This window comes from Ferdinandcohnia salidurans (assembly GCF_042680725.1).
Lineage (GTDB): Bacteria > Bacillota > Bacilli > Bacillales > Bacillaceae_L > Ferdinandcohnia > Ferdinandcohnia salidurans.
The window spans coordinates 57672-115342 of sequence record NZ_JBHUEK010000029.1 but is presented as its reverse complement, the minus strand read 5'-3'; the positions used below and the strand labels follow the sequence as shown (position 1 = coordinate 115342).

62 protein-coding genes and 1 riboswitch (2 of these 63 cut by a window edge) are annotated in these 57671 nt (G+C 39.0%); of the genes, 21 read left to right on the top strand and 41 right to left on the bottom strand.

The window, feature by feature from the left end:
• Window positions 1-947, top strand: partial view of an MFS transporter gene (locus ACFSFW_RS20010; protein WP_465253936.1) — the 3' portion only. The gene continues 271 nt to the left of window position 1, outside the view; only the last 947 of its 1218 coding nucleotides appear in the window; its start codon lies off the left edge, out of view; its stop codon occupies window positions 945-947.
• A gap of 74 nt (window positions 948-1021) precedes the next feature.
• On the opposite strand, the gene ACFSFW_RS20005 is transcribed toward ACFSFW_RS20010, so the two are convergent.
• From ACFSFW_RS20005 to ACFSFW_RS19965, 9 genes are all read right to left on the bottom strand, one after another.
• A complete protein-coding gene (locus ACFSFW_RS20005; protein ID WP_388040779.1) occupies window positions 1022-1933 on the bottom strand; it encodes a type II secretion system F family protein in 912 nt (303 codons plus the stop codon).
• A gap of 6 nt (window positions 1934-1939) precedes the next feature.
• The gene (locus ACFSFW_RS20000) at window positions 1940-2890 is read right to left on the bottom strand and encodes a type II secretion system F family protein (RefSeq protein WP_388040777.1); all 951 of its coding nucleotides are present in this window, start codon (window positions 2888-2890) and stop codon (window positions 1940-1942) included.
• On the bottom strand, window positions 2887-4200 hold the full coding sequence (locus tag ACFSFW_RS19995) for a TadA family conjugal transfer-associated ATPase (RefSeq protein WP_388040776.1): 1314 nt from the start codon (window positions 4198-4200) through the stop codon (window positions 2887-2889). Before ACFSFW_RS19995 ends, ACFSFW_RS20000 begins: the two co-directional genes overlap by 4 nt.
• On the bottom strand, window positions 4200-5372 hold the full coding sequence (locus tag ACFSFW_RS19990) for a CpaE/TadZ family protein (RefSeq protein ID WP_388040774.1): 1173 nt from the start codon (window positions 5370-5372) through the stop codon (window positions 4200-4202). Before ACFSFW_RS19990 ends, ACFSFW_RS19995 begins: the two co-directional genes overlap by 1 nt.
• The gene (cpaB, locus tag ACFSFW_RS19985; RefSeq protein ID WP_388040772.1) at window positions 5372-5965 is read right to left on the bottom strand and encodes a Flp pilus assembly protein CpaB; all 594 of its coding nucleotides are present in this window, start codon (window positions 5963-5965) and stop codon (window positions 5372-5374) included. The genes ACFSFW_RS19990 and cpaB overlap by 1 nt, the downstream gene beginning before the upstream one ends.
• 27 nt (window positions 5966-5992) lie before the next feature.
• Window positions 5993-6973, bottom strand: coding sequence for a pilus assembly protein TadG-related protein (locus tag ACFSFW_RS19980; protein WP_388040770.1), 981 nt, complete (start codon window positions 6971-6973; stop codon window positions 5993-5995).
• On the bottom strand, window positions 6974-7390 hold the full coding sequence (locus ACFSFW_RS19975; protein ID WP_388040768.1) for a TadE family protein: 417 nt from the start codon (window positions 7388-7390) through the stop codon (window positions 6974-6976). It lies immediately after the preceding gene.
• A complete protein-coding gene (locus ACFSFW_RS19970; RefSeq protein ID WP_388040766.1) occupies window positions 7387-7896 on the bottom strand; it encodes an A24 family peptidase in 510 nt (169 codons plus the stop codon). The genes ACFSFW_RS19975 and ACFSFW_RS19970 overlap by 4 nt, the downstream gene beginning before the upstream one ends.
• 74 nt (window positions 7897-7970) lie before the next feature.
• Window positions 7971-8147, bottom strand: a complete 177-nt coding sequence (locus ACFSFW_RS19965; RefSeq protein ID WP_388040764.1) for a Flp family type IVb pilin — start codon at window positions 8145-8147, stop codon at window positions 7971-7973.
• Window positions 8148-8385: 238 nt separating this feature from the next.
• On the opposite strand from ACFSFW_RS19965, the gene ACFSFW_RS19960 reads away from it, so the two are divergent.
• Window positions 8386-8709: a DUF192 domain-containing protein gene (locus tag ACFSFW_RS19960; protein WP_099353989.1), complete on the top strand. Its 324-nt coding sequence runs from the start codon at window positions 8386-8388 to the stop codon at window positions 8707-8709.
• 177 nt (window positions 8710-8886) lie between these two features.
• On the opposite strand, the gene ACFSFW_RS19955 is transcribed toward ACFSFW_RS19960, so the two are convergent.
• Window positions 8887-9618, bottom strand: a complete 732-nt coding sequence (locus ACFSFW_RS19955; RefSeq protein ID WP_388040763.1) for a Crp/Fnr family transcriptional regulator — start codon at window positions 9616-9618, stop codon at window positions 8887-8889.
• A 312-nt stretch (window positions 9619-9930) separates the two neighbouring features.
• Here ACFSFW_RS19955 and ACFSFW_RS19950 point away from each other — a divergent pair, with 312 nt between their 5' ends.
• Window positions 9931-10362 carry a GAF domain-containing protein gene (locus ACFSFW_RS19950; RefSeq protein ID WP_388040761.1) on the top strand — a complete coding sequence of 144 codons (432 nt, stop codon included), beginning with the start codon at window positions 9931-9933 and terminating at the stop codon, window positions 10360-10362.
• A 28-nt stretch (window positions 10363-10390) separates the two neighbouring features.
• Here the strand turns inward: ACFSFW_RS19950 and ACFSFW_RS19945 are convergent, their stop codons facing one another.
• The 8 genes from ACFSFW_RS19945 to ACFSFW_RS19910 are packed head-to-tail and all read right to left on the bottom strand — an operon-like array spanning window position 10391 to window position 17023.
• A complete protein-coding gene (locus ACFSFW_RS19945; RefSeq protein ID WP_388040760.1) occupies window positions 10391-11896 on the bottom strand; it encodes a nitrate/nitrite transporter in 1506 nt (501 codons plus the stop codon).
• Window positions 11889-12176 (bottom strand): hypothetical protein, encoded by a 288-nt coding sequence (locus ACFSFW_RS19940; protein ID WP_388040758.1) that lies wholly within the window; start codon window positions 12174-12176, stop codon window positions 11889-11891. The genes ACFSFW_RS19945 and ACFSFW_RS19940 overlap by 8 nt, the downstream gene beginning before the upstream one ends.
• Window positions 12163-12474, bottom strand: a complete 312-nt coding sequence (locus ACFSFW_RS19935) for a hypothetical protein (protein ID WP_099353994.1) — start codon at window positions 12472-12474, stop codon at window positions 12163-12165. Before ACFSFW_RS19935 ends, ACFSFW_RS19940 begins: the two co-directional genes overlap by 14 nt.
• Before the next feature lie 5 nt (window positions 12475-12479).
• Window positions 12480-12665 (bottom strand): hypothetical protein, encoded by a 186-nt coding sequence (locus ACFSFW_RS19930; RefSeq protein WP_099361049.1) that lies wholly within the window; start codon window positions 12663-12665, stop codon window positions 12480-12482.
• Window positions 12655-13182: a Rieske (2Fe-2S) protein gene (locus tag ACFSFW_RS19925; RefSeq protein WP_388040755.1), complete on the bottom strand. Its 528-nt coding sequence runs from the start codon at window positions 13180-13182 to the stop codon at window positions 12655-12657. Before ACFSFW_RS19925 ends, ACFSFW_RS19930 begins: the two co-directional genes overlap by 11 nt.
• Window positions 13183-13224: 42 nt before the next feature.
• The gene (locus tag ACFSFW_RS19920) at window positions 13225-13782 is read right to left on the bottom strand and encodes a 4Fe-4S dicluster domain-containing protein (RefSeq protein WP_099353997.1); all 558 of its coding nucleotides are present in this window, start codon (window positions 13780-13782) and stop codon (window positions 13225-13227) included.
• On the bottom strand, window positions 13783-15951 hold the full coding sequence (locus ACFSFW_RS19915) for a molybdopterin oxidoreductase family protein (protein ID WP_388040752.1): 2169 nt from the start codon (window positions 15949-15951) through the stop codon (window positions 13783-13785).
• Window positions 15938-17023, bottom strand: a complete 1086-nt coding sequence (locus tag ACFSFW_RS19910; protein ID WP_388040751.1) for a hypothetical protein — start codon at window positions 17021-17023, stop codon at window positions 15938-15940. Before ACFSFW_RS19910 ends, ACFSFW_RS19915 begins: the two co-directional genes overlap by 14 nt.
• A 210-nt stretch (window positions 17024-17233) precedes the next feature.
• Between ACFSFW_RS19910 and ACFSFW_RS19905 the strand changes: the two genes are divergently transcribed.
• The 3 genes from ACFSFW_RS19905 (at window position 17234) to ACFSFW_RS19895 (ending at window position 20004) form a co-directional block, all read left to right on the top strand.
• Entirely contained in the window at window positions 17234-17887 is a 654-nt protein-coding gene (locus ACFSFW_RS19905) for a response regulator (RefSeq protein ID WP_309100455.1), read from the top strand.
• Window positions 17880-18986: a PAS domain-containing sensor histidine kinase gene (locus tag ACFSFW_RS19900; RefSeq protein WP_388040749.1), complete on the top strand. Its 1107-nt coding sequence runs from the start codon at window positions 17880-17882 to the stop codon at window positions 18984-18986. Before ACFSFW_RS19905 ends, ACFSFW_RS19900 begins: the two co-directional genes overlap by 8 nt.
• Window positions 18987-19098: 112 nt before the next feature.
• Entirely contained in the window at window positions 19099-20004 is a 906-nt protein-coding gene (locus tag ACFSFW_RS19895; RefSeq protein WP_388040748.1) for a nuclease-related domain-containing protein, read from the top strand.
• Window positions 20005-20768: 764 nt separating this feature from the next.
• Here the strand turns inward: ACFSFW_RS19895 and fsa are convergent.
• Both fsa and tkt read right to left on the bottom strand, forming a co-directional pair.
• Complete coding sequence (fsa, locus tag ACFSFW_RS19890; RefSeq protein WP_099354003.1) at window positions 20769-21434, bottom strand: fructose-6-phosphate aldolase; 666 nt, start codon at window positions 21432-21434, stop codon at window positions 20769-20771.
• A 91-nt stretch (window positions 21435-21525) separates the two neighbouring features.
• Window positions 21526-23535, bottom strand: a complete 2010-nt coding sequence (gene tkt, locus ACFSFW_RS19885; RefSeq protein ID WP_388040747.1) for a transketolase — start codon at window positions 23533-23535, stop codon at window positions 21526-21528.
• Window positions 23536-23855: 320 nt separating this feature from the next.
• Between tkt and ACFSFW_RS19880 the strand changes: the two genes are divergently transcribed.
• Entirely contained in the window at window positions 23856-25019 is a 1164-nt protein-coding gene (locus ACFSFW_RS19880) for an ROK family protein (RefSeq protein ID WP_388040746.1), read from the top strand.
• A 32-nt stretch (window positions 25020-25051) separates the two neighbouring features.
• Here the strand turns inward: ACFSFW_RS19880 and ACFSFW_RS19875 are convergent, their stop codons facing one another.
• The 8 genes from ACFSFW_RS19875 to ACFSFW_RS19840 all read right to left on the bottom strand — a co-directional run bounded on the left by ACFSFW_RS19875 (window position 25052) and on the right by ACFSFW_RS19840 (window position 31284).
• On the bottom strand, window positions 25052-25837 hold the full coding sequence (locus ACFSFW_RS19875) for a DUF2705 family protein (protein ID WP_388040745.1): 786 nt from the start codon (window positions 25835-25837) through the stop codon (window positions 25052-25054).
• A 16-nt stretch (window positions 25838-25853) separates the two neighbouring features.
• A complete protein-coding gene (locus ACFSFW_RS19870; RefSeq protein ID WP_388040744.1) occupies window positions 25854-26648 on the bottom strand; it encodes an ABC transporter permease subunit in 795 nt (264 codons plus the stop codon).
• Window positions 26649-26654: 6 nt separating this feature from the next.
• Window positions 26655-27539, bottom strand: a complete 885-nt coding sequence (locus tag ACFSFW_RS19865) for an ABC transporter ATP-binding protein (protein ID WP_304215376.1) — start codon at window positions 27537-27539, stop codon at window positions 26655-26657.
• A gap of 19 nt (window positions 27540-27558) precedes the next feature.
• Window positions 27559-28182, bottom strand: a complete 624-nt coding sequence (locus ACFSFW_RS19860; protein WP_388040741.1) for a TetR/AcrR family transcriptional regulator — start codon at window positions 28180-28182, stop codon at window positions 27559-27561.
• A 115-nt stretch (window positions 28183-28297) separates the two neighbouring features.
• On the bottom strand, window positions 28298-28834 hold the full coding sequence (locus ACFSFW_RS19855) for an HD domain-containing protein (protein WP_304215380.1): 537 nt from the start codon (window positions 28832-28834) through the stop codon (window positions 28298-28300).
• 171 nt (window positions 28835-29005) lie between these two features.
• Entirely contained in the window at window positions 29006-29728 is a 723-nt protein-coding gene (locus ACFSFW_RS19850; RefSeq protein WP_388040739.1) for an amino acid ABC transporter ATP-binding protein, read from the bottom strand.
• A complete protein-coding gene (locus ACFSFW_RS19845; RefSeq protein ID WP_388040737.1) occupies window positions 29725-30381 on the bottom strand; it encodes an amino acid ABC transporter permease in 657 nt (218 codons plus the stop codon). Before ACFSFW_RS19845 ends, ACFSFW_RS19850 begins: the two co-directional genes overlap by 4 nt.
• A gap of 69 nt (window positions 30382-30450) precedes the next feature.
• Window positions 30451-31284, bottom strand: coding sequence for a basic amino acid ABC transporter substrate-binding protein (locus ACFSFW_RS19840; RefSeq protein ID WP_304215385.1), 834 nt, complete (start codon window positions 31282-31284; stop codon window positions 30451-30453).
• 243 nt (window positions 31285-31527) lie between these two features.
• Here ACFSFW_RS19840 and ACFSFW_RS19835 point away from each other — a divergent pair, with 243 nt between their 5' ends.
• The 3 genes from ACFSFW_RS19835 (at window position 31528) to ACFSFW_RS19825 (ending at window position 33775) form a co-directional block, all read left to right on the top strand.
• A complete protein-coding gene (locus tag ACFSFW_RS19835) occupies window positions 31528-32445 on the top strand; it encodes an ABC transporter permease subunit (protein WP_304215387.1) in 918 nt (305 codons plus the stop codon).
• 9 nt (window positions 32446-32454) lie between these two features.
• Window positions 32455-33354 (top strand): ABC transporter permease, encoded by a 900-nt coding sequence (locus ACFSFW_RS19830; RefSeq protein ID WP_099354014.1) that lies wholly within the window; start codon window positions 32455-32457, stop codon window positions 33352-33354.
• 79 nt (window positions 33355-33433) lie between these two features.
• On the top strand, window positions 33434-33775 hold the full coding sequence (locus ACFSFW_RS19825) for an ASCH domain-containing protein (protein ID WP_304215391.1): 342 nt from the start codon (window positions 33434-33436) through the stop codon (window positions 33773-33775).
• Between the two features lie 46 nt (window positions 33776-33821).
• Here ACFSFW_RS19825 and ACFSFW_RS19820 read toward each other — a convergent pair whose 3' ends face one another.
• Window positions 33822-34250 (bottom strand): YbaN family protein, encoded by a 429-nt coding sequence (locus ACFSFW_RS19820; RefSeq protein WP_304215392.1) that lies wholly within the window; start codon window positions 34248-34250, stop codon window positions 33822-33824.
• Between the two features lie 179 nt (window positions 34251-34429).
• Between ACFSFW_RS19820 and ACFSFW_RS19815 the strand changes: the two genes are divergently transcribed.
• Window positions 34430-34885, top strand: coding sequence for a DUF2269 family protein (locus ACFSFW_RS19815; RefSeq protein WP_304215395.1), 456 nt, complete (start codon window positions 34430-34432; stop codon window positions 34883-34885).
• A gap of 36 nt (window positions 34886-34921) precedes the next feature.
• Here ACFSFW_RS19815 and ACFSFW_RS19810 read toward each other — a convergent pair whose 3' ends face one another.
• The 3 genes from ACFSFW_RS19810 to ACFSFW_RS19800 all read right to left on the bottom strand — a co-directional run bounded on the left by ACFSFW_RS19810 (window position 34922) and on the right by ACFSFW_RS19800 (window position 37652).
• Entirely contained in the window at window positions 34922-35200 is a 279-nt protein-coding gene (locus ACFSFW_RS19810) for a hypothetical protein (RefSeq protein WP_304215397.1), read from the bottom strand.
• Between the two features lie 144 nt (window positions 35201-35344).
• Window positions 35345-36856, bottom strand: coding sequence for a succinyl-CoA:acetate CoA-transferase ScpC (gene scpC / locus ACFSFW_RS19805; RefSeq protein WP_388040733.1), 1512 nt, complete (start codon window positions 36854-36856; stop codon window positions 35345-35347).
• 151 nt (window positions 36857-37007) lie between these two features.
• Window positions 37008-37652, bottom strand: a complete 645-nt coding sequence (locus ACFSFW_RS19800; RefSeq protein WP_388040731.1) for a LytTR family DNA-binding domain-containing protein — start codon at window positions 37650-37652, stop codon at window positions 37008-37010.
• A 163-nt stretch (window positions 37653-37815) separates the two neighbouring features.
• On the opposite strand from ACFSFW_RS19800, the gene ACFSFW_RS19795 reads away from it, so the two are divergent.
• Window positions 37816-38292, top strand: a complete 477-nt coding sequence (locus ACFSFW_RS19795) for a DinB family protein (RefSeq protein ID WP_388040729.1) — start codon at window positions 37816-37818, stop codon at window positions 38290-38292.
• 626 nt (window positions 38293-38918) lie between these two features.
• Here the strand turns inward: ACFSFW_RS19795 and ACFSFW_RS19790 are convergent.
• Window positions 38919-39974 carry an AbrB family transcriptional regulator gene (locus ACFSFW_RS19790; RefSeq protein WP_388040727.1) on the bottom strand — a complete coding sequence of 352 codons (1056 nt, stop codon included), beginning with the start codon at window positions 39972-39974 and terminating at the stop codon, window positions 38919-38921.
• A 96-nt stretch (window positions 39975-40070) separates the two neighbouring features.
• Between ACFSFW_RS19790 and ACFSFW_RS19785 the strand changes: the two genes are divergently transcribed.
• From ACFSFW_RS19785 to ACFSFW_RS19775, 3 genes are all read left to right on the top strand, one after another.
• Window positions 40071-40490: an acyl-CoA thioesterase gene (locus tag ACFSFW_RS19785; RefSeq protein WP_388040725.1), complete on the top strand. Its 420-nt coding sequence runs from the start codon at window positions 40071-40073 to the stop codon at window positions 40488-40490.
• A 410-nt stretch (window positions 40491-40900) separates the two neighbouring features.
• Window positions 40901-42046 (top strand): coiled-coil domain-containing protein, encoded by a 1146-nt coding sequence (locus ACFSFW_RS19780; RefSeq protein ID WP_388040723.1) that lies wholly within the window; start codon window positions 40901-40903, stop codon window positions 42044-42046.
• A 175-nt stretch (window positions 42047-42221) separates the two neighbouring features.
• On the top strand, window positions 42222-43403 hold the full coding sequence (locus ACFSFW_RS19775; protein WP_388040721.1) for an MFS transporter: 1182 nt from the start codon (window positions 42222-42224) through the stop codon (window positions 43401-43403).
• Window positions 43404-43474: 71 nt separating this feature from the next.
• On the opposite strand, the gene ACFSFW_RS19770 is transcribed toward ACFSFW_RS19775, so the two are convergent.
• From ACFSFW_RS19770 to ACFSFW_RS19760, 3 genes are all read right to left on the bottom strand, one after another.
• Window positions 43475-44413 carry an ATP-grasp domain-containing protein gene (locus ACFSFW_RS19770; protein WP_388040720.1) on the bottom strand — a complete coding sequence of 313 codons (939 nt, stop codon included), beginning with the start codon at window positions 44411-44413 and terminating at the stop codon, window positions 43475-43477.
• 322 nt (window positions 44414-44735) lie between these two features.
• Window positions 44736-45236: a preQ(1) synthase gene (gene queF / locus ACFSFW_RS19765; protein WP_099361019.1), complete on the bottom strand. Its 501-nt coding sequence runs from the start codon at window positions 45234-45236 to the stop codon at window positions 44736-44738.
• 93 nt (window positions 45237-45329) lie between these two features.
• Window positions 45330-45377, bottom strand: a riboswitch (PreQ1 riboswitch).
• 117 nt (window positions 45378-45494) lie between these two features.
• Entirely contained in the window at window positions 45495-46835 is a 1341-nt protein-coding gene (locus tag ACFSFW_RS19760) for an FAD-dependent oxidoreductase (protein WP_388040717.1), read from the bottom strand.
• Between the two features lie 167 nt (window positions 46836-47002).
• Between ACFSFW_RS19760 and ACFSFW_RS19755 the strand changes: the two genes are divergently transcribed.
• Window positions 47003-48379, top strand: a complete 1377-nt coding sequence (locus ACFSFW_RS19755; protein WP_388040715.1) for a Glu/Leu/Phe/Val family dehydrogenase — start codon at window positions 47003-47005, stop codon at window positions 48377-48379.
• 110 nt (window positions 48380-48489) lie between these two features.
• Here ACFSFW_RS19755 and ACFSFW_RS19750 read toward each other — a convergent pair whose 3' ends face one another.
• On the bottom strand, window positions 48490-50196 hold the full coding sequence (locus ACFSFW_RS19750) for a DUF2207 domain-containing protein (RefSeq protein WP_388040713.1): 1707 nt from the start codon (window positions 50194-50196) through the stop codon (window positions 48490-48492).
• 327 nt (window positions 50197-50523) lie between these two features.
• Here ACFSFW_RS19750 and ACFSFW_RS19745 point away from each other — a divergent pair, with 327 nt between their 5' ends.
• The 3 genes from ACFSFW_RS19745 (at window position 50524) to ACFSFW_RS19735 (ending at window position 52643) form a co-directional block, all read left to right on the top strand.
• Window positions 50524-51312 (top strand): Cof-type HAD-IIB family hydrolase, encoded by a 789-nt coding sequence (locus tag ACFSFW_RS19745; protein WP_388040711.1) that lies wholly within the window; start codon window positions 50524-50526, stop codon window positions 51310-51312.
• A 198-nt stretch (window positions 51313-51510) separates the two neighbouring features.
• Window positions 51511-52266, top strand: a complete 756-nt coding sequence (locus ACFSFW_RS19740; RefSeq protein WP_388040709.1) for a DUF2087 domain-containing protein — start codon at window positions 51511-51513, stop codon at window positions 52264-52266.
• A gap of 20 nt (window positions 52267-52286) precedes the next feature.
• Window positions 52287-52643 (top strand): GIY-YIG nuclease family protein, encoded by a 357-nt coding sequence (locus ACFSFW_RS19735; protein WP_388040708.1) that lies wholly within the window; start codon window positions 52287-52289, stop codon window positions 52641-52643.
• A gap of 110 nt (window positions 52644-52753) precedes the next feature.
• Here ACFSFW_RS19735 and ACFSFW_RS19730 read toward each other — a convergent pair whose 3' ends face one another.
• Together ACFSFW_RS19730 and ACFSFW_RS19725 are read right to left on the bottom strand one after the other, a co-directional pair.
• A complete protein-coding gene (locus tag ACFSFW_RS19730; protein ID WP_388040707.1) occupies window positions 52754-53083 on the bottom strand; it encodes a hypothetical protein in 330 nt (109 codons plus the stop codon).
• A gap of 730 nt (window positions 53084-53813) precedes the next feature.
• Window positions 53814-54326, bottom strand: coding sequence for a YbaK/EbsC family protein (locus tag ACFSFW_RS19725; protein WP_388040706.1), 513 nt, complete (start codon window positions 54324-54326; stop codon window positions 53814-53816).
• A gap of 293 nt (window positions 54327-54619) precedes the next feature.
• Here ACFSFW_RS19725 and ACFSFW_RS19720 point away from each other — a divergent pair, with 293 nt between their 5' ends.
• Window positions 54620-55606, top strand: coding sequence for a GGDEF domain-containing protein (locus tag ACFSFW_RS19720; protein WP_388040704.1), 987 nt, complete (start codon window positions 54620-54622; stop codon window positions 55604-55606).
• Between the two features lie 72 nt (window positions 55607-55678).
• Here ACFSFW_RS19720 and ACFSFW_RS19715 read toward each other — a convergent pair whose 3' ends face one another.
• On the bottom strand, window positions 55679-56551 hold the full coding sequence (locus ACFSFW_RS19715) for an EAL domain-containing protein (RefSeq protein WP_388040702.1): 873 nt from the start codon (window positions 56549-56551) through the stop codon (window positions 55679-55681).
• 143 nt (window positions 56552-56694) lie between these two features.
• The gene (locus ACFSFW_RS19710) at window positions 56695-57408 is read right to left on the bottom strand and encodes a YwmB family TATA-box binding protein (protein WP_388040701.1); all 714 of its coding nucleotides are present in this window, start codon (window positions 57406-57408) and stop codon (window positions 56695-56697) included.
• A 200-nt stretch (window positions 57409-57608) separates the two neighbouring features.
• On the opposite strand from ACFSFW_RS19710, the gene ACFSFW_RS19705 reads away from it, so the two are divergent.
• Window positions 57609-57671, top strand: partial view of a cytosolic protein gene (locus ACFSFW_RS19705; RefSeq protein WP_388040874.1) — the 5' end (the start) only. It continues 282 nt past the right edge of the window; only the first 63 of its 345 coding nucleotides appear in the window; it begins with the start codon at window positions 57609-57611; its stop codon lies beyond the right edge, outside the window.

Here is a 57671-nt window from a genome sequence, read left to right as displayed (position 1 = left end):
CATTGTCCATGTTTATTTTTTATTTTGTAGATTCAATTTGGCTACTCTATGCATCCCGCGTTGTTGGTGGAATTGGTGCAGCACTTCTTATTCCAGCTATTTTTGCCTATGTTGCAGATATCACAACGATGGAACAACGTGCAAAAGGGAATAGTTATGTATCAGCGGCAATGTCTCTTGGAATCGTAGTGGGACCTGGTATCGGTGGATTTTTAGCTGACTTTGGATTGAAATTTCCTTTTTTAATTTCCGCATTGGTTTCACTCGTGTCGGTTATATTCTCGTTTGCGGTCCTAAAGGAAAGTCAACAAAAAGAAGAGGGATTCATGCCTGTTGATGATGAAACAATGGCAAAAAAGCTAGTACGTTCTGTTCGAATGCCATTTTTCATTCCATTGATTATAACACTGGTGATGAGCTTCGGATTAATGGCATTCGAATCAGTTATCGGACTTTTCGTCGATAACCAATATCAAGCCACACCTCAGGATATTGCAATCATGGTAACATCAACTGGACTTGTAAGTGTTATAGTTCAATTATTCGTTGTAGATCGCATGGTAACACGCTTTGGAGAAGGAAAAATCTTAAACATTTTTATTTCTGTGGCTGCTTTTGGCTTCCTTCTTTCATTAGTTGCTACTAGTTTTAAAATGTTTTTTGCTATTTCGCTACTCGTTTTCCTTGCTACTTCCATCCTACGTCCTGTGCTTAACACGCTAATTTCTAAGCTTGCAGGCAACGAACAAGGATTTGCGATGGGAATGAATAACGCTTATATGAGTATCGGAAATATATTAGGCCCAACACTTGGCGGATTATTATATGATGTTAATATTATCTATCCATTCATCTTAGGGCTAATCCTTCTCATTGTCACATTATTCATCACAATCATGTGGCAAAGAAATTCAAAAACTAAACCGCAAGTCAAAGCGATGATTTGATGGGACAATGACTGCTCTAAAAAAGGTGACCAAATTCAGGTCACCTTTTTCTATGTTTGGACAGGTCCACTGTCCTACATTACATTTTCGATTAGATAAATAATTAACGGTCCCATTAACACGATAAAGATGGACGGGAAGATAAATAGCATCATTGGAAAAATCATTTTGACTGGTGCCTTCATGGCCTGTTCACGTGCAAATTGAGTCCGTTGTTCCCTAATTCGTTGTGTCAGTTGGTGGAGAACCTTTGCCATACCTACACCTAACATGTCCGCTTGAATGAGTGAAGTAATGATACTTTGGAATTGTGGGATTGGAACCCTGGCTCGAAGATCTGCAAATGCTTCTCTCCTTGACTTTCCTAGCTTCATGTCCTCCATTGTTTGCATAAATTCCTCTGACAATGGCCCTTTCATTTGCTTGCATACCTTTTGGATCGAGGCATCAAGCCCCATTCCTGCCTCAATCGATAAATTGACCATATCAAAAAAATCAGACATACTCTTTTGAATCTGATGTCTCCGTTTTTTAATAATTGTACTTAAATAAAAAGAAGGATAATAAATCCCTAGAGCCGCAACCACACTCGCTAGTAAAATCCTTGAAAAAATGGCCGTACTACCTAATAACAAAAAGACCGATAGAAACAGGACACCCCCAATTAACAGCTGTAAAAAACGAAAGTCGATGGCTGACATATTCAACGGATATCCCGCTTCACGTAGCCTTCTCTCGAGTTCTCTTTTTTTCGAACTCGCCATTTTTTTATCGACGACCAACTTGAGCTTGTCGCTATAATTTTTCATTACATGCAACTGTAATTTTTGTTTCTTCACAGGTATTTCTCTTTCTATGTCTGGACCAAAATAATGCTTAGTCCGCACCTCAATCGCAATATCCTTTTTATAGATTAGACTTAGCAGCCCACCAATGACCAACATAAAACAAAGAAAACTAGCGACAATAAAAAAGATTTGTATCATTGGAACCTACACCTCAATGTGTACAATTTTATTAATAAATAACCATCCTAAAATCATATTAATTCCACCCACGATAAGCATCCCCCAACCTAATGGATGTGAAAAAAGCATATTAAAATATTCTGGGTTCACTAAAGTTAAATACAATGCCAATGCTGGCGGTAATAAAGTAATGATAACTGATGACATTTTTCCTTGTGCGGTCAATGTCTTTACCTCATCTTGCACCCTCGAGCGGTCAATAATTGTTTCCTGCATTGTTTCAAGTAAATATGCTAAGTTTCCACCACTTGAACGTTGGATTAACAACGTGGTTAAAACCATTTCGAGCTCTCGGTCTGGTAATCTTTTAAGTAGATTATCGAAGGCATCCTCAATCTTAACACCATAATTTATTTCCTTCAGTGTATTCAAAAATTCCGGTCCTAATGGATCTTCGATTTCTTCGGCTACCATTTTCATCGCCTGCATGAAACTAAATCCAGCCCGTAATGCATTTGCCATTGTCCCTAATGCATTCCCTAGCTGTTCAGAGCACTTTTTCAGGCGAAGTTTCCGTTTGCGTTTGATATACAAAGTCGGAAGATAGAAACCGATGATTCCACATAATATCAATAAAAGGAAATGGAACTCATATAAATATCCAATACCCACAACTACACAAGCACCAATGACTCTCCAAATAAACAACTCACCTTGAGTCATTTTTAGCCCTGATTGCGTAAGAATCGTTTCGTATTTTGAAAAATGAATCGCGCGCTCCATGCTTTCGCTGATTTTTTTTAACAAAACACCTTCACGGTTCTTCCTTTTCTTTTCTTCCTCTTTTTTTATAGGTAAATATTTACTGACTCGTTTTTCGTACTTTCCTTTTTCCGTAATCATTGTAATTACAATTCCGGTAAAAAGGGTAACTACCAAAAACGCAGATACAGCAATTAAAACGGAAGTGCTCATATCCACTCCTCCCTAATCATCAATCGCACATCAAAACCCGCATACTCAAGCTTTTCAGCACAATCCGGAAGAATTCCAGTAGAGGCAAACTCTTGTTTTTTACCCTCCTGATAAACGAAAAGATCCTGCAGGACAATCGTATCTCCTTCAAGTCCTAAAACTTCGGTAATTTTCGTGATTTTTCTGGTACCGTCTTTCATTCGAGATTGTTGGACAATTAAATTAAGGGCACCCGCAATTTGTTCACGAATAGCTCTAACAGGAAGATCGAATCCGGCCATTAACACCATTGTTTCCAGCCTCGCTAAAAGGTCTCGGGGGGTGTTCGCGTGTCCTGTCCCTAAGCTTCCATCATGTCCAGTATTCATCGCTTGAAGCATATCAAGTGCTTCCGCACCACGGACTTCACCGACAATAATTCGATCTGGGCGCATCCGAAGTGAATTTCGAACAAGATCACGAATAGTTATTTCACCTTGCCCCTCGATATTTCGTGGACGTGACTCCAGTGACACCACATGGTCTTGTGATAACCTGAGCTCGGCGGCGTCCTCTATTGTAACGATGCGTTCATTTCTCGGAATGAAGGATGACAACACATTCAATGTGCTCGTTTTCCCTGATCCTGTTCCCCCACTAATAAAAATATTTAGCTTTGATTCTACGGCAGCCTTTAAAAAATCGGCCATTTGTTCACTTAAGGTTCCCATACGCAACAAATCATAGATCGTAAAAGGAGTTGCAGAGAATTTACGAATTGTAATAGTTGGCCCATTTAAAGCAAGTGGCGGAATAATTGCATTTACACGCGATCCGTCCGGTAGTCTTGCATCTACTAATGGGGAACTCTCATCAATTCTTCGTCCTAAGGGAGCAACAATTTTTTCGATTATCCGTAAAACATGCAAATCATCGCGAAATTGTACATCTGTTTTTTCGATTTTCCCCCTCGATTCAATATAAATATCCTTTGGACCATTAACCATGACTTCAGAAATTTCAGGGTCAGCAAGTAATGGAGATATTGGTCCAAAACCCGTTAGCTCGTAGGACATATCATATTTCAGCTGCTTCTTTTCTTCGTAAGCGAGCTGTTCACCCTCTGCTTCTAGAAAGCTTTCCGAAAGCTTATCAATTATTTCCTCTAGGTTTCGATCTTGATAGATTGGCTTTTTCAGTTCCTCAACAAGGTAATTATGTAGGCGAACTCCTAGTTCACTTGATTTAACGCTTGCTGTCTTTATTTTTGGAGGGTCCTTCTTTAGCTCCTTAACCGGAGTCTCACCACCAAGCCTCGCTAATAACGACATCAGACCATACCCCCTGCATGGATCACTCGTTTTGACTTAAGCTTTTTGCGGCCGGATGTACCAACAGGCGCAACAATGGTATCGGCCATTTGAAAAATTTTCTTCGCCACCTGTGACCTAGGATAGGAATAGACGAGTGGCTTACCTTCATTGACTGAAGTAACCATGACTTTTTCCATTGCTGGTAATGTGAAGGCAACCTTTTGCCCAATGATCTTTTCGACCGTTTCAATGGTTAGCCCTTTTACCTTAGCCTGGCGGTTTAAAACCATTTTTACCTTTTCAAGAAGCTGTAAGGTTTCTAATGTTTCAATTAATAATTTCGTATTTTTTAAGGTTGGAAGGTCCTGATGTGTGACGAGAAGAATTTCATCCGATTTTTCCAAAGCAACAATAGAATTTTCATCCAAATGTGGAGCTGTGTCGACGACGACAATATCGTAGTTTTCCTTTAAAGCTTTTATCGCTCTTTTCACATCGTCACCCGTTATCACCTCTGCAAATTCAGGTCGCTGTGGAGCTGCCAAAATAGAAATTCCGTTTTTGAATGGTGTCATAAAGTTTTCAATTTGCTCTCCAGTGCGATCTTCTTTTACCCAGTCGTAAATCGTTCTTTTCGGCTTCACATCATAGAACATTGACACATCACCAAACTGAAGGTCTAAATCAAGAATCGCAACTTTTGCTAATCTCTTTCCATAGGATGCAGCTAGGTTAACAGAGATACTTGTTTTGCCAACTCCACCCTTTGTACTTCCAACCGTAATAACTTTTCCGTTCTTTTTAGGTTGATCCATTTGATAGATGATCTGATTTTTAGTTTCTTGTATCGCATTTTGAATATCATCACGGATTTTTGAAGGGCTTGACGATAGAAAAATTACATCCGTCGCTCCTGCACGAATTGCCTGTTTGGAATCTAGTTCTGTTTCATATTCAAAAACAAGTAATACCTTTGAATGACGGTACTCATTCTTAATTGTTGAACATAGATTGTAAATGTCATATGAAGTGGATTTTGGAAGTAATACAAGTGACTGTTCAGTTGGAAGCAATTTCTCGAAAAGTTCCTCATGAGTTGTCCACTCTATTTTTCTATCTACTTTTTTCGCTATAGCATCAAGCATAGACTTCGTTTCTTCATTTTCAAAAATAGAAATTAGTTTAATCATCACTTAAACACTCCTTCGTGAAGTTGGTCCTCATGAACATGCGTATGTGTTGGTTCAACATCGTGGTCCCCTTCTTCTCTAAGCATTAAATACAATTCATATCTTGACGCAAATCCTAATGCCAAACCTTGCTTCGGTGTTACTTCAACGGTTACCATTTGGTAGCGTTTCTTCTCAGTTTCAGGATTATCCGCTGCATGACCAATTTCTAATACTTTCACATTTTGTAAAAGAAGTGTTGCTGAGTCGGGCTGCCCTTCCGCTTTATATTCTTCCGGAACCGTCATTACTGCCACAACATCGACAAATGAACCAGGTTTTACAAGTCCAGCTACCCCTTGAACATCAGTCACGCCGAATGTCATCGCGCGGTTTCCTTTTGCAATCTTTATTCCTGAAGATTCAGCGGAAGCCACTTCTGTTTCTTCCGGTTGTACAATTTCCTCATTTTCTTCATCCTTATCTTCCTGTGCAACCTCTTTGCTAGCAGTTTGTGCTTTCGTTGGCTGTTCAGTATTTAAAAGTATGTATAATAGCCCAGAGGCAACAAGACCAAAAACCATTGCAGCTATCCAGATTTTTTTCGTGTTCATACGTCACCTGCTTTTTGTTATTTTTTACTAGTTTACGAGTTTGACTTTTCTAATTGTTTCAGGAAAACCCTGGTTCGGGGTGTAACTGTTTTTTAGCTTGTATTCAATGAATTTCCCCGTAATTACCGTGCTATTTCCATTCCCACTTGCTTCTGTTAATAAAAATGCTGCTAAACCCACAATTTCAATTTCTTTTCGTCCGTTTGGATATGTCTCAACATCAACCAATGGGATAGTTACTAGCCGTCGACATGTGTTGTCTACAGTAGTCGGATCATTACACTTTTCCTTTTTATTTGGGTCATTGTTATCCTCTTTAATTCTGTCATCAAATACATCGGTAACACTTGATATACTTCCTGGCTCGGTATCAGGCTTATCCCCAATATTAACTGTGACACCCTCTTTAATCCCTTTAGCAAGAACATCTGCCCCTTGCCCACCGATTGCCAGAAATCCATAATTTCCAGTTTCAGATGATTCTGCTTTCAAACGAAATTCTTGACCAAAGCTTCCATCCTGAAGTAGCTTGTGCTTAAAAGCTACCGGTATCGCCCCATTTGGATTAATTAATGATTGTATTTCAGCCTTAGCATGTGCTTTTACATCTGCATCGGTTAGGTCTGGTGATAATACTCTTGCGAAATAGAGGTTTTCTTTTACAGTCTGCGTAACTTCTACAGAGTCTTGTGTAACTACTATTTTGTTTTCCTCTGTACCAGCATCGATGATAGTAAGGCCATTTTCTTGTGCAATATCTATTGCTGCCTGTTTTGCCTTTGCCCTGATTGTCCCATCAAAGGCTACTCCTCTTAACTCTTGGGCTCCGGCAAGTACAGCTGCATCCAATGCATTTTGAAGCTGACTTTTCTTCAAATATAAAGCACCAGCATCCACGACGATTGCTGAAAAACCCAGCAACACTACCATAAGGAGAGCAACTAGAACCATTGACACACCACTTTGGTCGTTGTAAAAACGTTTAATAAATTGATAGGTTCTTTTCATTTACTCCACCCTCATAACCGTTATATCTTTTAAATCGAACTCTCCTACTATTTGGCTTATAATCGGCGTTAAAAAGTCAACTTTGTAGGTTAGCTCTATTTTCACTTCATCACCACTTGTAGGAGTGGTTGTACTATCAGTTACCACCGAAGTGCCAAAATATATGGTTTGGCCGACCTTTTTCGGTTCACCTGGAGTATTACTTTCTAATGTGTCTGTAGCATTCGTAATTTTAGTTTGGATTGTTCCTAAAGTGGAACCAACTGTTGCAACCCTAGCAGCTTCCCGCCCTGCATGATCAAGTGTTAAATACGCATGAAAAATACGGCCAAAATCTGTAATCCCAAATAAAATCATTAATATGATTGGTAGAATAAGTGCTGTTTCAACTAATGATTGACCTTTTTGTGATTTCATTTGTAAAACTCCCATATAAATGTTAGAAGTGCTCCAATTGTAATTGGTATAGCGTAAGGAATAGATATAGTTCCCTGACTTCCAGAACTAATATTTAGTGAGCCTTGGGTTCCTCTAAAAAATACTAATGAAAACAGTATGCTTTTAAATGTGAAGCCTAGCTTTCTTTGTTTTATAAGAACGATGATGGCAATTAGTCCCCCGAATAACGCCGCATAAATACCAGTGTAAAAAACGAACATTGCCCCTTTCCATGCACCAATTGCGGCTAATAGTTTTACGTCTCCAGCTCCAATGCCCCCCATTACAAATGGAATAAATAGTAAACCAAGGCCTACTAAAAAACCTTTTCCACTAAATAAAAAGCCATCGAACCCAGAGAAAGAAGTAAAATAAATGAGGCCGCCAAGGATGGCTGGAAAGGTGACAATATTAAGTATCTTTCGGTTGCGAAGATCTGTTATTACGGAGATGATTAGGATGAGGCAGATGATTACGTTTTCCATTTTGATATTCCTCCACTTGATAAAATAGTAGCCCTGCTTAAGCAGGGCTAAATTATATAAATTTCATCTTCTTCTTAAAATAAATTTGTTAATTTCCCTGTTATCTTTGTAAAGATGCCATCAAGTTTTGTACCTAAAGCAGTTACAGCAGCGATTACAGCAATTGCAATTAAACCAATTAATAACCCATACTCTGTTAATGCTTGTCCTTCTTCTTCCTTAACTAATCTTCCTACTAAGTTTTTCATCATTTTTGTTTCCTCCTAAATTTTTTTGTTTTTGTTTGTTCTTTATATTGAACTTGACTTTAGTATATATCGAACGTTCTATATTGAAAACAGTCAAAATAGGCCATTTGTTCTATATAATGACCACCTTTCTCTATTAATCTCTCTTTTTCTCTCTTTTTCTTACTATTTTGTTTTTTATTTAGAACAAAATATACTATATAATGAACAATAACGAACAAACTAATAGGAGGAATGGATTATGCAACGTTCTTTAGACCTAAATCTACCAATTAGTAAGGCTGATACATTTATGAAGCGATTCAAGGGCTTGATGTTTGAAAGGAAACCATACGTAAATAAAGGGCTTCATTTAACACCGTGTGAATCTATACATATGTTTTTTATGAGATTTCCGCTGGATATTGTTTTCTTAGATAAGGAAAATAGAATAGTAGATGTACGCTATAATCTCCAGCCGTGGAGAATTGCGATTCCTAAGAGAAGAGCTTTCTCTACATTAGAGCTCCCAACGGGGACTATAAAAAAATACAATCTACAAATCGGCGATCAGCTTGTTCTCTAAAAAGGTCGCCTCGTCGTTCGCTAGATTGTTGTTTGATCTACCCCACATTACGTTCTCTATATAAAACAAAAAAGGTGACCTACAAAAAATAGGTCACCTTTTTCTATATTGGTTCAGAGGGACAGGTCCACTGTCCCAGGAAAAAATTGGTGGGACACGGGACCTGTCCCTGTGTCCCTAATGGACTCCACCCGAGTAGTCGCAGATTTCATATAAGCAATTGATTCGGGTGATGACGACTTTATGGTCGTACATTTCAACAATTCCTTCTCTTTTCCAGCTGTTTAAAATACGGTTGACACTTTCACGAGTAGTGCCGATGAAATCACCTAAATCTTTGTTCGTTAGTTCGATTGCAAGGAGGATCCCATCCTTACACTTCACACCATGTGTTGTGGTTAGTTTAATTAATGTAGATGCCAGTGCCCCTTGTTTGTCAAAAAACAGGAAATCATATAATTTGTTCTGCATGATACGCTGTGTCCAACCAATCCAACTCATAAATTCAACTGCAAAATTCCCAAATTGATATAATAACTTTTTCAAATCGTTAATGTGGATGATGCCGATCTCAGCAGCTTCTTCTACATCTGCACGATAATTGTAGTAGAGGCTTTCAGTGAAGCCGCCAAATTCGCCAATTAGACTTCCTTTTTCTTTAATTGATAGTAAGAAGTCCTTTCCTGCTTCTGAGGATGCACGGAGTTTCACTCTGCCAGATTTGATATAGTACATTTCTTTTGCCTCCTCACCATCCCAAAAGAGGTGAGTTCCCGCTCCTACTTTTCTAATGCGCATAATACTTTGTAATTTATTTAAATTTTCTTCAGATAAAAATTGATCAATGCTTTCATTAATTGACTCTATATGAGGAATCTCGCTATTTAGTTCCTGTATACTCATTGCCATTTTTGGTTCCCCCCGCCATGACTTTATACTATAATCATACGGCCAATAGTGAAAAACCGGTATCAGGGGAACTCCTGAACTTTTGCTCCGAATTCCCCTATTTAAATTCCCGTGATTTTCCCCTAGACAAGCACAGCCTCTAAGAACTCCCCCTATGACGAACATAAAATTCATCTTTAATGACTATAAAGATAAGGGAATTCCCTGACATACAATCTTGTTAAAAAGATTTACAATAGATAGGAAGATATAAAATTTCTATTACGTCTATATAAAGAAGAAATCACGAACAATTTCGAGGAGAGATTACTCATGGAAGCAATACAAGTGGAAATTGAACAAAAACTTCATGATTTGTGTACAAATACCTCAAGTGATTTCTCTGCATATGCGAATGTCGATCAAGAAACTCATACAATCCGCTGGGAATATGCATACGGTTTTACAAATAACCGTTTTAAGAATATGGTCATTCGTCCTGGCAAAGGCCTATCTGGATCCGTTGTCCGTTTTGGTATAACCATGATCCTAGACATCGATACACCAAACCGACAGCAAACACGACTCCAATACCCTATCATGCTAGCAGAAAACCTAGTTTCAGCTGTTGCAGTCCCAGTCCATGTGAATGGAAAGGTTGCTGGGGTTCTTCTCATCGGCTCACGCACTGAAGTAAAATACACAACCGAACAAATAGAGTTATTAAAAAAGACAGCAAGTGAATTTGCTGAAATAAAAAAATGAATCCCATAAATAGGATTCATTTTTTGTTTTAACCTTGTTTAACTTGTTTTCCGGTCATATCACTTAGCATACCGGCGTATTGTACGATATCGCCAGAATCATTTTTAATGGCACTGATGGTGAGCCATTGTAAGTAATTCGATCCGTCCTTACGTTTGTTCCAGATTTGTCCTTGCCAGAAGCCTTCTGTTTCGATTTTTCGCCAGAGGTCCTCATAAAATTCTTTTGGCTGTTTACCAGATTTGAGGACATTTGGTGTTTTCCCAATAATTTCTTCCTCTGTAAAACCTGTAACCGTCGTAAAAGCTGGATTCACAGAAATGATTTTTCCATGTAAATCTGTAACCATGATTCCTTCTGCAGTATGATCTATGACCTGTTTCGCAAGTTCCATTCTTCCATTATAGTACATCCACACCACAAGAATTAAGCTTGCTAATGCCACCTCAGATAAGGCCATAAATCCAATTGCGTAATGGCCGTTGACATGGTAGAGAATCCCCAAGAGAATCGGTGGGAAAAATCCCCCTAGTCCGCCAATTGCTGATACAATACCATTCACAATCCCCGCTTGTTTTTGGAAATACATTGGTACTAATTTAAAAATAACCCCATTTCCCATTCCCGCGCAGAAAGCAATTGTTAAGCATCCGATTGTATACCAACCGATTGAAGGCGCAAATGATAGGATCATGGCAGACACCGTATAGCACCCGAACACAAACATCAATAATTTTAGCGAATGGAAACGGTCCGCTAGCCAACCACCTATTGGTCGCATCAAGGTTGCAAGAACAATAAAGCCTGCTGTTCTAATCCCCGCATCGATCTTATCTAAACCGAAATTCTCTACTAAAAAGTTTGGTAAATAAACGGTAAAAGCAACGAAAGAACCAAACGTAATAAAGTAGAATAAGCTTAGAAGCCATAGTTTTTCGTTTTTATAGACTCCTCTAATTTGCTCCATTAAAGGAGTTTGAACCTTTACTTCCTTTTTATCTCCCAATAAAAAGTTTGCTACGATAAAAATCGCAAGGACAATTAAATATAATTGAACGGTTAACGACCAACCGATTTTTGTAGCAATCACTGGTGCTGCAAAGGTTGAAATCGCAGTTCCAAGGTTACCCGCACCATAGATTCCATTAACAAATCCGTGTTTTTCTTTTGGGTAGTATTTAGGTAATGAAGTAACCCCTACCGAGAAAACAGCTCCACCAATACCCAGAAACAGCCCGCCAATCAATAGGTCAGTTACTGTGTCAGCTATACTAATATAGTAAACTGGGAACAACAATAAAATGAAACTTAGTAAAAAGATGATTCGTGCACCAATTTGATTTGCGTAATATCCAAGTGGAATTCGCAAAATGGAACCAAGGACAACGGGTATTGCAGTTACTAATGCTAATTGATTTGCTGGTATATGAATATCCTCTTTCATAAAAGGCAAAAGGGATGAAATAAGCACCCAGACCATAAAACCAACAACAAGGTTTAATGTTTGAAGGGGAAGTTGAATTTTCCTAACCATCCTGTCCACACACCTTTTTTACGACATAGGTTAATCCCGCTTGCTCGTCAAAAGCCGACCAAATATCATCACTTATCGCTACCTCAGCAGTTAAAGGGACCGCAAAGAACTGCAATCGGTCAAAGTAAATGCGGAGGTGGGTCCGATCCGGACAAAGCTCTGTTTTAATAATTTCCTTTTTTACAAATGGAGCTTTATCATCCCCATCTTCATCCAAAATGGACACTTCCACATTTCCCAATATGAAAGATTCCAAGCTACTAATTTCAGTTAACTCCACAGCTGCCACACCCTCTCTTAACAGGATAGATGAACATTTTATAACCTTGAAGATAGGACCAAAAGGCATCGTCTGCATGTGTTTCGATGTAGTCGATGGTTTCATCCTCAGATTGCCATCTACTCATTCCTTTGACCTCAGCAATCACTATTTCAATGCCTTCCTCCGTCTTTTCCTCCAAGTACCAACTCAATCGTATGCCCTTAAACAGCTTTGTTAAGAGCTCATTAATTTCTTCTGTAAAATTACCGGTTGCCTCTCTAATAAAACAAAAATCAAGATAGGTTTCACTGTTCATGTACGTCACGCCTTTTTCAACTTTTTATATACAACCAAAGCGACTGGAAATAACACAATGTTTAAGCCGCAATAGATCAGCGTATTTACATAGTTTTCATAAAAGTATTGATGGACCATTTTTTGTGTAAAAATGATATTTAATAACAAGATGACGGATAGGAGTAGTACACCTTGGTAACTACGCTTCATATCGTTTCACCCTCACCGCATAGACTGCACCATTTTCCACCTTCACTTGAATTTCTGGCAATGGACGGCGTGGTGGACCTGCAGTTGGTGCACCCGTTTCTGCATCAAAGAATCCGTGGTGGCAAGGACAAACCATTTGTCCCTCCTCCTTCACCCAAAAAACAGGACAACGGAGATGGGTACATGCATTTTGATAGGCCACATATTTGGTTTCGGAAAGTCTAATTAAAATGGCATCATCATGGTCACCAGGAAAAGTAAAATCAATAGAATCACCTACAGCCAATTTACTCACATCGGTGATTTTTTTATGGGAATATTCTTTTTCTCCAAGTCCCATTAATTCCTTAGCAGCAACAGCCCCCCATGGCAGAGATGAAATGGCAAACACTCCAGCTGCACCGACTAAAGTCTTCATGAAGCCACGGCGATCAAGGCTTCGTTCATTTTTACGGTTAATATTATGCGTGTAATTATCCTCATTAAAAGGGATTTTATTATTTTTATCAGACGGCATTCCCATCACTCCTTAGCGGATGCTTCCTTTTTGAACAACTTTCTAAAATAACTTCTGAATACCTTGTAAAATACCAGGTAAACTTATCTTTACGTTCGTTTCTCCTTCAAGCGGCATGCTTGTAACCCATTTTCCATTATCAAGATTATGGTGCTTCTTCTTATTTTCGATTTCTTCATCTGTTAACCACTGGATGGTGTTAGACGGACAAACACTTGCACACATTGGTGGAATGCCATCTTTTGAGCGATCGATACAGAGGTCACATTTGTACATTAAGTTTTGCTCTTCATCGAATTTCGGAATTCCATATGGGCACGCAATCGTACAGTTTTGACAGCCAATGCATTTTTCCACGAGTGCAGATAACACGGCACCTGACTCATGGATTTGAATTGCCTGTGCCGGACAACTCCTTGCACAAGCTGGGTTTACACAGTGAAGGCACATAAGTGGCATGGTCTGTCTATTCACTAGCGGATTCACGTCATATACATAGTTTCGGTTTCGTTGTTCATGCCCACCGCATTGTGTACATGCCGCAAGACATGAGCGGCAACCGATACAGTTCTCAAGTTCTAAGTAAAGCCGTTTTTGCATTTATTGCACCTTCTTTGCAACTAATTTTTCAATCTGGGCAGCACATGCCTTGAACTCTGGCATTTTTGAAATTGGATCAAGCGCTGCAATTGTCAGTAGATTTATAGATTCCTCATGACCGAAATGATATGGAACAAATACCGTATCTTTTCGGATCGCTTCCGTGATTTTCACTTTATAAATGCTCTCGCCCCTTCTTGTAAAAAGGCGAACACGTTCTTCATGCTGAATATCATATTTTGCCGCCAATTCTGGATGGACCTCGACATATGGTTCTGGACACATATCATGTAAAAATGAAATACGTCTTGTTTGGTTTCCAGATAAGTAGTGGTACACGACACGTCCTGTTGTTAAGCGAAGTGGATAGTTTTCATCCGGTTCTTCTGCTGGTGGACGATATGGCAATGCACAAATTTTTGCTTTTCCATCTGGATGATAGAATTTCTTATCAAGGAACATATGTGGTGTTCCCTTGTCTTCCTCATCACGGCACGGCCAGAATACGCCGTCTTGTTTTTCGATTTTATCCCAGGTCGCCCCGTAATAATCGGCATATCCACCTTTACTTGCGAGTCGGAACTCGTCGGCAACATCTCTAGCTGTTTTTAAGTGTGAAAAATATTCCCCTCTACCTAGACGCTCTGCAAGTTCAACCTGCATTTGCCAGTCAGGTTTTGATTCACCAATTGGTTCTTGTGCTTTATTGATTTTAATAATACGTCCTTCAATATTCGTAACTGTTCCCTCATCTTCTGACCATGTCACAGACGGGAGAACGACATCTGCAAACTCTGCTGACTCTGATAGGTAAAAGTCTGCACACACCATGAAGTCTAGTGATTTAAGTGCATTTCTGACAAAGTTTAGGTTTGGTGCAGATACTGCCGGATTTGAGCAAAGGAGATAAAGTCCACGAATGGTCTTTTGCTCCATTAGTTCAAACATTTCATATGCAGAAACACCTGGCTTTGGCATTTCTTCAGGAGTAATCCCCCAAACACTGCAAACTTCTTTAACATGCTCCGGATTCGTCAGTTTGCGATAGCCTGGCAACAGGTCTGATTTTTGACCATGTTCTCGGCCACCTTGCCCATTTCCTTGACCTGTAAAAGTGGCTACGCCTGATTTTGGACGGCCAATTTTTCCTGTAATAAGGGCCATATTTGTATATCCAGATACATTATCAACGCCTTTATGTTGTTGCTCAATACCGCGGGCAAACATCACAACCGCATTCGGTGCTTTTCCATAAATCTCAGCAGCGCGAATAATCTTTTCTGGTGCGACTCCTGTTAACTCGCTTGTGTATTCAGGTGTGAATTCCTTCACAAGTTCCTTCGTCTCGTCAAAGCCATTCGTATGATTGGCAATAAATTCTTCATCTGTATAGCCGTTTTCAATAAGCAAATGTAAAATCCCGTTTGCTAGGGCTAAATCTGTACCTGGTTTTAGATCAAGGTGTACATCCGCTCTTCTTGCTATCGGTGTTTCGCGCGGATCCACGACAATGATGTAGCCTCCTCGTTCCTGTACATTCCAGACGCGGAACATGGAAGTCGGGTGACACTCTGCTGTGTTGCTTCCTGCGATAAACAAACAATCTGTTTCATGGATATCTGTCCATGGTAATGTCGATCCACGGTCAACCCCAAAGGAGCGAAGGAATCCACCAGCAGCACTAGACATACAGAAACGGCCATTGTAATCAATGTAACGAGTTCCTAGTGCAACCCGAGCAAATTTTCCTGTTAAATAACATTTTTCATTTGTCATCGATACTCCGCTGAAGACGGATAATGAATCCTTCCCATATTCCGCTTGCAAGCCCTTGAACTTTTTAGCAATTAAATCATATGCTTCATCCCAGCTTGCTTCCCGAAAACCTTCTTTCGTTCCTTTTAAGGAAGCATCATCACGAATAAGTGGTTTTAAGATTCGGTCCTTGTGGTTCGTTTGCTGGTATGCCGTTACCCCTTTCGGACACATTTTTCCGACGGTTACCGGCCAATCATAGCGCGGCTCAACCCCTACAATTTTGTTTGTGGTTGTATTGACGCGTAAATTCATTCCACATTGCATTCCGCAGTAGCTACAATGTGTTTTAATTAATTTTTCGTTCGGATGAATGACATTTTTAACTTCTTTAAAAAACTTATCCCTTTGCATTCTGATTTGCCTCCTTGACTTTAACCTCGTGGGTTGGGAAGCCGGAAAATTGTGCAATCCGGTATTTTCTGCGACATGGAAGACACATTTCTGCTAAATGATGGCCTTCTCTTGTTTTAAAATGAATATCGTTCACATCAAGTACATTGATGACATCTTGTGATTGTTCAGTTGATACAAAGCCCTCTCCACAAACCTTGCATTTCTTCGTTTCTGTTTCTGCATAATGCTCACGATAGTTTCTTGCCAACACACTCATAGGGCGGAATGGAATGTGAGCAAGCTTTCCGAATGGCAGGTAAATCAATGTGATAATCACTGACCATTGGTGGATGAGTGACATCACTGGCTGACCTGCACCATGTAAGAAAATGTTCATGAAGGTTAAAAGTAAACCGGTAATGCTGACTAATAACAGCATATAAAGTGGCAGCAAGTCATACATAAATTTTTGTTCAGCTCTTGCCTGTAGATTTTTCATTCGGCGGTACAATGCCATGCAAACCCCTGCAATTACCATGACTGCGGTAATATTTAAGGCATTATAAGATAGATTCGCGATGATACCATCGGCAGGTACGGTCATGACTTGTATCCCCATCGCAATGATGTTGTAATAGCCATTCTCGTCCATCGTAAAATACATCCAACCGAAGACAAGTGGAAATGTAACAAAACAAGAAAGGATGCAACCCCAACCGATTAAAATATGCTGGGTCCATCGGTAAATTCCCCTATTCCAAATGAAATTGTAGGTAGCTAAATGCTCTACAGATGTTTTTGGGGTTGATTTTCGAAATAAAAGTTTTATACCTTTTTTAATAATGATCTTCGTTGGCGGTCTTTCTCCCCAAGCAATGAAGCGGTAAAAGAAGCCTCCAATGAAAACAATGGTTCCTACCATATAGCCGTATAGATTTAAGTCAACATGTGTAAACATTCTCGTTCCAATAAATGATAAAACCGCCAGCCCTAGCACAGATAAAAACATGGACTTGGCAAACTTTGATGCAAACGCGTTATTATAAGCCGGTGTTTGCTTTTTTTGGATTGCTGCAGCTTTTGCCTGCATACGAACTCCTCCTCAAATCAATTAACATAAACCTATTGTAGAAGAAGTGTGATTTAAAACATATCAGGGAACCCCCCTATCTTTGGAAGAAAAACCCCTTATTTGTAACAATTCCTTGAACGATTGATTTTCAAAAAAACCGCCAGAACATGCTATAATGGAACTATTGTGAATGGAAAACGTCTGATTCGTTTTAGGGGGAGGAATAACGTGGTTAAATTACTGATTGTGGACGACCATGCCGTTGTCCGTTCGGGACTGATGATGCTATTGAACGGGAAAAATAATATAGAAGTAATTGGGGAAGCATCTGAAGGTGACGAAGCGATTAAAAAAGCAAAGGAATTAAACCCTGATGTCGTGCTAATGGATTTAAGCATGCCTCACGGAAAAGATGGATTAACTGCAACACAGGAGCTTCACGAGCTCATGCCAGACATCGCAATCCTCATTTTAACCATGCACGATGATGAGGAATACTTATTTAGGGCCATCCAATCTGGGGCTTCAGGTTATATTTTAAAAAATGCACCACACGAGGATTTGCTGGGAGCAATAGAATCCGTTTCAACAGGGAATGCCTATTTAACACCCTCTGCAACAAAGGTTTTGATGAGTGGATATTTGGACCGCGTTAAAAAGGGTGATAATGCGGACACATTCGCATTGCTTTCAGAACGGGAAAAAGAAGTGCTCGAATGGATTGCAAAGGGTTATTCAAACAAAGAAATCGCTGAGCGTTTAGTGATTAGTGTAAAAACCGTTGAATCACATAAAAGTAACTTAATGGAGAAACTCGGGTTGAAATCTCGACCAGAGCTTGTGAAATACGCAATGAAGAAAGGATTATTGCATTTTGAATAAAATTGACCGACTCAAACACCAATCTGAAATTGGCGGCCCAAATGTACTGAAGCTTTTGGCCGATCTAGAAAAACACATCGAGGATCCTGCTTTTCGCGAAGATGTTGAGAAATCATTGCGTCATCTTGCCGATTTAACCTTTGCACTAGATGAATCCTCGATTGTTGCCATTACAGATCGACAAGGAAAAATTCAATATATCAATAATAAGTTCTGCGAAATTTCAAAGTTTTCAAGAGAAGAGTTAATGGGGCAGGACCACCGAATCATTAATTCCGGCCATCATGACAAGGAATTCTGGAAGGAAATGTGGCGTACAATTGGGTCTGGCCATGTCTGGAAAGGTGAAATTAAGAATAAAGCGAAGGACGGATCATTTTATTGGGTCGATACGACGATTGTTCCCATTTTATCTGAAAATGGACGTCCCAATCAGTATTTAGCCGTTCGACATGAGGTTACCGCCTTAAAAGAAACACAGGAAGAGCTAAAAAGCATGATGACCCGAGTCATCAGCATCCAAGAAGAAGAACGTAAACGTTTTTCACGCGAACTTCATGATGGCATTGGTCAAAGTATGTTTTCATTATTGATTCAACTCGATCAATTGCTTAGTGAAAAGCCGGATGAGCGCCTTGGCCGTTTGCGTCAGGATGTTTCTTTTATGATGGAGGACATCCGCAGTCTTGCCTGGGAACTCCGCCCTTCTGTGTTGGACGATCTTGGTGTCGTTCCAGCACTGCGAAAATATATTGAACACTACTCCCAGCATTACGGAATTGATGTGGAGTTCGAATGCACATTAAAGACACGACTTGATATTCATAAGGAAACAACCATTTATCGCGTTGTCCAGGAGGCGTTAACCAATATCGCCAAATACGCCAATGTAGCAGAAGCGATTGTTAAGATTCAAGAAGGCAATTCGGACGTTACCGTTGAAATAACCGACAAAGGCCAAGGCTTTACAGTTGATGAAAAAGGAAACGGTGTGGGCCTCTTCAGCATGGAAGAACGTGCTCGAGGGATTAGTGGTAGCATTACCTTGGAATCCGAGGTTGGTAAAGGTACTTCGTTAGTGTTAGTGGTACCGAAATAGATGTTTGGCCTGCTTTGATGCAGGCCCTTTTTTGTGCCACATTTCGGATTCTCCTTTGAATCTACTAAATTTTCAAATATAATGAAGGTAATTACTAGAAAGGATGTATGCTATGATCTTAAAACACCGAACAAAACCGGATGAACTGATTGTTCTCGAGTTATTAGACAAGCGAAGTGAATTGTCTAGCAAGGATATGCAGTACTTATCTAATCTAAAAAAAGGTTACGAAGGAGAAGTGTTATTCGATAACTTGACGGAACAACTTCAATGCGAATGCTTACTATTAAATGGATTATTACTAGAAGTAAATAACACAACCTTCCAAATAGACACTCTTACTCTCATCAATGGAAAAACTCACTTTTATGAGGTTAAAAATTATGAAGGCGACTTCTATTATGAGGCAAATAAATTATTCAAGAAACCCAAACAAGAAGTGAGCAACCCCCTACTTCAATTAAGTAGAAGTGAAACTTTGTTAAATCAATTGCTTCGCAACCATGGATGTCACCTCCCAATTGATGCTTCTGTTGTTTTTATCAATCCCTCATTCACTCTTTACCAAGCACCCCTAAATTTACCGGCGATATTACCAACTCAAATCAAGAACTACATGAAGACATTGGACGCAACCCCTATAAAAATAAACGAAAAACAGAAAAAAATAGCGGATTTATTAATGTCATTGCATATCACCAAATCCCCATTTACCAAAGTTCCAAATTATACTTACCAGCAATTTCGAAAAGGGATTACTTGTGAGAAATGTGATTCGTTTTCTGTAGTGGTTGAGGGTAAAAAATGCATATGTAAAGAATGCGAGCATAAAGAATCGGTGACAAACGCTGTATTAAGATCTGTTAAAGAGTATCAGATACTGTTCCCCGAGGAAAAAATAACGACCAATCTTATTTATGATTGGTGTCAAGTAGTTCCTACAAAGAAGTGGATTCGGCAAATATTAAAGAAAAATTATAAATTAGTAGGCGTTCACCAGTGGGCATACTTCGAATAATAATATTGATACTAATTAGTCGGGTGCATAATTAGTCCTTCATCCAATTGGATGAAGGGCTTTTCTCATGCTCTCTTGCTTCGTGCGGGACTTCATCTGCTCTATGAAGGACTTTACGAGCGTGCTCCGGCTTCGTGCGGGACTTCATTAGCTCTATGAAGGACTTTACGCGGCTGCTCTGGCTTCGTGCGGGACTTCATCAGCTCTATGAAGGACTTTACGAGCATGCTCCAGCTGCGTGCAGGACTTCATCTGCTCTATGAAGGACTTTACGGGCGTCCCCTCGCTTCGTGCGGGACTTCATCTGCTCTATGAAGGACTTTACCAGCGTGCTCTGGCTTCGTCCGGGACTTCATCAGCTACATGAAGGACTTTACGCGGCTTCTCTAGCTTCGTGCGGGACTTCATCATCTCTATGAAGGACTTTACGAGTGTGCTCTGGCTTCGTCCGGGACTTCATCCCCTCTATGAAGGACTTTACGAGTGTGCTCTGGCCTCGTGCGGGACTTCATCCACTCTATTTACGCGGCTGCTCTGGCCTCATCCGGGACTTCATCCACTCTATGAAGGACTTTACGCGGCTGCTCTGGCTTCGCGTGGGACTTCACCAACGAAAATACTGATCGAGCTCCGACCAAATCCGCTACTCCAACACACCAAATTGATCTTCACCCCTTCACACTAATTATCCCCAAAACAAAAAACCCCAATCCGCACAAAATCACTTACGAATCGGGGTTCCCCATATAAAAACTAAATCTCGATTATTTTACTGCTTTAACCCAGTCAGCTGCGAATTTTTCTAAGCCTTGGTCTGTAAGTGGGTGCTTAGTAAGTTGCTCAATTACAGAGTATGGAATTGTTGCAATATGTGCACCAGCTAGAGCTACGCGAGTAACGTGGTCTGGGTGTCTTACAGATGCAGCGATGATTTGAGAGTCTAAGTTGTGAACACGGAATAGCTCAGCGATTTTTGCTACAAGCTGTACGCCATCTTCAGAGATATCGTCTAGACGACCTAAGAATGGAGATACATAAGTTGCACCAGCGCGAGCTGCTAATAGAGCTTGGTTCATCGTGAAAATTAAAGTAACGTTAGTTTTAACGCCTTTTTTAGATAGGTAACGAGTTGCTTCTAATCCAGCTACTGTCATTGGAACTTTGATAGTGATGTTTTTGTCGCCACCGTTGATTTTTAGAAGCTCTTCAGCTTCTGCGATCATTTGTTCAGCAGTTTCAGCATCTGGAGATACTTCAGCAGATACACTTTCTACTTCTGGCACAGTTTGAAGGATTTCAGCAATTCGGTCTTCGAATTTAACGCCTTCTTTTACAACAAGTGATGGGTTTGTTGTAACACCAGATAATACGCCCATTTTATACGCTTTTTTAATGTCATCTAAGTTAGCTGTATCGATAAAAAATTTCATTTCTTTTTCCCTCCAGTATCTTATCTTCCATATTGTTAGAAACATTTGACTCACCTATGCGCTTAGGTGGGTCAAATGAGTTAGTAAAAAATTACAGTACTTCTTTAAAGTTCTTTACAACATTTTCAACTGTAAAGCCGTATTCTTGTAGAAGTTTACCAGCTGGTGCAGATGCTCCAAATGTGTTAACTGCAAGTACTTTACCTTCGTCGCCAACGAATTCTTTCCATCCTAGTGGAGAAGCCATTTCGATTCCTAGACGAGCCTTCACAGCTTTTGGAAGAACCGTTTCTTTGTATTCAGCAGATTGCTTTTCGAAGCGATCCCAACTTGGCATACTTACTACTGATACGAAAGTGCCTTCTTTTTCAAGCTCTTTTTGAGCTTCAATTGCTAATGAAACTTCAGAACCTGTTGCAAGTAATAGACCCGCAACTTCTCCTTTTGCTTCAGAAACAACGTAAGCACCTTTTTTAACACCTTCATAAACAGCTTCTTGGTCAAGCTCTAAAGTAGGTAAACCTTGACGAGTTAATACAAGTGCTGTTGGTGTGTCAGTACTTTCAATTGCTAAGCGCCATGCTGCAGCTGTTTCTTTTGCGTCAGCTGGACGTAGAATAGAAAGACCTGGCATTGCACGTAATGCAGCTAATTGCTCAACAGGCTCATGAGTTGGGCCGTCTTCACCAACTGCAATTGAATCATGTGTAAATACATAAGTTACAGGTAACTTCATTAAAGCTGCTAGACGAATTGCTGGACGTAGGTAGTCAGAGAATACGAAGAAAGTTGCTCCGAATACTTTTACGCCACCGTGAAGTGCCATACCGTTGATAGCAGCACCCATTGCAAATTCTCTAACACCGAACCAGATGTTACGAGCAGCAAAGCTGTCGATTGCATAGTTCTTTTCAGAAGTGATAAGAGTCTTGTTTGATCCTGCTAAGTCTGCTGAACCACCGATTAATTGTGGAATTGCAGTAGCAGCCGCATTTAATGCTTTACCTGAAGCATCACGAGTTGCAACTGAAGATCCAGCTTCAAAGCTTGGAAGTGAAGCTTCCCAGTTTTCAGGTAGCTCGCCATTTAATGCCATTTCAAATTGAATTGCTAATTCAGGGTATGCTTTTTTATATTCTGCAAATAATTCATTCCAAACAGTTTCTTTTTGCTTGCCAGCTTCTACAAATTGGCTGTAGTGTTCTTTAACTTCTTCTGGTACGAAGAATGGCTCTTCATAAGTCCAACCGTATGATTCTTTTGTTAAAGTCACTTCATCTTTACCTAGTGGAGCACCGTGAGAAGCCGATTTTCCACCTTTGTTTGGTGAACCAAAACCGATTGTTGTTTTAACTTCAATTAATGTTGGACGGTTTAAATCCGCTTTTGCTTCTTGTAATGCTTTTTGAATTTCTTCAGTGTCATTACCATTTTCAACGCGGATTACTTGCCAGCCGTATGCTTTAAAGCGATCTTCAACACTTTCAGAGAAAGAAAGGTTTAAATCACCATCTAATGAAATATCGTTTGAATCGTACATCACGATAAGACGACCTAATTTTAAGTGTCCTGCTAGTGAAGCTGCTTCTGCGGATACACCTTCCATTAAGTCTCCGTCACCACAAATTGCATATGTAAAGTGGTTAACTAATTCATAATTGTCTTTGTTATAAGTTTCAGCTAGATGTCTTTCTGCCATTGCCATACCAACAGACATTGCAACACCTTGGCCAAGTGGACCTGTAGTTGCTTCAACACCTGGAGTATGACCAAATTCAGGATGTCCTGGAGTTCTACTTCCCCATTGACGGAAACCTTTTAAATCGTCCATTGTTACATCGTAACCGAATAAATGTAGTAAGCTATATAAAAGCATGGAACCATGTCCAGCTGATAATACAAAGCGGTCGCGGTTGAACCAGTTTGGATTTGCAGGGTTATGATTCATTTCTTTTGCCCAAAGAGTGTAAGCCATTGGAGCTGCACCCATTGGCATTCCTGGGTGTCCAGAATTTGCTTTCTCTACACCATCAATTGATAGAGTTCGAATCGTATTAATTGCTAACAAATCTAATTCTTTGTTATTTAAAGCTGTTTTCATGTAACCACACTCCTAATCTATTAAATTAAAGATAGTAATCCTATTGTTATACCCTACCTAAAAAAACCAATCTTTTCAATCTTTAAAATAAGTTGTATAATTAATTCGTTCACTAAACAAATTATAACCATTTATAATGTACCACCCTAGCCTTTATTCGTCAATTATCTAAATACAAACAATTATGTCAAATGTAAATTTAGTTTTTTGAAAGCGTCATCATAAGGAATTTTCACATATTACCATTAATTATGTATAACTTAATGATGAAATCTTCTTTTTAAAATTTAGTTGTACCAACTACCAGATGGAGGATTTGTATGATTACTGGAGATGCAGCATATATAAAAAAAATTAATCGCTCGCTTATATTAGAAAAAATAGTTCAAGAAGGCATGATCTCGAGGGCTGACATTTCCAAAGCAACAGCACTTACAAGGGCCACCGTTTCTGCACAGGTTGCTGATTTATTAGATGAAGACTTAATCATTGAAACTCAGCTAGAACATAATAGTGTTGGGCGAAAGCCAATTATGCTTTCATTAAACGCCAGGGCCGGATATGCGCTGGGAATAGATGTGGATTACAACCAAATCTCATTCACAATATCGGACTTGCTCGGGAAGCTTGTTTTCGAAAAGGCAATCGAATGTAAGAGCCGAGCCTATGAGGACATTCTTCAGATACTAATTGAACAAATCAATTTACTTGATGAGGAATACAGTGACAACCGTTATGGCATTATAGGTGTCGTAATAGCGATTCACGGACTTGTTGGAAAAGATGAAAAGATTCATTTTGTACCTCGATTCTTGTGGCGCTCTGTTCATTTGAAGGAAGACCTTGAAAAAGCATGCAAGCTTGAAATTCATATTGAAAACAATGCAAATATGTCCGCTTTTGCTGAAAGAGTCTTTCTTCACCATGAAACGAACAGCTTACTATGTACCACGATTTATTCAGGAATCGGGCTTGGGATCATTATGGACAATCATTTCTTTCGCGGAAATGATGGGTTCTCTGGTGAAGTCGGTCATATGATCGTCGTTCCACACGGCAGGTCATGTTCTTGTGGGAATGAAGGGTGCTGGGAACAATATGCTTCAGAGTCCGTCTTTTTAGAAAATATAAGAGTGGAAAAAGGTCTTTCCTCTTTTACATATGATGACTTAAAAAAGCTAATTGCTAAAAGCGACCAAGATATCCTTGAGCGTCTCGAACACTTTATTTACTACCTATCGATTGGTTTAAATAATATGATTAACATGTATAATCCGGATACCATTATACTTGATGGAGAAATCTTACGTCTCTACCCCGATTCTATAAAAAAAATAGAAGAGCATTTAACCTCTTCTATCAGTCACTATCGTGAATTATCGGTTTCAACTTTAGGCAAAAGAACCGTTCGAATGGGTGCATGTGCCTTTGCAATCAAACGCTTTTTAGGCGTACCCATTTTAAATTTAACCTATAATAAATGAATAACTTCTAAGGAGCAGGAGCCTGCTCCTTTTTACACGTTCAGATCTCTTTTTTTATAAAAAACATAGGTTACTGCTGTTAGAATGACGATTAAGCAAACAGAGATAACGACGAACACAGCTTCAAACCCATCCCCTGTCAGCATATTTTCCGCTGTAAAATACTTAAATGGGACAACATATTTGAGGACTTCAAGTTTTTCACTTAAATCAATGACAATTGATAAAATAAATGTCAGTAGCAGAATTCCTGTAGCAATGGGTGCCGCTCTTTTCGGGTTCCGGATAACTGCTGCAAGTGCAGAACCAAGCACTAAAAAAAGAATTTGTAAAATAAACATTCCGCCCATTAACATAAGCAGGTCCTCAATCCCATTATCCATTTCAAAAATCAAAACCGTCGCAATTGTTGTAACAGCATTAAAAACGACAAGATTAATAAATGCAGCTACTAGCTTCATCGTTATGACCTTCGTACGGGAAATGGGTTTTACAAATAAGAATTCAAAGGTCTTATCCCGCTCTTCCTTGGCAATGATGGAAGCCCCCATCATCGAGGCATGTATTGTCGCCATCAAAAGCAAATATAAATAAAGAATCGCGAAATACCCAATCGGTGTCGATAAATCTAACGTACCCGTCCCCATTAAGGCTTGAAGTGCTTTTGGCATCGACTCAACCAATTCATTCAAGGATTGCCCAGATGAAGAAAGGCTCGAGTATTCGGTGTTTCCCATGAATATTAAGAGGACAAGTCCGATGCTCCAAATGATGAGAGACTTACGGTATGCCTTCATTTCTCTTAAAAATACATTCATACAAAGACCTCCTTTCTTACACAGAATGAATATCTTTTTTCGTATAGTAGATATAGCTCGCGATAATTGCAACAGCTACAATCCCTAATCCAACTATTAAAAATGCTCCCTCATAACTTGTGTGTTCAATCATATAGTACCAATCAAAGTATTTAAAAGGAGACAGATACCGTTTATACTCATCACCACTTGAACTAAGCATCCCAATAATGAAAAAAGCAAAAACAGTTCCTAAGGAAACGGAGAGTACCGATTTTATTTTTGGCAAGTAAACGGAAAGGAAGATCCCTATCGCAAGAAAAATGACTTGCAATAAAAACAACGAAATCGAAATTAGTAATAACGCTTTAGTACTGTATTCATCCGTTGCCACTGCAGCTACCATTAGCCACGAGGCAACTAAATATACAATGCTTGTGAACAGAATGGATGTAAATGCAGCTAAAATTTTTGCTGTTAAAATGGTTTTTCTTGTGATTGGTTTTGTTAATAAGAAGTCCGCTGTCTTTTCTCTTACTTCCTTTGACACAATCGCCGTGCCAAAATTCATCGCCTGGATTGCCCCACAAAGGCTAATGTACACAAACACGTAAGAGTAAAATCCGAGAACGGAACCAAAGGTATCAACCTGTAGTCCTAATGCTTGCTTCATTGCATCTGGAAAACCATCCAACACCTTTTTATAATCTTCAATATCCTTTGCGATCGTTGGAAACATCGACATAAACAAGACCATCATTCCAACGAGCGATAATGTCCAAATGAGCGTGGTTTTTCGATAGGCCTTACATTCATGAAGAAAGACGTTCATATCATTTTAGGCCTCCTTCTCGTAATAATGCATGAAAATCTCCTCAAGGTCTGGCTCTGTTACGGACAGATTGGTAATCTCAATTCCAGCGATTTTTTCCATTACTGTATTGATATTACCTTTAAACAGGAAGCTAATTTTCTTATCTGTAACCTCTAAATCATTTACCCCTGGAATTGAAAAATAGTTTTTTTCAATTGGAGCTAATGATTCAACCTCAAATCTTTTAAAATTGTTATCTTTTAAAGTACTAATCTTTTCAACGGTTACGATTTTACCTTCCTTGATAATAGCAACCCTGTCACACAGGCGTTGAACCTCGCTTAAAATGTGGGAAGAGAAAAGAATCGTCACCCCTTTTTTATTTTCTTCCTCTAGTAAATCAAAAAAGCGCTGTTGCATCAATGGATCAAGCCCGCTCGTTGGCTCATCAAGAATCACAAGCTTTGGTTCATGGAGAAGTCCCTGGACAATGCCAACCTTTTTCTTGTTTCCAAGTGATAAATCATCAATTTTACGATTCAGGTCGAGCTCCATCATCTCAGCCAGTTCTTTGATTCTCTTGGAGCAATCTTTTTTATAAAAGCTTGCCGAATATTTAAGCAGGTCCTTCACTTTCATATTGTCATAATAAAAGACTTCTGATGGTAGATAACCGATTTCCTTTTTAACTTCAGACGAGAATTGAACAGTATCTTTCCCGAATATTTTTGCACTTCCACTTGTCGGGTAGATGAGTGACAGCATGGTTCGTATTGTTGTGGACTTTCCAGCGCCATTCGGCCCAATAAATCCGAAGATTTCTCCTTCTTCCACATGGAAGCTAATATCTTCAATCCCCCGCGATTTTCCATACATCTTTGTTAGGTTTTGAATTTCAATGACATTCATTTTTCTAGACCTCCCTACATTATTTGTAAAATGCTAGTTTTAGCATTTCGATGTATCCGTCCATTTCTTCAAGCAGATCTTCGAGATTTAACTGGTCTAACGGGATATCTTTTGTTTGTTCTTGCTTTTGATAACCGAAGGCTTCAAGTGACCAAAAAATAATATTCATTGCTTTTTGAATATCGATTCCTTCCTTAAATTTTGATACATCAATCGAACTAGCTAGCTTCGAGTAACTACTAGTAAGGATATCCTTGTTTCTTTTTTCAAGTTCAATCTTAATGTCGGGGGAATCTTCTTCAAAGGCAAGTCTTATAAAGTTAAACATCTCAGGGTGTTTTTTCATTAGTTCAAATTTAATCAATGTAATACTGCGATATTTAGTAAAAATATCAGGCTCATCAAGGTCAATATTGGCAAATAAGTCATTAACCATTAACTCTAAATAATAGTCATATAAGAACAGATATAGTTCTTTTTTATTTTTAAAATAATGAAACAACAGCCCCTTTGATATTCCCGCTTGCTTTACAATTTCATTTGTTGATGCATTCGCATAGTTTTTTTCAGCAAACTCTTTGGTGGCTGCATTTAAGATTCGTTCTTGCTTTTCTTGCTCTAAGTTGAAGAATTTTGAAAGCATGGTAAAACCTCCAATTAACATTGACCAGTTCGGTCAACTCCATTATATCCCTTATTGACCACAATGGTCAACATTAAAAAATGCCCCAAAGATTATCTTTGAGACACAGTTATTCCTAACCAAACAATATGTCGATTTCCTTTTTAAGCTCTTCTAGTAATGGAAAAGTTGAGGCATTACCTAGGCTTTGGGCTACATTCCGGTAATACCACTCTTGTTTATCCTTACCACGGCTAAATCTGCGCCAAACTTGATCGCCCTGCTCCTCATAGTCTCGGATGATTGACCGGATATTATGTAGCTTATCCGCACATACGACTGTTCGGTTATCTTCTGAGGCAGTCCTTAGAAATGAAATCGTATGTTCTTTCCTTGCTTCCCACGGCAGAGATTTATCCGGCTCTGAACAACCGTCCACAAGTTCTGCTACCTCATCACCAAAGCCGTCTCTAATATCCGTTAGAGTTAACTCGGTATCCTCCACTGTATCGTGTAATATTCCTGCAGCTACTAGTTCGGTGCGTGCATTTATTTTCATTAAAATAAGTCCTACCCCAAGTGGATGTGTAATATATGGAATTTTCGTTAGTTTACGATACTGCCCGTCATGTGCTTTACTCGCAACAATAATTGCTTTTTCAATCATGTCCATGATGTTGATCTCCTCCTATCAAATGCGCCTTGGCGTATTTGCGCCCGATTTTTTTCGGGCTTGCTCGAAAAATTACCTCTGAAAAATCGTGGCATCCGCCGGAGGCTTTTACTTTATTCAACAGAATAAAGTTAAAATAACCTGACACAAAATGATGCCAGGTATCCCCATTTACAATACTTTACTCAAAAATGCTTTCATACGGTCATGTTGTGGATTTTCAAATAATTCCTTTGGTTGATTCTCCTCAACAATATAGCCACCATCCATGAAAAGAACACGGTCACCCACTTCACGAGCGAAGCCCATTTCATGGGTCACGACCACCATTGTCATTCCTTCTCGTGCCAGTTGCTTCATAACCTCTAAAACTTCCCCAACCATTTCAGGGTCAAGCGCAGAAGTTGGTTCATCAAAAAGCATGATTCTAGGTTCCATGGCTAGTGCTCTCGCAATCGCAACACGCTGTTTTTGACCACCAGACAATGAATCCGGATAAGCGTCTGCTTTCTCTTCAAGACCAACCTTTTTCAATAACTCCATCCCTTTATTATACGCTTTTTCATTCGAAACCTTCTTTACTTTCAATGGCGAAAGCATAATATTCTCCATGACGGTTTTGTGAGGAAATAAGTTAAACTGCTGGAACACCATCCCGACATCTGTTCTAATTGAATTGATATTTGTTTTCTTATCAGTAATATCGACACCCTCTATAAAAACATGCCCTTCATCTATGGTCTCCAATAAATTAATGCAACGTAAAAAAGTTGATTTCCCGGATCCCGAAGGACCAATGACTACCACAACCTCCTGGGGCTGAATATCAACTGAGATTCCTTTTAACACTTCATTCTTCCCAAAGGATTTTTTTATATTGTCTACTTTGATCATTCTGTTTTCAACCTCTTTTCAAGATAGTTTAGTAGGATTGTCAATGAAAGAGTTAAAATCAAATAAATGAAGGCCGCAGTTAAATATGGTTCCCACACACGCGCATATTGGCCAGTCATCATGCGGCCCCAGTGCATTAATTCCGGTGTTGCTACTACCGACAGAAGGGATGAATCTTTTATTAGAATAACAAATTCGTTTCCTAATGGAGGGATCATTCGTTTAAATGCTTGAGGAATAATGACGTATCTCATCGCTTGAGCATGTGTCATTCCCAACGAGCGAGCGGCTTCCATTTGCCCACGGTCAAGGGATTGGATACCCGCTCTAAAAATCTCTGCTATGTAGGCTGATGCATTTAATGTAAGTGCAATAACACCTGCAACAATTCCGTTTGTTCCACCTAAAAATAGGGGAACAACCCCAAAGTGAACTAAAAAGATTTGGACGAGTAGTGGTGTCCCGCGGAAGAAAGTTACGTAAAACATAAATGGAAGAGCAATCCATTTATTACGGATCATTTTTCCAAGGCCAATAAATAGACCTAGGATTGTCCCAAGTAAGATTCCAGCAATCGATAAACCGATGGTTAATAATGCTCCTCTCCCAAAATAGGGAAGATAATCTATGATTATATCAAACCTAAAATCCATGGTGTGTCCCCCTTTTTATAGCCAAAAATTGCGTAACACATTGAAGTCGTTACGCAATTTCTCACTCGTTTATTTCGAAGCTTCTTGTTCTGCCTTTAATGCTTCTAAATCTGGCTCTGCTCCAAACCATTCTTTATAAATTTCCGTGTATTTTCCACTTTCTATAATGGCTTCAATTGCTTTATCCAAATCAGCTTTTAAGTCGTCACTGCCCTCAGGGAACATCATGCCGTAGAATTCAGCATCAAATGTATCTTTGTCACCAACAACCTTTAGCTTTTTGTCTGGATTTTGCGCTGCGTAGTATTCAATAACACCGTTATCCGCTACAACCGCATCCGCTCCACCGCTTTCAAGCTCAAGAATGGCTAAGTTATTATTTTCAAATGCTTTAATGTCAGGATGCTTTTCACCGAGTACTTTTTCAACCGCGAAATGTCCAGTGGTCGATGCTTGAACCGCTACCTTTTTTCCTTTCAAATCATCAGCAGTTTGAATATTACTATCTTCAGGGATCATAATTTTATTCGTTGATAGGAAAAACGGAATCGTAAATAGATACTCCTTCTTACGGTCTTCGGTAATCGAAATCGACGAGATAGCCATATCATACGAACCTTTATTTAATTCAACAAAAATTGGATCCCAACCCGTATGTTTAATATCTAGTTCGTAGCCTGCCTCCTCAGCTACAGCATTAAGCACATCAATTTCGAAACCAACGATTTTGTCACCTTCCATAAACTCGAATGGTGCATATGCCGCATCTGTCATAACCTTAAGTGTCTTTTTCCCTGTATCTTCTCCCTCTTTTTCTCCGCCTGTCCCACTCGTATCGCTAGTTCCACAGGCTGCCAAGAAGAGAAATACAAGCATGATTGAAAAAACCGTTATTTTCTTCACATATGTAACCCCTTTCACTTTTTATAAAATTTAAAATAGTTAACTTTTTTCCTATATTATCACAATGATAGTCTAAAAGAAATATAGAATTGTTTTTCCCCCTTTGATGTATGCCTATCGTTACATTTTATGAACCATATATAGAACTATAGAACTAACCAAACGACAAATCGGGTGATGACAGGAACTGGAATATCGAATATATTTAGAATAGTAGCTATTTTCGAAAAGGAAGGTGTCTTTGTGGGGGTTGTGAAAGAGTTCGGAAAGATTTTAGCCATTTATTTATGTGTATTTCTATGTGTGATATTATTTGTACTTTTCCCTCGCGAACCTAGTATTGATTTTTCCGGTAAGGCAATGACTGTTGAGTATTCCTATCAATTTAATTTGAAAGAATATGCAACGAGTGTAGGCACATTTTTAAAAGATGTTTATGAGAATAAAAGTCTTGGAGGAACTAAATTCGCCTCCCTCTCAGCCGAAGATGAAATTGCGAAGTTTTTTCCGAGAAGTCTTAAAATCATTGTGATTGGGTTCATTCTTAGTGTCGTGTTCGGAATAGTAAAAGGGATTCTTGACTATCGATGGACAAATTCGAAAAAGAGCTTTTTAGGAAGTGGTGCCACCTGGTTCCTCTCAGGAGTTCCTGACTTTTTTATTATCATTTGTTTAAGCTATTTTCTACTATTATATGTACCGGATTTTAGCATCATGGGAACGGAAGCCTGGTGGAAATTTATCGCACCCAGTATTCTCGTATCAATTGCGCCTATGCTTTATGTTGCAAGAATCACGTCGGTTTCACTTCTAACTCAGGACCGCGAACCTTACATTCAAGTGGCATTTGCTAAGGGATTCACAAAAAATAAAGTGTTGCTCAATCATATGATGAGATCGTGCTTAATCACGGTTTCTAGTCATTTGCAATCAATAATGGTATTTGTTTTATCAAACCTATTGGTTGTCGAATATTTACTAGGTTACCAAGGAGCTGCCTATCGATTATTTTCGGCAATTGGCTATACCAACTTTATCCCGCCAGGTGGCGGTGCCGATGAACGTGGTCTAATCATTGGAATTTGTATTAGCTTTCTAATACTTGTGATGGTGGCTCATATGATAAGCCAAGTACTCAAAATGAGATTAGATCCAAAATAGGGGTGTTTTATGTTAAATCGAAATTGGTTTTTAATCACTGGCATATTTATGTTAAGTATTCTTCTTCTCATTACCTTTGTGGGTCCACATATACCATATGTTAAAGAAGGAATTGAAGAGGGCAGAATTCGTTTTTTAGACGGCGGCAAGGGGTTGCTTAAAGCACCTTTTTCACCAGGACAACAACCTCCATTTGGCTCTGACCATGAAGGTAGAGATTTATTAAGTGTGATCATCGTTGGTGCGAAAGATACACTAAAAATCATCTTAGGAATTGTGGTTATTCGCTATTGTTTAGCCATCCCTCTTGGGTTACTAGCAACACGTAAAAATAATCCGTTTTCTTGGATTGTTACAACTTGGAACAATGTCTTTTCTAGTATTCCGATTATTTTTTCGGCACTGCTTTTATTGGCAATTCCAGCCCTTGTAATGAATGAAAATCGCTTGTGGTGGTCGGTTTTACTTTTAGCATTAATTGAGGTTGGAAAAGTAAGTCACATCATCCGTGAGGAAACCCAAAGAATCGTAAGGAAACCGTATATAGAGGCTGGAATTACAGTCGGCATTTCCCCACTTCGACTTGCGTTAGGAAACATTTTACCCAATACATACCCTGCCATTATGGTCAATTTCTTTATTGATATCGGAAGAACCTGTCTTTTAATCGCACAATTAGGTATTTTTGGTGTGTTTCTTTCACAAGTGTTTGTTCAAACCAATTATGGTGTCGGAGAGATGATTAATACAAGTCTTAACTGGCCAACGTTACTCGGACAAGCTAGAAAAGACATGATTAGCTCGATTTGGATTCCATTTTGGACCTGTGTTGCAATCTCCTTTACGATGTTTACTTTTACCATTCTAGGGGAAGGCTTGAGAAGGTATTTTGATCGAAAAACAACCTAAGTTGTCAATATTCCTTGTTAAAGTGTATAGTAATGATGGGAAATATTATTGAAAACTGTAAGTTGAAAGGAGCTTGTTAATGACTACACCAAATAATGAATTACCAGCTAAAACATGTTCCATTGAGCGTCTTGTGACAATGGAGTCAGACGTAAAAAAAGTTTTAGAAGGTAAAAAAACAGCTACACGTAGAAATGGTCGATATGCAGATGTTGGAGAAATCATGACACTTGAGGGTCAACAATTTAAAATTGACCGTGTATATGAACAATCCCTTGGTGAGTTGACAGACGAGGATGCGAAAAGGGAAGGCTTTGATACTGTTGACGAATACAAAGAATCGATTCTTTCCTACCATCCTGGTATGCCTTGGCTCCCTCATATGAAAGTTTGGGTTCATGAGTTTAGTAAAGTCAATTAATAACATCAGAAAACCCTTGTCATTATAAGATGGACAAGGGTTTTCTCTATTTATGACTTGTTTTTTCAAAAAGTGCCTGCTGATGTATCGCATAATCTTCAGGTGCTACCGTTTTTATTTTCGTGATGAAATAATAGTATTTATAAATAACAACTGCGACCAAAAATAATTTTAACCAGATGCTATCTAAAATAACAAATGGAACTGCGATCATCGCATCTGCGGTTAACAAAATGGTCAGCTTTTGTTTTAACGTCATTTCACGCCGCTTCACAAAACCTTCTAAATGCTTTTTATAGATACTAGTCCCTTTAAACCAACGATCAAATTTTTCCGATCCTTTTACAAAAAAGAATGATGCTAGTAGTAACAGGGGCGTAGTTGGGATGATGGGCAATACGATTCCTACTACCCCAAGGCCAAAGAAAATAAAACCTAAAACAATATATAAAAATTTTGTGATACTCTTCACCATATTGTCCCCTTTCTAAGACTTTAAGGACTTCTTTCCTATTATACCACGTATCTTTTACTGGAAAACCACTGTCACAAAATAGTAAGATTATGAATAGGGAGTTGTGAGTTACATCACTTACCTTATTTATTATCGTGCTATCATAATAGTGGAATATGTTGTAAATGGGGGACCATAAAATGGATGTTGTTTATCAAGCACTTGTTTTCATACATATTTTTTCAGCCATCCTCGGAATGGGACCTGGCTTTATTTTAACAACGGTTGTGAAGTCGGGAGATACGATGACAGAGCTTAGACATTCGTATGCAATTAGACATAGGCTACACATATTTGTCATGGTTGGCGGTATACTCCTGCTCGTTTCTGGACTTTTAATGGGGGCTATTAATCCTTATCTCTTTACAATGGGCTGGTATGTGACAAGCTTATTGCTGTTTCTTGTTGCGCTAGCGATGGGTCCATTCGCCCTTACCCCTAAATCAAAGCCAGTAAAAGCTTTATTAGAATCACATCAAGGTGAAGACATTCCTGCCGAATACTACCCTTTGGCAAAAGCACTTTTTCGAGTAGAACATCTCGAGAATACTGTCTTTTTGATTATCATTGCATTAATGATCTTAAAGCCTTTTTAATTGATATAACAGTTTATTCTACAAAATCCCCATCATTCATTGGTGGGGATTTTCTTCGAGTGCTTGTTTCTTTTTAAATGGAAATGTAGCTCCTTGTGTAATCAGGCTTATTAATAGAACAACCCCTACAAGTAAGGATGCGATAATCCAAAAATTAATGCCAAATCCAACGACCTTGAATGCCCCTTCGTAATAATTCACGTCTGGACGATTCATATTAGATGATATGATTGCAGCCGTAACATGTTTTGTGGCATACAAAAAAGCAGAAACCGCGATGAAAAAGCACCCCACAAATGCCTTAACTTGTTTCATTCTACCCCTCTTCTCTATTTCACTTTTGGTTAATCGTACCATGATTACAGTTGGTAGGACATATTACTTTTTGCCTATGTTCGATACAGGGTTTCTCACAAAAAAATGCCGCATAAAGAATTTCTTCTTTATACGGCTCTAGGTTTACGCTTCTACTAATTCTTTTTCTAGCATGGTTCCTTGTTGGGCAAAGTTTGTATGCCATGAGAATGCTTTTTCTAATACATGTGGTGTTTGGCCACCTCTTGTAAGTGCTTCTTGGTAGTAATCACGAAGCTGTTGCTTATACATTGGATGTGCACAGTTTTCAATCAATAATTCCACACGTTCTCTCGGTGCAAGTCCTCGTAAGTCTGCATATCCTTGTTCTGTTACGATGACATCAACATCATGCTCTGTATGGTCCACATGTGAGACAAATGGAACGATACTTGAAATGTCGCCACCTTTTGCAATTGATTTTGTAACGAAAATCGCTAGGCGTGCGTTTCGAGCAAAGTCACCAGAACCACCGATTCCGTTCATCATCTTTGTACCAAGCACATGGGTTGAATTGACGTTTCCGTATATATCAAGTTCAAGTGCTGTGTTTATTGAAATCAGTCCGAGACGACGGATAATCTCAGGATGATTTGAAATCTCCTGTGGTCGCATAATTAAACGATCACGATACTTGTCAAAGTTCCCAAACACTTTTTTCATTTTTTCTTCTGATAAAGTTATCGAACAGCAAGAAGCAAAGCTTACTTTGCCCGCATCCATTAAGTCAAATACCGCATCCTGTAATACTTCAGAATAAACCTCTAAATCTGTGAAATCAGAATCAAGCATACCGTGTAGTACCGCATTTGCCACAGATCCAATCCCAGATTGTAGTGGTGCAAGCTTCTCTGTTAAACGGCCAGCTTCAACTTCTTTTCGTAAAAAGGTTAAAAGATGCTGTGCCATTATTTCTGTTTCTTCATCTGGTGGTACGATTGTTGACGGAGAATCCGTTTGGTCTGTAAACACAATTCCCTTGATTTTTTCTACATCTACTTTGATTCCAGGCAAGCCAATTCGATCATCTGACTTTGTTAACGGAATAGGTTCTCTTTCGCCTTGCTTACCTGGTGCATATAAATCATGAACTCCTTTAAGCTCAGTTGTTTGTGCAAGGTTGATTTCAACAATGATTGATTTAGCATGCTGTGCAAATGTTAAAGAATTCCCGATTGAAGTTGTTGGAATGATTAACCCATCTTCATCAATTGATATCGCTTCCAAAATTGCGACATCGACATCCATCACATTTGAACGAATTAATTCTGATGTATGAGATAAATGCTGATCTACAAATAAGAAGTCCCCATTGTTAATACCTTTTCTCATTGTTGGATCAGCTTGAAATGGTAAACGCTTACCTAAAATTCCTGCTTCAGCGAATAATTTATCAACATCAGAGCCTAATGATGCCCCTGTATATACGTTTACTTTTAGGCTTTCCGTTTCGGCACGTTTTACAAGTGCGAATGGTACCGCTTTCACGTCACCGGCACGTGTAAAGCCACTAAGGCCTAATGTCATACCGTCCTGAATCCACTCTGCTGCTTCTTCGGGTGTAACAACACGGTCATGTAGACGGGTGTCCTTAATGCGATCTAGTTTATTAGTCATATTCTCCCATCCCCTTTATGAAATTGAATATTAAGATAATTTTACCTATATTCACTACACGAAGTGGGATTTCGGGAGTAAAGAACATAAAAATTCGATAAAAAAGAAGAACAAACCCCCAAAGCAGAAGATTTGTTCTTTTTCTAGAAAATTAGAAGCCTAGCAGTTTCCGAAAATAACTTGAATAATTTTGACTAACAGGGACCCGGGCACCGTTTTTCATTTCTAAAACAAATGTGGAATGAGTATCAGGATGGATTTCTTTGATTTGATTTACATTCACGATAAATGAACGGTGGCAGCGAATAAAAGAGTCCTTTGGCAACGTGTATTCAAATTCCTGAAGCGAATATTTATGTGTCCCCGAAAAACCTTTTGTGTACACATGCGTTTTTTTATCCTTTGCCTCAAGGTATAGCACATCTGAGAACGGGATGGGAATCCAGCCATCTGGAGACTTTACGGTTACCACCGATTTGCCATCTGTTAATGCTGGGTAGATTGCCGTTACGCAACCTTCCAACTGATCCCCATGAAAAAAAGGTACGGCCATGCCATGATAAGGAATGCCAAATACGTCACGATTAATAAATTCAGAAGCCTTTTGTCTTGACGTAATGGCTTTATACGCAATGGTCCCCTCTTTTACTTCATCACCTGGTTTAATTTTCAAATCAATTCGTTTACTTGGTCGATAATAAAGGTATTCTTTTGTATTTGAGACAGCAATTGATATCTCGTCGGAGAACAATTCCCCAATCACATCTAAGAGTGAGCCAATTGTTATATCCTTCACACGTCAACATCCTTTGTTGTAGAAATCTAGTAACCTCTTCTATTTTACAAGTAATTCATAGATAAAACATCATCCTTCATAAAAAATCATCATGTGCGTTTAAAATGGCTTTTACATGTGTATGCAGTATAATGTTGGTAATCACATTTTAGGAGGAATACATATGTATCATACACTTGAAGAATTTTTACAAGATTGGAATTATGAAGGTAGTGCCACTCAAAAAATCCTTGATGCTTTAACAGATGAGTCATTATCACAGTCTGTTGCCGCTGGTCACCGTACCTTAGGTGAACTTGCATGGCATGTTGTGACTTCCGTGCATCAAATTATTTCACAAACTGGACTCCAGTTCGAAGGTGCGGCTGGTGAAGCAGTTCCAGCATCGGCAAAGGAAATGGCCGATAGCTACCGTACAACAAGTGAAAACTTAGTTTCTGCGATTAAAGAACAATGGAACGATGCAACATTGAAGGAAATGAAAGAAATGTTTGGCCAACCAATGCCTGTTGCCGTGATACTTGGAATGACGAATACCCACCAAATCCATCACCGCGGACAAATGACAATCCTAATGCGTCAAGCTGGATTAAAAGTCCCTGGCGTTTACGGTCCATCAAAGGAAGAGTGGGGCGCATAATCTAAAATTTTGGCCACTAGGGTACCCTAGTGGCTTTTAGTATTGGTCTGGCTTTGGGTGATCCGGGTCCAGTTTCAGGATGCTTTTAGCCTCATAGAGTGGTACCACTTTCCATTAACTGGGAAGTTGATGATACTCTAAACCCTTTTGGAGACTACTAGATTCCAGCTATTAGGATGTTGATAGCACTCTAAGCCTTTCAGAGTAATATCACTTTCCAGTTTTCAGGATGCTGATAGTACTCTAAACCTTTTGGAGTGACATCACCTTCCAGTTCCTAGGATTTTGATAGCACTTCAACCCTTTCAGAGTGACATTATCTTCCATTTTCTAGGATACTGATAGTACTCTTGCCTCTTTGGAAGACACCGCTTCTCCCATATACCCTCTCACAAGCATAAAAACTCATTCTAGTTGACATAATCTTTTTCAATCAAACGTTTGTTTAGCGGTCTATCCCTTGGGGCACAAGGGATTCCATTTTCAATCAAGCGTTTGTTTGAATTTTTGCTTACAGAACTTCCAGAAACTACAAATCTCACCTTCAAACGCTCGTTTAACTTACATCCCTTGGTACACATGGGTTCCCAGCTTCAATCAAATGTTTGTTTGAATTGCCACTTTTGTCATGCAGCTACTTTTTCCCTTCTCGTAAACATCCATTTTAAAAAGCTCGGTACGATTAAAATAATGAACAATAGTCGAATCAGCTGTAGTGAACTTACTACTGCTGGATCTGCTCCGATTGCAGTCGCGGTTAACACCATTTCAACCAAACCACCCGGTGAAAAGCTTAGTAAGGCAGTTGGTACATCTAAATCTGAAAATATGGCAAATAGATAGCCAAAGCCAAATGAGAATGCGAGTAATAACAACGTGAGAATAAAGTAAACTCCACAATACTTTCCACCAATCTTTAAATCTCTTAGATTGATATTATTCCCCATTCTCATCCCAACCGTGATTTGGGCAAGAATTAGTAACCATGGTTGAATAGGTGGTAACCCTACTCCCACTACACCGAGTAAAACCGTAACTGCAAGTGGACCAATCACATACGCCGCCGGGAGCTTATTACGAAGAAGCCACCCTGCTAAGAAAGCTATACTGAACCATAAATATGCATAAGCAGGGGCACTGCTGAGATTTTTTGTGACCTCAAATGGATTTCCAACACTTGCTATGAACCAATGGGTCACAATAAACGGAACCATGAACACAACCGTTAACAAACGAACCGTTTGAAAAATCGTTACCATTGCAGAATTTGCTTTTAACGAATGGCTTGCAGCAACCATTTCAGATAATCCACCGGGAATCGAGCCGAACACACTTGTCATCGGATCAATTTTAATAAATCGGGTTACAAATATACTGTTTACTACACTGACCGTCAAAAGCAAAATTGTCATGATTAAAAATGGGATGATATACGGATAGACCGTAATAAAGGTTTCTTTTGTAAACGACAATCCGAAGTAGATTCCTAGTGTTGCAAGTCCAACATTGTATAAGCGTGCTGATACAACCATTGTTCGATGTGTAATGGCTTTGTATAATATCATGAATGTCATCGGTCCAAGTATCCACGGAATTGGAAAGTGTAAGAAATAGAACACCATTCCTCCCATACCCGCTACAAGATAGGACTCTATTAAACCTTTCTGCTGTGAAAATTTCATATATATTCGACCTTTCTCCTTTTTCATTCTTCTATTATAATATGCAGGAAAAATCCCCTCTTTGCAGAATATACTTTGTAAAAAGGAGGGAGCAGCTTGGAAAACTTTCATTTTTCACATACTATTCGTGTGAGGTATTCTGAAATCGATGGTCAAAAAATCGTTTTTAACGCGCATTATCTTACATATATAGATATCGGCTTCACTGAATACATGCGTGAAATTCTTGGGCCTGATTGGCTTACTAATCAACACTCTTCCCAATTTGAGCCAGTTCTTGTTAAAAGTACCGTTGAGTACAAAAAACCTGCATTACTAGATGATTTCATTACTATTTATGTTCGGGTAAAAAAATTGGGTACTTCCAGCCTCACCCTTGAGAGTATCATAACACGAGATGACGAAATCTTAGTTGAAGCCGAAACCATCCAAGTAAATTACAACAATGTTACAAAAACATCTACACCTATACCTGATGACATTAAACATAGAATACAAGAATTTGAAGCTTTATAGACCTAAAATGAAGGCGCTAATAGACACCTTGTTTTTCAATCAAATGTTTGTTTAGCGCCCTTTCACTCTTTTTCCAAGGGTTTTCACATTCAATAAAACGATTGTTTGAAAAAGCAACGAAATACTCCAATCACGTTACCGACTTCCTTCAATCTCCTCATAGGCACTAGGCCCTTTCAAATCCTACTTTAGTAGGAATAATATTCCGTTAATATTACAAATATATTTCGACATTGACATATTTGCTCTTTTGCGAAACCTTGATTCTAGTAGGTTTTGAAAGATTACAATATTAACAATATGTAACAATTTCGCGACAAATGGAGAATTTTATAGAAACTTATGATAATATGGTAGAGTAAAAGAATCGGATATAGACTAAGTAGATTAGTAAGAAAGTAGGAATTTTCTTGAAAAAGACACTCGTAACCTTAAGTGCCACTTTAATGATAAGTGCCTTTTCTCCATATGTAATATCAACTAGTGCAGAAACGTCGATTAGTTCACTTCAAACTGAGCTTTCTGATACACAAAAAGCATTAGCAGATTTAAATGCTCAAATTGCAAAAGTTGACCAAGCGATTGAAGATAACCGTACAATGATCGCTGAAACAGAAGCGGATATTAAGAAAACAGAAGAACAAGTAAAAACTCTAGAAGTAGAGATTGAACAACTTGAAAAAGAAATTGAAGCTCGTAATGAAATTTTAAAAGAACGTGCCCGCATGATGCAACAGTCTGGTGGAACGATTAGTTACCTAGATGTTATTTTTGGTGCACAAAGCTTTTCTGATTTTATTAACCGTGTGAGTGCAGTCTCTACTATTATGCAAGCTGACCAAGAAATAATTGATGAACAAGCGAAAGCAATTAATCTGGTAGAAGAAAAGCAAGCTAAGATTCAGGAGACACTCACTGCATTAACAAACAAAAAAGAAGAATTGGTAGCCATGCAAGGTCAAATTGAAGACCAAAAAGCTCAAAATGATGCATTAAAGGCTGCATTACAATCAAAAGAACAAAAAACTTTAGCGGACATTGAAGACCTTCGTGCTAGTATGATTACTGCAACACCTGCAGTTAGCACTACGACTTCATCTAGTTCTGCTCCAACAACATCCAATGCTACTGTGGCTGCTTCTGTCCCAACCTCTACACCAAAGGTTTCGGGTTCAATCAACACAGTAATCAAAGCTGGATATAAGTACATTGGAAACTCTGTATATGTATTTGGTGGAGGAAGAAACTCTTATGATGTTGCACACGGTCGCTTTGACTGCTCTGGTTTCGTACACTGGGCATTTGCACAGGCTGGCATAAGTGTTGGTGCTAGCACAGATGCACTGAAAAACCAAGGAACTCGAGTTTCTGTTAGTGACATGAAACCTGGAGATTTAGTATTCTTTAATACTTATAAAACGGATGGCCATGTTGGAATTTACATAGGCGGCGGTAAGTTCATCGGTTCTCAAAGCTCAACTGGTGTTGGCATTGCTGATATGACAAGTGGTTACTGGAAAAATACATTTAATGGTCGTGTAAATCGTATTTTTTAATTAAACAAGCCTAACTTAAGCATCTTCAACTTTGAAGATGCTTTTTTTATGGAAAAATTGGGAAGTTATCGGTCCCTTACAAAAAAAGTTTTTTGACTCTCCTTCCGATTACTTTCAAATTGTTTTCATTTAATTTATGATAGGAAAGTAAGCTATCATACTGGAGTGACATACGTTGGATACAAAAAAAGCATTACCTATATTATTTGCAGTTATGTTTTTGGTTTATGTTGGGTTCGGGATCATTATTCCTGTCATCCCCTTTTATGCAGAAGATCTTGGTGCTTCCCCTACTGAATTAGGGCTACTCATGGCTGTTTATTCATTAATGCAATTCTTGTTCGCACCGATGTGGGGAAGAATTTCCGATCGGATTGGACGTAAGCCTGTTATTATGATTGGTATCTTTGGACTTGCGGTTTCATTCTTTCTCATGGCGTTATCGACAGAATTATGGATGTTGTTTGCAGCCAGAATCATTGGTGGCTTTCTTTCAGCCGCAAATATGCCCACCGTAATGGCTTATGCTGCCGATATTACCTCTGAGGAAGACCGTGGTAAAGGAATGGGGGTCATCGGTGCATCGATTGGTCTAGGGTTTATCTTTGGACCAGCAATTGGTGGTATTTTCTCAAAAACGGACTTACAAATGCCATTTTACATTGCAGGTACCTTGTCTCTACTTACTTTTTTCCTTGTCATGATTGTCCTTAAAGAATCTCTATCGAAAGAGCAAAGACATCCGAAAGACCGAAAAAGACCGGGTCTGTTAAAAGCACTTAACGGTCCTGAAAGCGTTCTGTTTTTCCTTTCTCTTTTTATCACATTATCCCTATCAGGGCTTGAAGCTACGTTTGCTTATTTTGCTGCGGAAAAAGCTGGATTGGGGACGACTGAGCTCGGTTATATTTTTATGATTATGGGACTCGCTGGAGCGATTGTACAAGGTGGACTAGTGGGAAGGCTAACAAAACGGTTTGGTGAAGGCTTTGTCATCCAAATTGGGATTTTCGTGTCAGCCGTTGGTTTTTTCCTTATTTTATTTACAAAGGATTTCGTTACAGCTGCGATTTATTTAACCATTTTTGGAGTAGGAAATGGCATCATTCGTCCTGCAGTTTCGGCATTACTAACGAAGCGATCTAAGACGGGTCATGGAAGTGTCACAGGGTTATTGTCCTCATTCGATTCACTCGGACGAATTCTTGGACCTATTTTAGGTGGACTGCTCTATACAATTTCAATGGGATTACCTTACATATCAGGTATATTCCTATCCGCTGTCGCATTCATATTGTTTAGAATGTATACAGCAAAAACGAAAAAAATGCATACGGCAGCAACTAACGAAGGGTAGCAATCATGCTACCCTTTGTTTTTACTTTACCATTAAATTGGAAAGAACCAATAGAACCGTCCCTCTGGTCCCTAAATTCTATTCAGTGCCTCGCCAAGAAATTTTGCAAGCTCAAGCATTCCGTATTTTTCCGCTTTCGCTTCTGCATCGGAGTTGTAGTTGGTGTTTGTATTAACATCATAGGTGAAGACTTCACCATCTGCATTTTTCACAAACTCAATACCTGCTACATCAATACTTACATCTTTTAGAAATGCTTCGTAACGTGCAATCTGTTCTGGATCTACATCATTGATAATTTCAAACTTGGGACGTACTTCTACCTCTTCCCCAACTGGGCAAAACAGATCACCAATTTGACATGCATCTGCTGGGCACAGCTCAAATCCTTCTGACGTATCAACTCGAACAGAATATACATACTTACCACCAACAAATTCAGCTCTTGTAATATAGGATTCTGGTGATTGGATATACTCTTGAATGAGCGTAATCCCGTCGACTGGCTCTTCAAATGCAGGGCTATTTACATAAGCCTTCAAGGACTCTACCGTTTGGAATAATTGTACGCCAAGTCCTTTACCTGCTCGATTATGTTTTGTAATAAAAGGTACTGTTCCTAGCTTTTCAGCTGCTTCAATAATTTGCTCACGGCCCACTGCCCCAATAGTTTTCGGAGTGCGCACCCCATTTTTTTCAAGCGCTGTGTATTGCTTGATTTTACTTAACTCTAGACGAAGGGCATTACTACCATTAAAAACGGTGCGATTATGGAATTCGAGCCAATCTAAAATCCCGCCTGTTAATTCAGGAGCAAATCGATGATCCCTTGTATGCGAAGAAGCACTCATACGGTTATAAAAAACACCCTCTGGTGGTTCTGCAGTTAAATCAATGACCCCTTTATCAAGATGCCACGCCTCATATGGTAAATTAAACTCATCCAATCGTTTTGTTAAATGTGAAGTCCAATCATCATTTTCATGGATAATATATATTTTTTTAGACATATAGAACTTCTCCCTTCGTATTACCTATTGGTCCTATTGATCACTTAGTCTCTGAATCAAATTAGCTAATAAGTTTGTTCTTCGAGACATCATGGTTTAGTGCTGTTAACTACTACTCTTTTAAGTTTTTATTTTATTTATCTTATAAGAGAGATTTATCGAAAAATTAATTCCTACTAAATATATACGATTTAACTATTTTATTGAGTCCATGTCAAGTAAAAGGATTACATTTATAAGAAGCATCATTTACCAATTTTTCAGAGCAAAAAAAATGCACACGTTATGGACACGTGTGCATTTACATATCTAAAACAATCCCTTATCGGTTATCTACTTTCTCAGGATAGAGGTCGTGGTTCATCAAGCGAAACTGTGCCATTTCTTCATATTTCGTACCCGGTTTACCATAATTACACCAAGGATCGATTGAAATGCCTCCGCGTGGCGTAAACTTGCCCCATACCTCGATATAACGTGGATCCAATAGTTTAATAAGGTCATTCATAATGATGTTCACGCAATCCTCGTGAAAATCACCATGGTTTCGGAAACTAAATAAATACAATTTTAAAGATTTACTTTCTACGATTTTCTTATCTGGAACATACGAAATGTACATCGTTGCAAAATCCGGCTGATGTGTCAGTGGGCAAAGACTCGTAAACTCCGGGCAATTAAACTTCACAAAATAATCTCGGTCTGGATGTAAATTATCAACAGACTCTAAAACCTCTGGTGCATACTCAAAACTATATTTTGTATTTTGATTTCCAAGTAAAGTTAAATCATTTAATCCTTCTTCATGACTTCTTCCTGACATGAAAAAAACCTCCCTTTTCTACTATTCTTTTCAAACTAAATTGGACAAACATATAAAAAGCCACGTCCAATATGGACATGGCATCATAGTCATGTATCCATAGTTTTTTATAGAGGGTTATAAGCTATGAACCTCTCTCGATTAAACCAAGTATCTTCCCATATAATATAAGACCCCACCAAAAACGTCAAGCATGGTGGGTCACAGGGACAGGTCCTTTGTCCCACCAATTTTTGGTAGGGCACAAGACCTGCGTCCCTATTTTGCTTTTCTTGCAGCCTGCTGAATGGGATCCCAAACGCCATTGTAAGGTGGGGCATATGCTAAATCCAAATCCAATAATTCGTCTATAGACATGTTGTGAAATAGGGCCGTGGATAGGACGTCAATCCGTTTGTCTACGCCACTTTCGCCAATGATTTGTCCACCAAGTAGCTTACGGGTGACTTTATGGTAGATTAATTTCACGGTCATCTTCTTTGCATCTGGATAATAGCCCGCAATGTCTCGCGCACGGATTGTGACAGAAGCAGTTGGTATATTCAACCTTTCCGCTTCTTTTTCTGAGAGCCCAGTTCGACCAAGTGATAAGTCAAAAAACTTGATAATCGATGTCCCGACTACACCTTTAAAGGTTTTATGTAAATTGACCATATTCAAGCCAGCGATCTGCCCCTGTTTGTTGGCATGAGTCCCAAGAGGAATATAATCATCCCGCTCCTTGATTCGGTGATACTGTGTTGCGCAGTCACCCGCTGCAAAAATATCCTCCACATTTGTTTGCATAGACGAATTTACTTGGATCGCTCCCTTTATTCCTGTTACAATTCCCGTACCATTAATAAACGCTGTATTTGGCTTCACTCCCACGGCAATTAAAACCAAATCCGATTTAATTTCACCTTTCTCCGTTTTTACTGATTCAACAAAATTATTTCCAATAAAACCTTCTACTGATTCCCCAAGTCTTAGTGTTAGATGATGCTTCTTCGCCTCATCGTGAATGAGGTCAGCAAGATCTCGATCGAAAATTCCAGCAAGCTGATCGTTTCTCTCAATGATGGTGACTTTTTTTCCTATTTCCGCAAAGCTCTCTGCCATTTCAAGACCTATATAACCACCACCGATGATTGTTACGTCTTTAACATCACGGAAGCCCTTGTACACATAATCTAAAATTTCTTCAGTATCCGGTATTGTTTTTAGTGTGAAGACGCCCTGAAGTGAACTCCCTTCCCAATTTGGGACAACTGGACTGGCACCCGTCGCAATTAACAAACGGTCATATGCTTGTTCAAAGTTTTCTCCCGTGGAAAGATTAATCCCTCTTACAACCTTTTGTTTCGCATCAATGCTCTTTACCTCATGAAAGACCCTTGCATCAATATCATACTTTTCTTTGAATTCTTGTTGTGTTCTTGCAATCACCTTGTCTGTGGAATCAATTTTCCCTCCTATTACATAAGGCAACCCACATTGACCATATGAATAGATGCCACCTTTCTCGAACACGGTAATCGAATTTCCTGAGCTATTCCGTACAATTTGCATAGCAGCACTCATACCCGCTGCATCGCCGCCTATAATAATACATTTCATCAAAATCCCTCCATTCTAGTATTTTCCTTCTCACAGCCATTTTTATGTAGAGCAACGCCCCTGTTCCTTGGGACAAGGGGACAGGTACAGTGTCCCAGACCAACATTTACACTATCAATATGTTACAATTATACCTGTAACAACGCTTTCAACAAGGAGGAATGGAATTGAATAAAACAAAGCTAATTGTCCAAGAATCATTAGATGCATTAATGAAGGATGACACGTTTATTCCAGAGTTAGCTGGGGAAACCCGTGAGCAAGCTTTTACCTCACTAGCCTCAATACTATCAACCCCGAATCATGTTCATAAGTCTTTTTTAAGAATCCCATTAGAAAATGGTCAAGTGGTTCGAATTCCCGCCTATCGCGTCCAGCATAATAATGCTTTAGGGCCTTATAAAGGTGGAATCCGTTTTCACGAAACAGTCAATGAAGATGAAGTAATTAACCTTGCATCTCTGATGACATTAAAGAATGCCCTTCATGACGTTCCTTTTGGTGGAGGAAAAGGCGGACTCGTTATCAATCCTAGAACACTTTCTGAAAAAGAACTACATTTAATTTGTAAAAAATATGTACGTTATTTTTCAGATAGTCTCGGTCCTGATAAAGATATCCCAGCACCAGACGTTGGTTCAGGCGAGCGCGAGATGGACTGGATGATGGCAGAATATAAAAGCATCCGACCTGGCACACCCTATCGAGGGAGTTTTACCGGCAAAAGCGTGGTCAATGGTGGTTCATTAGGTCGCCGTGAAGCTACTGGGAAAGGTGTCTATTTTACGTTCCGTTATCTGTTTCATGATTTTCTTCAAAATCAAAAGAGCCTACTTACGAAAACGGATAATGTGTTTGCAAAGACCGTGTCCAAATTTGAAAATCAGGCAATGAAGCTCGCAGTTCAAGGCTTCGGTAACGTTGGTTCTGTAGCTGCTCTAGAGGCTTATCAATGTTCCAATTTGCAAAATAAAGTTGTAGCTGTTAGTGACCGGAATGTTACTTTATTTAATGAGGACGGTTTAAACGTCCCATCCCTTGTGAAATTCACGAAGAGCAACAAAGGGGATCTTCCTATTTCTGATGAGGAGCTAGCCGCAGCTGGCGTTAAGGCTGAAATCCTTGACCGAGAGGCCATCCTTTATCTAGATGTAGACACCCTCATTCTCGCTGCCTTAGAGGATCAAATCCATAAGGATAATATGGAGAAAATTAAAGCACCCATTATTGTCGAGGGTGCGAATGCCCCTATAACAAAGGACGCGGACGACTTCTTAAGTAAAAAAGGTGCCCTGATTGTACCGGACATTCTCGCAAACGCAGGCGGTGTTATCGTTTCTTACTTAGAGTGGCTGCAGGGTCGTGAAACTCAGTTTTATTCCGAGGAAGAAGTGTTTAGTCAGCTATTGCAAAAAATGAAAGCAACATTGGATGCAATCTTACCGACATTCTTCGGAGACTCCTTCACACTGCGCCAAAACTGTTATATTCATGCCGTCACAAGACTATCAACAGTCCTATATCGACAAGGAAAATTATACTGACAATAAGTAAAGCGGAAGCCCGTGGGCTCCCGCTTTAATTTGTGGGACAGAGGGACAGGTACACTGTCCCTGTAAAAATATGGTGGGACGCGGGACCTGTCCCTGTGTCCCTAAAATGCTCCGGAACCGCCTCCGCCGCCACCGGTTCCTCCTCCACCTGTGCTGCTCGAACTACTGCTTCCACTTCCAATGGATTCATTGGCAGATTCAAAGTGGGCTGATGCGTTTGGTCCAACATAGCCAAATGACGCTACCGAATAAGGATAAAAACCAGCGCTATTATTGTAATAAGGCTTAGTAATTGCGGATATCAGATCCTCGTTCTGCTTTTTCATTTCCTTGTCTCCCATACCAAGTCCGTAAATATAGGCACGCATCTGGTCATCCTCGGACCATTTTTTCCATTCATCCGCTGACAATGTTTTATAACTCATTTTAAACAGGAACCATTCATGGTAAATTCGCAAACCTTCTTGGTTTTTCGGTCGATAGGCAATCAAGTAGATGATGATTCCTCCAAACAAAATCAAATCCAAAACAAACCAAGAAAATAACTCATACATTGGGAACAAGATTAAAAACGGGACCAGTATAATGCTTAAGAGCCCAAGAAACAATTTGAACTTTGATTTGTCCTCATAGAGATGGCGCTCCTTTACTTCGTTACGAACAGCCTCGCCCCATTTCATTTGGAAGCTAGAGTAACTATCGGAGTTCTTCTTGTTTTTTGCATAGTCTTCTAGGTCTGTAAAACTAAACTCCCCATTTCGGCCTATTTTTTCAAATAACCACTCAATTAATAGGCTCTCATGCGGCAGTGCCCCTGCCTGATTCATTAGCTGAAACTTTTCATCATTCACCTGTCTAACCATCTTCTTTCTCACCAAATCCAATAACCCAGCTGCCATCGACTGCCCTTGTGGTAGATAATTGTAGTTAGTAAAACGGATAGTTGCAGGCAAGCTAAGATCCTGTTTGGGGAGTGCACCCGGATTTGTCATTTCTCTTTTTAATACAGCTAACTTCGCTCGACCTTCCATCCGATTTCGTATCATTATGAGAATAAACACTAATGCTAAAAGCGGTACTAACACAATCGCTACCTTAGAAAGAGTGTCTTGTGTCTCAGTCCATTCCTGCGCTTTCGCAAGCAGTTCATTTTTTGCATTCATAATTTCTGCTTTCATCGGTTTATCAGAGGTCACATAGCTTGCTCCAGAAAAAAGACTAACATCATAAGCAATCCGAATATCTCCATTTGATTCACTTGGAACTTCTCCGAACTGATAGACAACAGAGCCGTCCGATTTCACAGTTTCCTTTTGAAATGCCTCATCATACCCGAATGCAATCACATCACTCGTGGATTGAGGCGGATGAACTGTGATGACGAGATTTTCATAGGTCGCCTCATTCCGATTATCAAAAAATGGCCAATAAAATTGAGCTACATCCTGATAAATTTCCAAACCCTTTTCAATCGTATAGGAAAGTGTGACTGTAATTGTCTCGTCCTCACCCTTACGATGAATTTTATAAAGATCATCTTCCTTTTCTACTCGTAACTCCGCTCCATTTTCAGTAGCGGAAAAGTCCTTAATCGTACTTCCTTCCTTCGGGATGACAGTCCGTGTTATCCCGTTAAACTCACCTTCAAATTCGTATGTATGAGTTTCCGTTACGTAAACAGTACCGTCATCCTGCAAATGCGCATCCATTTTCACATCATTGATCCAAAAATCGACCGCAAACCCTTGCATGGGAAAAAGTAAAAGAAATATTAGTAATAAAATGATGCCACCCATTTTCGCGCGCATATCCGTCCCCTCCTTCATACTTATTCATACGTATAAACACCCAAGATGGTTTCAAACTAACGTGGTATACTATTATCAAATACGCCTTGGCGTATTTGCCGCCCGATTTTTTTAGGCCCACACGAGGTGGGTCACAAAGACGTTGCCACAGGAAGTGGCGTTTTTAGTCTTTGATCTTATGCTCGAAAAATTACCTTTGAAAAATCGTGGCATCCGCCGGAGGCTTTAACTTTATTCATTCTAAGTTTGAACCTCCACAATGAATTAATTCTGTAACTGTATTAAATGAGCGATGAACGCTGAATAAAGTTAAAAAGGAGAAAATAAATGCCTGATATAAAAATTGTCTTTCTTGACATAGACGGAACGATTTTACGACCGGACGATACCATTGAAGAATCCACCAAAAAGGCGGTAGCCCACCTTCAGCAAAGTGGAATTGAAGTATTTCTCGCAACGGGTAGACCGCTTCATGAAATAACGGATATTGGAGACGAACTGTCAATTTCATCCTATATCGCATATAATGGTGCTTTTGCCATTCATCGGGGCGTAACACTGTTTAATGAGCCACTTCCGGCTAGCTTAGTTGACAACCTTTTACATACGACCAAGGAAAACAATTACGATATTGTTCTATATTCTCAAAACAAAAATATCTTCACTAGCATGGAATCTAAAATTGTAAAAGAGTTCATCAAAACCTTCCATCTACGGAAAAATGCGATTTACGATGAAACGAAAAAAGAGGAAATTTTAGGTTCCACGATTATTACGACTGAGGAACATTCAGAAAAAAGGTTCGAACATTTCGATGGGATTCATCTCTCCTCCGTTAATGTGGATGGTATGAGAACATGTCACGATGTCATTCGTGATAAGGTAAACAAAGGGGTTGCCGTAAAAGCTGTGTTAGCTTCCCTTCACATATCAACTGAACAAGCGGCTGCTTTTGGAGATGGCATGAATGACAAAGAAATGCTATCAGCAGTCGGCTCTGGATTTGCCATGGGAAATGCCAATCCCGATTTATTTTCTTATGCAAAAAATAAAACAACGGATGTCGAGCACTCCGGTGTATACAACGGATTAAAACAGCTGGGGCTGGTTGAATAAATGAAAAGACTAGGATAAATAGGTCCTAGTCTTTTTTGTATGATAATTAAACTTTAAAACAAAACGTTTGCTTTTATACAAACAGTTAGATAAAATGTTTGACTTTTAACTAAAGACACTATAGAATTTTGATTAAAAGATAAACATTTCATAAAAGTGTTTGTTCTCAATCAAACTTTGAACGGATGTGTTTAAGCAATGGATATGTCGGAAAATTTTTGGAATGCCTCAGTAGATGAACTTAAAAAGGGGTATATCCAAGAGTCAGATTCATATGTCTGCCTTTTATGCGGCGAGAAAATAGAAAAAGGGGTCATTTATCCTCATGAAAAAGTTCTTTATGAAGCAGAAAGATATATACGTATTCATATCGAAGCTACCCATCAATCTGTATTTGATTACTTAATCGAGCTTGATAAAAAACTAACTGGGCTTACGGATCATCAAAATCAGCTACTTCGTCTTTTCTACCAAGGAAAAAGCGATAAAGAAGTTCAAGCAGACATGGGGATTGGCAGTACCTCTACAATTAGACATCATCGTTTTGCATTAAAAGAAAAAGAACGCCAAGCTAAGACCTTCTTAGCCATCATGGAGTTGCTAAAAGAAAAAGATCAATACGCACCAGCCTTTGTTACCCCTCATAAAACAGCGACAATGGTTGATGATCGATATGCTGTTACAGAGCAGGAGCAACAAGAAATCATTGATAAGTTTTTACCAGAAGGGATCAATGGTCGATTACTAAAATTCCCACCAAAAGAAAAACAAAGACTGATTGTTTTGCGTGAAATAACAAAACGTTTTGAGAGTAACATCACATACACCGAAAGAGAAATCAACCAGATATTAAAAGGACTGTTTGAAGACTTTGTATTGATTCGAAGATATTTAATCAGTTATGGATTTTTAGAACGAAAGAAAGATGGCAGTCAATATTGGCTAAAACAATAAAGAGAAAGTGAGTGTCCACTATGGATCGAAAAAAAGAACTGAAACAACAATATAAAGAAATGCCAATTGAAGCTGGTGTATATCAAATAAAAAATAACCAAAATGGGAAGCTTTTCATTGGAAGCACGAGGAATTTTAAAACACTAAACGGGTTAAAATTCAGTTTAGAAGCAGGCACAGCCTCACCTACGAACAAAGCACTCCAAGAAGATTGGAATCATTACGGGGCAATTGCATTCAATTTTGAGATACTAGAAACACTCAAAAAGAAAAACGATCCCTACTACAATGAAAAAGAAGCATTACAAGAACTCGAAAACAAATGGTTAGAACACCTCCAACCCTACGAAGACCGTGGATACAACAAGAAAAAATAATGGGACACAGGGACAGGTCCTATGCCCCTGTTAAAATATGGAAGTTTGTGTATTCCTCCGTCCAACTCTTGTTGGCACATAAAAAGAGCTTGAATTACCAAGCTCTTTTTTCATTTAGTTATGGTATGTGATGAGATAATCTCCCCATCATCAATGGCATCAAATACTTCAAAGAAGCGATAAGTAGGCTTTTCATTGGTATATTGCTGTAACGCTTCTTCTAATTTTGGAGAGATTACCTTATGTGCAGACTCGGCATCTTGTTTGGTATCCCAATAGTTTACTGCTCGATACTCACCAGAAGAATCATCAAAAAAATAGACATTCCCTCTAAATCCCATTAGCCCTCTACTAACTCGATCAAACTCTTTTGTTAGCTTCTCTGCGGTTAACCTCTGCCCATTTCCTAGTTTATATTGAACCAACCGTGCATAAAACATCTGTAACCCTCCTGCTGCTCATTTATTAGTATGAATTTTTGGGCCTTCATAACAGATTATGTTAGATTGGTTAGATTGGTTCCGATTAATGTGCTTTGGTATTGTACAAGATTCTAATAAAGCTCTCGTGTGGGAAATGGATTGGGACGTGGGGGCAAATTGAGCATGGTGATGAGGATTTCTCTGAGTCTACCGCCATGATTTCCTCTTCATTACCCCGATTAAGAGGATATATCGCGATATACCGACGCGTTTTCCTCTTCATACCCTCGATGAAGAGGATTTCTCGGGGTCTACCAGCTCGTTTTCCTCTTCACAACCCCGATGAAGAGGATTTCTCTGGATCTTCCGACTCGTTTTCCTCTTCATAATCTTGATGAAGAGGATTTCTCTGGATCTACCAGCTCGTTTTCCCCTTCATACCCTCGATGAAGGGGATTTCTCTGCATCCTTCGACTTGATTTCCTCTTCATAACCTAAATGAAGAGGATTCCGACGGATCTGCCGGCTCGGTTTCCTCTTCATTACCTCGATCAAGAGGATTTCTCTGGTTCCACCGACTCGTTTTCCTCCTCATACCCTCAATGAAGAGGATTCCTCTGAATCTACCGCCAGGTTTTCCCCTTCATACCCTCAATGAAGAGGAGCCCCCTTTATCTGTACCTACCCAAACAATCTCATTATCCCTGTAAAAATATGGTGGGACGAGGGACCTGTCCCTCCGACCCACTTATTTGTTTTGGACTGCTTCTTTTTCTGCTGTTTCCTCATGTTGCCAGCCTTTGCATACGTCGACCCATTGTTTTGCTTCGGAGTATTGGAATAGTTCATCACAGGTTAGTTCGATAGCAGAATTGATGCTGCCGCATGCTGGAAATACGGTGGTGAAACGCTTTAGGGACTCGTCCAAGTAAACGTCTAGATTGTTCGCCAGGCCAAACGGGCACACCCCTCCGATGACATGTCCAGTTTGTTCGACTACTTCTTCTGCTGACAACATTCTTGCCTTAAACCCAAAGGTATTACGAAATTTTTTATTATCAATTTTTGCATCCCCTGCTGCTACAACTAAAATCGCAGCATCCTCTTTTCCTCGAAAGGAAAGGGTCTTTGCAATCCGTTCAGGAGCAACGCCGATTGTATCAGCAGCCTGATCAACGGTTGCACTCAATGAATCAAACTCCAACACATCTTTTTCACGGTTCCATTTTTTTAAATGCTCTTTTACACTCTCAAGTGACATATTATTCATCCTTTCTTCGAAGTATATTCTATTAATTTAGCATACAATTTTAAAAAATCACAAAATATGCTCACACGCCTCCAAGGAACTTAAGCTAGTATAAACGTTATACTTATTGACAAAAACTTGAAAATTAATACTTTATTTACAAAATATTAACGATGTTACATTAAATTATTAATAGGAGATTGATAATCTTATTATGGGTAATTAGTATTATTTCTCTATTCCTATAGGAATGTAAATGTAGTAGCTGCATCTAGAAAAATAATAGTATGGGAGATGACAGTTAAATGGACATTGTGATAGGAGAAATAGCAAAAGATAGTTTCATAGTGTCTCCTTCAACAAAATGTGAAGATGTGTATACGATATTTGAAAAAGAGTCTAGCATAGAGGGAATTGTAGTATGCATGAATCATAAACCAGTTGGGTTGGTCATGAAGACACACTTTTTTCAAAGGCTTTCCACCAAATATGGATTCGATCTCTTTATGAAAAGAACGATTGATCTCGTTATGGACAACGAAATCTTAATTGTCGATTATAGCCTACCACTAACAGAAGTGAGTTCTCTTGCAATGAATCGGAAGTTAGAGCATATATACGATATTGTGATTGTAACAAAGGAAAATGCCTTCTTTGGAATCGTTAGTATTCGAGAACTTATTATGAAACTCGCTGAAATTCAGATAAGAAATGCACGCTACTCGAACCCATTAACAGGATTACCCGGAAACAATGTAATAAAAGAAACCCTGCAAGAGGTCCTAACATTTAATAGGTTCAGTGTATTGTATATTGATATTGATTCATTTAAAGCATTTAACGATACATACGGGTTTTCGAAGGGTGATGAACTCATTAAAGAAACTGCATTGATTCTTTCTGAAGTCATCACGACCACCGAAAATGAGCCTTCTTTTATTGGGCATATTGGTGGTGACGATTTTATAGCAACGATTCCACATCACCACTATGGAGCCATATGTGACAGTATCATTGAGCGATTTACCGATTCCTTGCAGATCTTCTACTCGAAGGAGGACTTTGAAAAAGGATATGTGACGGGTATAAGTAGACAAGGGGTTTTCGAAAAACTACCTTTGGCTAGCATCTCTATTGCAATCATTCAAAATAAAAAGAGACCCATTACATCTCTTGAACAATTAAGCAAGGAATCAGCAAAAGTAAAAAGCTACTGTAAATCAATCAGAAACAGTATTTACCTTACACTGGAAGACTATGAAGAGAACATAAAAAAGAAGACTCTTGTGTAAACAAGGGCCTTCTGATTGGTTCAACTAACAATCAGTGAGGGATGGAAATCCCCCACTGGTTGAAGTTTCACTTTACAGGGTTAACGCTAGTTGCTGATGCATATTTACTTTAGGCACTCTTCCTTGCTGGAGCTCTGGCATCGGTTTGCCAAGTGCGTATCCCTGCCCCATATGTACACCAATACCTTGCAAATATTTAAGTTCATCCTCTGTTTCAATGCCCTCGGCGATAATTTTCGTCCCTACCTGCATCGCATATTTTACTAACAGCTTCACTAAGTGCTGATTTTCGCGGTAACAGTGAATATTTCGGATAAGGGATTTATCCAGCTTAATGAATTCAGGCTTAAGGTACACGAGAGTTTGTAAGCTATTATATCCAGTCCCCGCATCATCGACCGCAATTCGAAAGCCTTGTTTCCGGTAATGTTCGATTAATTCTTCAAATTGATTATAGTTTATAACGGATTGTTTTTCCGTTAACTCTAACACGATTTGGCTCGGGGATAAATTATGTTTTTCTAGTAATTCCTTTGTGATCCCGCTTCGCCAACAGGGGTCTGCCAATACTTGCGTTTGTATGTTAAGAAACACAATCGGAGTCGTATAGCTATTTTGGTTTTTAACCTGCTCAGCAAACCGTTCAATCGAAAGATTTCGTAAGAATTGTTCCACCATAAAGACATAGGAGCTTTCCCCAACATAGTCATAAAAGGTTTCTGTTGTCGGAAAATGTACGGTTCTTTCAGGTCTATTTAATATTTCAAAGCCTATAGTAGTTCCTTCACCTAGTGAAAGTATTGGTTGAAATACTGTTTTTACTTTTGATTTATCCATGAGTTTCTTAAGTTCTTCGTCTCGTTTGTATTCTTGGTATAATGTGCCCTTTTTCTTATGTAAAAAAGCTAGAAAATGCATTAGATTACGTAAATGATTTGTCTTCATGGGCCCCTACCTTTTGTACAAAATTAACATGATGTCTATATCTCTATCTATATTATAAAGTGAGAGCTTTCTTTGAAACGATAAGATTTTGTAAAGTTTCTGTAAATAAAAGTAGGCTTGGAATTCTCTCCAAGCCTACTCGCTTAATATTCGGTTGTGATAATTGGCGTTCCAATCGTTACGTCGATTTCATTTTTATCTGCATTTATTCGTAAACCTAGTTGAAGATTAATTTTTTCCTCTTTCGCTGTTTTCAATTCAGATTCGAAAACTTTTGAATAAGCTGAAACCGACACAAACTTCTTTTCTTGTAGCCGCTCTACCATTGTTGCATTCACGTCTCCAACCATCTTTGCGGCAACCTCATCTAATTGGTTAACGTTGGATTTCATTACTCCGGAAACTGTATAAAAAGTATTACTTTCCACAAAAGTTTCACTTACCCACTCAACATGGTCTGCAGTAAGCTGATTCCCTTTTGCTTCATTCGTGATCGCGATTTCGTACTTATCACCCGATTTATAGGCTTTTAGCTTAATTGACTCCGTAATTCCGTTATCATTTTCTTTTAATCCTTGCCAAACATAATGGCTGTTTTCTTCTTTAAGAATGCTTTTCCAACTATATGAATCATGATTACTCATGAATGTTTCAATCTGTTGTATCATTTCATGTACATTATTTGCTTGTCCAACCTTACCTCGAGATAAGGCCATCCAAGATGAAATTTCAACTTCATTTTTATCAGCCATTTCTTTAATATCCACTAGATCATTTCTTTGAATGATTTCTTCCTGATTGTTATAAAATCCTGTTAAAATTCCGAACGATAGGATTAATGCAATTGTCATTTTCATTTGTCCCTCACCTCTTTAACAAGGATAGCCAGGGTTTTTAGGTTCTATACCTGAAAATCTAGTAATCTTAAAAATCGATAAATTTCTTTTAGCTGTTTTACTTTTTATATTTTTAGTACAATACTAAAGATGAGCCTAAGGAGGTGTGATCTTTGAAATCAATAAATGTTTCATTTCATAAAGAAGATGCAGTTGAAGCAATGAAGGTCGGTATACTTGAAGAAGATGATTTTAATCGAGTGACTGAAGGTGGTACGCGACAC

Coding starts and splice junctions, on each gene's coding strand:
- ACFSFW_RS20005 (WP_388040779.1), bottom strand. CDS start 1,933: ATGATACAAATCTTTTTTATTGTCGCTAGTTTTCTTTGTTTTATGTTG.
- ACFSFW_RS20000 (WP_388040777.1), bottom strand. CDS start 2,890: ATGAGCACTTCCGTTTTAATTGCTGTATCTGCGTTTTTGGTAGTTACC.
- ACFSFW_RS19995 (WP_388040776.1), bottom strand. CDS start 4,200: ATGTCGTTATTAGCGAGGCTTGGTGGTGAGACTCCGGTTAAGGAGCTA.
- ACFSFW_RS19990 (WP_388040774.1), bottom strand. CDS start 5,372: ATGATTAAACTAATTTCTATTTTTGAAAATGAAGAAACGAAGTCTATG.
- cpaB (WP_388040772.1), bottom strand. CDS start 5,965: ATGAACACGAAAAAAATCTGGATAGCTGCAATGGTTTTTGGTCTTGTT.
- ACFSFW_RS19980 (WP_388040770.1), bottom strand. CDS start 6,973: ATGAAAAGAACCTATCAATTTATTAAACGTTTTTACAACGACCAAAGT.
- ACFSFW_RS19975 (WP_388040768.1), bottom strand. CDS start 7,390: ATGAAATCACAAAAAGGTCAATCATTAGTTGAAACAGCACTTATTCTA.
- ACFSFW_RS19970 (WP_388040766.1), bottom strand. CDS start 7,896: ATGGAAAACGTAATCATCTGCCTCATCCTAATCATCTCCGTAATAACA.
- ACFSFW_RS19965 (WP_388040764.1), bottom strand. CDS start 8,147: ATGATGAAAAACTTAGTAGGAAGATTAGTTAAGGAAGAAGAAGGACAA.
- ACFSFW_RS19960 (WP_099353989.1), top strand. CDS start 8,386: ATGCAACGTTCTTTAGACCTAAATCTACCAATTAGTAAGGCTGATACA.
- ACFSFW_RS19955 (WP_388040763.1), bottom strand. CDS start 9,618: ATGGCAATGAGTATACAGGAACTAAATAGCGAGATTCCTCATATAGAG.
- ACFSFW_RS19950 (WP_388040761.1), top strand. CDS start 9,931: ATGGAAGCAATACAAGTGGAAATTGAACAAAAACTTCATGATTTGTGT.
- ACFSFW_RS19945 (WP_388040760.1), bottom strand. CDS start 11,896: ATGGTTAGGAAAATTCAACTTCCCCTTCAAACATTAAACCTTGTTGTT.
- ACFSFW_RS19935 (WP_099353994.1), bottom strand. CDS start 12,474: ATGAACAGTGAAACCTATCTTGATTTTTGTTTTATTAGAGAGGCAACC.
- ACFSFW_RS19930 (WP_099361049.1), bottom strand. CDS start 12,665: ATGAAGCGTAGTTACCAAGGTGTACTACTCCTATCCGTCATCTTGTTA.
- ACFSFW_RS19925 (WP_388040755.1), bottom strand. CDS start 13,182: ATGCCGTCTGATAAAAATAATAAAATCCCTTTTAATGAGGATAATTAC.
- ACFSFW_RS19920 (WP_099353997.1), bottom strand. CDS start 13,782: ATGCAAAAACGGCTTTACTTAGAACTTGAGAACTGTATCGGTTGCCGC.
- ACFSFW_RS19915 (WP_388040752.1), bottom strand. CDS start 15,951: ATGCAAAGGGATAAGTTTTTTAAAGAAGTTAAAAATGTCATTCATCCG.
- ACFSFW_RS19910 (WP_388040751.1), bottom strand. CDS start 17,023: ATGCAGGCAAAAGCTGCAGCAATCCAAAAAAAGCAAACACCGGCTTAT.
- ACFSFW_RS19895 (WP_388040748.1), top strand. CDS start 19,099: ATGATCTTAAAACACCGAACAAAACCGGATGAACTGATTGTTCTCGAG.
- fsa (WP_099354003.1), bottom strand. CDS start 21,434: ATGAAATTTTTTATCGATACAGCTAACTTAGATGACATTAAAAAAGCG.
- tkt (WP_388040747.1), bottom strand. CDS start 23,535: ATGAAAACAGCTTTAAATAACAAAGAATTAGATTTGTTAGCAATTAAT.
- ACFSFW_RS19880 (WP_388040746.1), top strand. CDS start 23,856: ATGATTACTGGAGATGCAGCATATATAAAAAAAATTAATCGCTCGCTT.
- ACFSFW_RS19875 (WP_388040745.1), bottom strand. CDS start 25,837: ATGAATGTATTTTTAAGAGAAATGAAGGCATACCGTAAGTCTCTCATC.
- ACFSFW_RS19870 (WP_388040744.1), bottom strand. CDS start 26,648: ATGAACGTCTTTCTTCATGAATGTAAGGCCTATCGAAAAACCACGCTC.
- ACFSFW_RS19865 (WP_304215376.1), bottom strand. CDS start 27,539: ATGAATGTCATTGAAATTCAAAACCTAACAAAGATGTATGGAAAATCG.
- ACFSFW_RS19860 (WP_388040741.1), bottom strand. CDS start 28,182: ATGCTTTCAAAATTCTTCAACTTAGAGCAAGAAAAGCAAGAACGAATC.
- ACFSFW_RS19855 (WP_304215380.1), bottom strand. CDS start 28,834: ATGGACATGATTGAAAAAGCAATTATTGTTGCGAGTAAAGCACATGAC.
- ACFSFW_RS19850 (WP_388040739.1), bottom strand. CDS start 29,728: ATGATCAAAGTAGACAATATAAAAAAATCCTTTGGGAAGAATGAAGTG.
- ACFSFW_RS19845 (WP_388040737.1), bottom strand. CDS start 30,381: ATGGATTTTAGGTTTGATATAATCATAGATTATCTTCCCTATTTTGGG.
- ACFSFW_RS19830 (WP_099354014.1), top strand. CDS start 32,455: ATGTTAAATCGAAATTGGTTTTTAATCACTGGCATATTTATGTTAAGT.
- ACFSFW_RS19825 (WP_304215391.1), top strand. CDS start 33,434: ATGACTACACCAAATAATGAATTACCAGCTAAAACATGTTCCATTGAG.
- ACFSFW_RS19820 (WP_304215392.1), bottom strand. CDS start 34,250: ATGGTGAAGAGTATCACAAAATTTTTATATATTGTTTTAGGTTTTATT.
- ACFSFW_RS19815 (WP_304215395.1), top strand. CDS start 34,430: ATGGATGTTGTTTATCAAGCACTTGTTTTCATACATATTTTTTCAGCC.
- ACFSFW_RS19810 (WP_304215397.1), bottom strand. CDS start 35,200: ATGAAACAAGTTAAGGCATTTGTGGGGTGCTTTTTCATCGCGGTTTCT.
- scpC (WP_388040733.1), bottom strand. CDS start 36,856: ATGACTAATAAACTAGATCGCATTAAGGACACCCGTCTACATGACCGT.
- ACFSFW_RS19795 (WP_388040729.1), top strand. CDS start 37,816: ATGTATCATACACTTGAAGAATTTTTACAAGATTGGAATTATGAAGGT.
- ACFSFW_RS19790 (WP_388040727.1), bottom strand. CDS start 39,974: ATGAAATTTTCACAGCAGAAAGGTTTAATAGAGTCCTATCTTGTAGCG.
- ACFSFW_RS19770 (WP_388040720.1), bottom strand. CDS start 44,413: ATGTCTAAAAAAATATATATTATCCATGAAAATGATGATTGGACTTCA.
- queF (WP_099361019.1), bottom strand. CDS start 45,236: ATGTCAGGAAGAAGTCATGAAGAAGGATTAAATGATTTAACTTTACTT.
- ACFSFW_RS19760 (WP_388040717.1), bottom strand. CDS start 46,835: ATGAAATGTATTATTATAGGCGGCGATGCAGCGGGTATGAGTGCTGCT.
- ACFSFW_RS19750 (WP_388040713.1), bottom strand. CDS start 50,196: ATGCGCGCGAAAATGGGTGGCATCATTTTATTACTAATATTTCTTTTA.
- ACFSFW_RS19745 (WP_388040711.1), top strand. CDS start 50,524: ATGCCTGATATAAAAATTGTCTTTCTTGACATAGACGGAACGATTTTA.
- ACFSFW_RS19740 (WP_388040709.1), top strand. CDS start 51,511: ATGGATATGTCGGAAAATTTTTGGAATGCCTCAGTAGATGAACTTAAA.
- ACFSFW_RS19735 (WP_388040708.1), top strand. CDS start 52,287: ATGGATCGAAAAAAAGAACTGAAACAACAATATAAAGAAATGCCAATT.
- ACFSFW_RS19730 (WP_388040707.1), bottom strand. CDS start 53,083: ATGTTTTATGCACGGTTGGTTCAATATAAACTAGGAAATGGGCAGAGG.
- ACFSFW_RS19725 (WP_388040706.1), bottom strand. CDS start 54,326: ATGTCACTTGAGAGTGTAAAAGAGCATTTAAAAAAATGGAACCGTGAA.
- ACFSFW_RS19720 (WP_388040704.1), top strand. CDS start 54,620: ATGGACATTGTGATAGGAGAAATAGCAAAAGATAGTTTCATAGTGTCT.
- ACFSFW_RS19715 (WP_388040702.1), bottom strand. CDS start 56,551: ATGAAGACAAATCATTTACGTAATCTAATGCATTTTCTAGCTTTTTTA.
- ACFSFW_RS19710 (WP_388040701.1), bottom strand. CDS start 57,408: ATGAAAATGACAATTGCATTAATCCTATCGTTCGGAATTTTAACAGGA.